At 57.3% G+C, this 57,671-nt stretch carries 47 protein-coding genes (1 of these 47 running past the window's edge); 21 read left to right on the top strand and 26 right to left on the bottom strand.

Annotation, left to right across the window (positions count from 1 at the left end; genetic code table 11):
* Both K1Y02_01825 and K1Y02_01820 read right to left on the bottom strand, forming a co-directional pair.
* A protein-coding gene (locus K1Y02_01825; GenBank protein ID MBX7255071.1) for an ADP-ribosylglycohydrolase family protein crosses the window boundary here: on the bottom strand, positions 1-529 show its 5' portion. Its footprint begins 1,073 nt before the window's first position; only the first 529 of its 1,602 coding nucleotides appear in the window; it begins with the start codon at positions 527-529; the stop codon falls past the left edge of the window.
* A gap of 87 nt (positions 530-616) precedes the next feature.
* Entirely contained in the window at positions 617-1,882 is a 1,266-nt protein-coding gene (locus tag K1Y02_01820; GenBank protein ID MBX7255070.1) for a hypothetical protein, read from the bottom strand.
* A gap of 286 nt (positions 1,883-2,168) precedes the next feature.
* Between K1Y02_01820 and ppk1 the strand changes: the two genes are divergently transcribed.
* The 4 genes from ppk1 (at position 2,169) to rimO (ending at position 9,157) form a co-directional block, all read left to right on the top strand.
* Entirely contained in the window at positions 2,169-4,184 is a 2,016-nt protein-coding gene (gene ppk1 / locus K1Y02_01815) for a polyphosphate kinase 1 (GenBank protein MBX7255069.1), read from the top strand.
* 366 nt (positions 4,185-4,550) lie between these two features.
* A complete protein-coding gene (locus K1Y02_01810) occupies positions 4,551-6,755 on the top strand; it encodes a penicillin acylase family protein (GenBank protein MBX7255068.1) in 2,205 nt (734 codons plus the stop codon).
* Entirely contained in the window at positions 6,752-7,759 is a 1,008-nt protein-coding gene (locus K1Y02_01805; protein ID MBX7255067.1) for a phosphotransferase, read from the top strand. Before K1Y02_01810 ends, K1Y02_01805 begins: the two co-directional genes overlap by 4 nt.
* 33 nt (positions 7,760-7,792) lie before the next feature.
* Positions 7,793-9,157: a 30S ribosomal protein S12 methylthiotransferase RimO gene (rimO, locus tag K1Y02_01800; GenBank protein MBX7255066.1), complete on the top strand. Its 1,365-nt coding sequence runs from the start codon at positions 7,793-7,795 to the stop codon at positions 9,155-9,157.
* Here rimO and folD read toward each other — a convergent pair.
* Positions 9,144-10,034 (bottom strand): bifunctional methylenetetrahydrofolate dehydrogenase/methenyltetrahydrofolate cyclohydrolase FolD, encoded by an 891-nt coding sequence (gene folD, locus K1Y02_01795; protein ID MBX7255065.1) that lies wholly within the window; start codon positions 10,032-10,034, stop codon positions 9,144-9,146. The genes rimO and folD overlap by 14 nt on opposite strands.
* A gap of 141 nt (positions 10,035-10,175) precedes the next feature.
* Positions 10,176-11,312, bottom strand: coding sequence for a hypothetical protein (locus K1Y02_01790; protein ID MBX7255064.1), 1,137 nt, complete (start codon positions 11,310-11,312; stop codon positions 10,176-10,178).
* A gap of 125 nt (positions 11,313-11,437) precedes the next feature.
* On the opposite strand from K1Y02_01790, the gene K1Y02_01785 reads away from it, so the two are divergent.
* The 3 genes from K1Y02_01785 to K1Y02_01775 are packed head-to-tail and all read left to right on the top strand — an operon-like array spanning position 11,438 to position 13,150.
* Positions 11,438-12,070: a hypothetical protein gene (locus K1Y02_01785; GenBank protein ID MBX7255063.1), complete on the top strand. Its 633-nt coding sequence runs from the start codon at positions 11,438-11,440 to the stop codon at positions 12,068-12,070.
* 13 nt (positions 12,071-12,083) lie between these two features.
* A complete protein-coding gene (locus K1Y02_01780; protein ID MBX7255062.1) occupies positions 12,084-12,593 on the top strand; it encodes a pentapeptide repeat-containing protein in 510 nt (169 codons plus the stop codon).
* On the top strand, positions 12,590-13,150 hold the full coding sequence (locus K1Y02_01775; GenBank protein MBX7255061.1) for an MBL fold metallo-hydrolase: 561 nt from the start codon (positions 12,590-12,592) through the stop codon (positions 13,148-13,150). Before K1Y02_01780 ends, K1Y02_01775 begins: the two co-directional genes overlap by 4 nt.
* A gap of 11 nt (positions 13,151-13,161) precedes the next feature.
* Here K1Y02_01775 and K1Y02_01770 read toward each other — a convergent pair whose 3' ends face one another.
* A complete protein-coding gene (locus tag K1Y02_01770; GenBank protein MBX7255060.1) occupies positions 13,162-14,160 on the bottom strand; it encodes an NAD-dependent epimerase/dehydratase family protein in 999 nt (332 codons plus the stop codon).
* Between the two features lie 123 nt (positions 14,161-14,283).
* On the opposite strand from K1Y02_01770, the gene K1Y02_01765 reads away from it, so the two are divergent.
* Entirely contained in the window at positions 14,284-15,417 is a 1,134-nt protein-coding gene (locus K1Y02_01765; protein ID MBX7255059.1) for a VCBS repeat-containing protein, read from the top strand.
* A gap of 86 nt (positions 15,418-15,503) precedes the next feature.
* Here the strand turns inward: K1Y02_01765 and K1Y02_01760 are convergent, their stop codons facing one another.
* Positions 15,504-16,883 (bottom strand): hypothetical protein, encoded by a 1,380-nt coding sequence (locus K1Y02_01760; protein ID MBX7255058.1) that lies wholly within the window; start codon positions 16,881-16,883, stop codon positions 15,504-15,506.
* A gap of 169 nt (positions 16,884-17,052) precedes the next feature.
* On the opposite strand from K1Y02_01760, the gene K1Y02_01755 reads away from it, so the two are divergent.
* Positions 17,053-19,428 (top strand): BNR repeat-containing protein, encoded by a 2,376-nt coding sequence (locus K1Y02_01755; protein MBX7255057.1) that lies wholly within the window; start codon positions 17,053-17,055, stop codon positions 19,426-19,428.
* 27 nt (positions 19,429-19,455) lie between these two features.
* Here the strand turns inward: K1Y02_01755 and K1Y02_01750 are convergent, their stop codons facing one another.
* From K1Y02_01750 to rlmD, 6 genes are all read right to left on the bottom strand, one after another.
* Positions 19,456-20,424 carry a glycoside hydrolase family 5 protein gene (locus tag K1Y02_01750; protein MBX7255056.1) on the bottom strand — a complete coding sequence of 323 codons (969 nt, stop codon included), beginning with the start codon at positions 20,422-20,424 and terminating at the stop codon, positions 19,456-19,458.
* Positions 20,425-20,886: 462 nt separating this feature from the next.
* The gene (locus K1Y02_01745) at positions 20,887-21,147 is read right to left on the bottom strand and encodes a type II toxin-antitoxin system prevent-host-death family antitoxin (protein ID MBX7255055.1); all 261 of its coding nucleotides are present in this window, start codon (positions 21,145-21,147) and stop codon (positions 20,887-20,889) included.
* Positions 21,148-22,095: 948 nt separating this feature from the next.
* Positions 22,096-22,959 carry a hypothetical protein gene (locus K1Y02_01740; GenBank protein ID MBX7255054.1) on the bottom strand — a complete coding sequence of 288 codons (864 nt, stop codon included), beginning with the start codon at positions 22,957-22,959 and terminating at the stop codon, positions 22,096-22,098.
* A gap of 143 nt (positions 22,960-23,102) precedes the next feature.
* Positions 23,103-24,482, bottom strand: a complete 1,380-nt coding sequence (locus tag K1Y02_01735; protein MBX7255053.1) for a hypothetical protein — start codon at positions 24,480-24,482, stop codon at positions 23,103-23,105.
* A gap of 1 nt (position 24,483) precedes the next feature.
* A complete protein-coding gene (locus tag K1Y02_01730; protein ID MBX7255052.1) occupies positions 24,484-26,712 on the bottom strand; it encodes a carboxypeptidase-like regulatory domain-containing protein in 2,229 nt (742 codons plus the stop codon).
* Between the two features lie 266 nt (positions 26,713-26,978).
* Entirely contained in the window at positions 26,979-28,226 is a 1,248-nt protein-coding gene (gene rlmD, locus K1Y02_01725) for a 23S rRNA (uracil(1939)-C(5))-methyltransferase RlmD (GenBank protein ID MBX7255051.1), read from the bottom strand.
* Positions 28,227-29,334: 1,108 nt separating this feature from the next.
* On the opposite strand from rlmD, the gene K1Y02_01720 reads away from it, so the two are divergent.
* The 10 genes from K1Y02_01720 to sixA all read left to right on the top strand — a co-directional run bounded on the left by K1Y02_01720 (position 29,335) and on the right by sixA (position 40,188).
* Entirely contained in the window at positions 29,335-32,202 is a 2,868-nt protein-coding gene (locus tag K1Y02_01720; GenBank protein MBX7255050.1) for a hypothetical protein, read from the top strand.
* A gap of 219 nt (positions 32,203-32,421) precedes the next feature.
* Positions 32,422-33,795 carry a Na(+)-translocating NADH-quinone reductase subunit A gene (locus K1Y02_01715; GenBank protein ID MBX7255049.1) on the top strand — a complete coding sequence of 458 codons (1,374 nt, stop codon included), beginning with the start codon at positions 32,422-32,424 and terminating at the stop codon, positions 33,793-33,795.
* Complete coding sequence (locus K1Y02_01710; GenBank protein ID MBX7255048.1) at positions 33,795-35,027, top strand: NADH:ubiquinone reductase (Na(+)-transporting) subunit B; 1,233 nt, start codon at positions 33,795-33,797, stop codon at positions 35,025-35,027. Before K1Y02_01715 ends, K1Y02_01710 begins: the two co-directional genes overlap by 1 nt.
* Positions 35,028-35,061: 34 nt before the next feature.
* On the top strand, positions 35,062-35,817 hold the full coding sequence (locus K1Y02_01705) for a Na(+)-translocating NADH-quinone reductase subunit C (protein ID MBX7255047.1): 756 nt from the start codon (positions 35,062-35,064) through the stop codon (positions 35,815-35,817).
* Positions 35,818-35,819: 2 nt separating this feature from the next.
* Positions 35,820-36,455: an NADH:ubiquinone reductase (Na(+)-transporting) subunit D gene (locus tag K1Y02_01700; GenBank protein MBX7255046.1), complete on the top strand. Its 636-nt coding sequence runs from the start codon at positions 35,820-35,822 to the stop codon at positions 36,453-36,455.
* Positions 36,455-37,069, top strand: a complete 615-nt coding sequence (gene nqrE / locus K1Y02_01695; GenBank protein MBX7255045.1) for an NADH:ubiquinone reductase (Na(+)-transporting) subunit E — start codon at positions 36,455-36,457, stop codon at positions 37,067-37,069. The genes K1Y02_01700 and nqrE overlap by 1 nt, the downstream gene beginning before the upstream one ends.
* A 30-nt stretch (positions 37,070-37,099) precedes the next feature.
* Complete coding sequence (nqrF, locus tag K1Y02_01690) at positions 37,100-38,329, top strand: NADH:ubiquinone reductase (Na(+)-transporting) subunit F (protein ID MBX7255044.1); 1,230 nt, start codon at positions 37,100-37,102, stop codon at positions 38,327-38,329.
* Between the two features lie 10 nt (positions 38,330-38,339).
* The gene (locus tag K1Y02_01685; protein MBX7255043.1) at positions 38,340-39,440 is read left to right on the top strand and encodes an FAD:protein FMN transferase; all 1,101 of its coding nucleotides are present in this window, start codon (positions 38,340-38,342) and stop codon (positions 39,438-39,440) included.
* A gap of 10 nt (positions 39,441-39,450) precedes the next feature.
* Positions 39,451-39,639 carry a hypothetical protein gene (locus K1Y02_01680; GenBank protein MBX7255042.1) on the top strand — a complete coding sequence of 63 codons (189 nt, stop codon included), beginning with the start codon at positions 39,451-39,453 and terminating at the stop codon, positions 39,637-39,639.
* Positions 39,640-39,702: 63 nt separating this feature from the next.
* Complete coding sequence (gene sixA, locus K1Y02_01675) at positions 39,703-40,188, top strand: phosphohistidine phosphatase SixA (protein ID MBX7255041.1); 486 nt, start codon at positions 39,703-39,705, stop codon at positions 40,186-40,188.
* A 17-nt stretch (positions 40,189-40,205) separates the two neighbouring features.
* On the opposite strand, the gene K1Y02_01670 is transcribed toward sixA, so the two are convergent.
* From K1Y02_01670 to K1Y02_01605, 14 genes are all read right to left on the bottom strand, one after another.
* A complete protein-coding gene (locus tag K1Y02_01670) occupies positions 40,206-41,294 on the bottom strand; it encodes a chemotaxis response regulator protein-glutamate methylesterase (protein MBX7255040.1) in 1,089 nt (362 codons plus the stop codon).
* A gap of 44 nt (positions 41,295-41,338) precedes the next feature.
* Positions 41,339-41,803: a chemotaxis protein CheX gene (locus K1Y02_01665; GenBank protein MBX7255039.1), complete on the bottom strand. Its 465-nt coding sequence runs from the start codon at positions 41,801-41,803 to the stop codon at positions 41,339-41,341.
* Positions 41,793-42,182, bottom strand: a complete 390-nt coding sequence (locus tag K1Y02_01660) for a response regulator (GenBank protein MBX7255038.1) — start codon at positions 42,180-42,182, stop codon at positions 41,793-41,795. The genes K1Y02_01665 and K1Y02_01660 overlap by 11 nt, the downstream gene beginning before the upstream one ends.
* Positions 42,183-42,184: 2 nt before the next feature.
* Positions 42,185-43,051 carry an HDOD domain-containing protein gene (locus K1Y02_01655; protein MBX7255037.1) on the bottom strand — a complete coding sequence of 289 codons (867 nt, stop codon included), beginning with the start codon at positions 43,049-43,051 and terminating at the stop codon, positions 42,185-42,187.
* On the bottom strand, positions 43,048-43,497 hold the full coding sequence (locus K1Y02_01650) for a chemotaxis protein CheD (GenBank protein MBX7255036.1): 450 nt from the start codon (positions 43,495-43,497) through the stop codon (positions 43,048-43,050). The genes K1Y02_01655 and K1Y02_01650 overlap by 4 nt, the downstream gene beginning before the upstream one ends.
* Positions 43,498-43,545: 48 nt before the next feature.
* Entirely contained in the window at positions 43,546-44,361 is an 816-nt protein-coding gene (locus K1Y02_01645) for a protein-glutamate O-methyltransferase (GenBank protein ID MBX7255035.1), read from the bottom strand.
* Positions 44,362-44,372: 11 nt separating this feature from the next.
* Complete coding sequence (locus K1Y02_01640; protein MBX7255034.1) at positions 44,373-44,858, bottom strand: chemotaxis protein CheD; 486 nt, start codon at positions 44,856-44,858, stop codon at positions 44,373-44,375.
* A 44-nt stretch (positions 44,859-44,902) separates the two neighbouring features.
* Positions 44,903-45,268, bottom strand: coding sequence for a response regulator (locus tag K1Y02_01635; protein ID MBX7255033.1), 366 nt, complete (start codon positions 45,266-45,268; stop codon positions 44,903-44,905).
* A 21-nt stretch (positions 45,269-45,289) separates the two neighbouring features.
* Entirely contained in the window at positions 45,290-45,763 is a 474-nt protein-coding gene (locus K1Y02_01630; GenBank protein ID MBX7255032.1) for a chemotaxis protein CheX, read from the bottom strand.
* A 108-nt stretch (positions 45,764-45,871) separates the two neighbouring features.
* Complete coding sequence (locus K1Y02_01625) at positions 45,872-47,242, bottom strand: FapA family protein (protein ID MBX7255031.1); 1,371 nt, start codon at positions 47,240-47,242, stop codon at positions 45,872-45,874.
* A gap of 230 nt (positions 47,243-47,472) precedes the next feature.
* Positions 47,473-47,994 (bottom strand): chemotaxis protein CheW, encoded by a 522-nt coding sequence (locus K1Y02_01620; protein ID MBX7255030.1) that lies wholly within the window; start codon positions 47,992-47,994, stop codon positions 47,473-47,475.
* Between the two features lie 76 nt (positions 47,995-48,070).
* Positions 48,071-50,470: a chemotaxis protein CheA gene (locus K1Y02_01615; GenBank protein ID MBX7255029.1), complete on the bottom strand. Its 2,400-nt coding sequence runs from the start codon at positions 50,468-50,470 to the stop codon at positions 48,071-48,073.
* 474 nt (positions 50,471-50,944) lie between these two features.
* The gene (locus K1Y02_01610) at positions 50,945-52,849 is read right to left on the bottom strand and encodes a carboxypeptidase regulatory-like domain-containing protein (protein MBX7255028.1); all 1,905 of its coding nucleotides are present in this window, start codon (positions 52,847-52,849) and stop codon (positions 50,945-50,947) included.
* Between the two features lie 3 nt (positions 52,850-52,852).
* A complete protein-coding gene (locus tag K1Y02_01605; GenBank protein MBX7255027.1) occupies positions 52,853-54,877 on the bottom strand; it encodes a carboxypeptidase regulatory-like domain-containing protein in 2,025 nt (674 codons plus the stop codon).
* Between the two features lie 198 nt (positions 54,878-55,075).
* On the opposite strand from K1Y02_01605, the gene K1Y02_01600 reads away from it, so the two are divergent.
* Both K1Y02_01600 and K1Y02_01595 read left to right on the top strand, forming a co-directional pair.
* Positions 55,076-56,488 (top strand): BNR repeat-containing protein, encoded by a 1,413-nt coding sequence (locus K1Y02_01600; protein ID MBX7255026.1) that lies wholly within the window; start codon positions 55,076-55,078, stop codon positions 56,486-56,488.
* A 141-nt stretch (positions 56,489-56,629) separates the two neighbouring features.
* A complete protein-coding gene (locus tag K1Y02_01595; GenBank protein ID MBX7255025.1) occupies positions 56,630-57,379 on the top strand; it encodes a YebC/PmpR family DNA-binding transcriptional regulator in 750 nt (249 codons plus the stop codon).
* Positions 57,380-57,671: the final 292 nt, after the last annotated feature.

The raw sequence follows: 57,671 nt of genomic DNA, 5'->3' as shown, positions 1-57,671 counted from the left end.
GGCCGAAGATGTCGCATAACTGGTTGGACTCGTGCGGCAACCCCGGGCAAAGAATGCCAAACAGGTCAGCCTCAATCTGAAAATCGATATCGTCCGCGTGCCGATTGTACAAAGGATGTCCCGACATTGGTGGCATGATGCCTCTGCGGATGTTCTCGCGTCCAAAGTAGTTCGCGTGCCACAAATCGTACTTGGATTCGCCAAACGCTTTCCCCGCCTGCTCGTAGGAAATCCCAAGACCATAGTCCTCGAGTGCTTTGAGAAACGTCATCTCGACATACAGATCATCTTGCCCGATCGAGCCTTCGATGCGGTCAGGCTTCCATTCCTTCATGGGGTCGGTAATGGGCTTGGCGTTGGACACGAATTCGTACGGCGCGCCATAGCATACGCCTATCATCTGGCCCGCCCATGCACCCTTGCACTTGTCCAGAAACTTCTCTTTGGAGATGGAAACCATGCCCCCTTGCGCAACGGCGGAAACGGACAACAGAAGCACGGCGGTGAAAAAGGAAATGACGGAACGCATGGCATGTTCTCCCCAATAGGCTTACAAACTCAGGAGTGATTCTACACTCTGATGGCAAGCAAACGCGATCTGTAGAGTGGACGTACCTTACGTCCAGTTTCGGGACGAGTCGGAGTCTCCCAACTCACTCTGTGAGCGGTGAAGTCTCTCCATGCCCCTACGAAATAGAAGCCATTGCCCTGCCAGACATACCGCAACAAATACCGGCGTATACACGAATGGCCACGACGTGCCAAGCCTGCTCGCGAGTTCACCGAATGCCACGGAACCCACGAATCCGCCCACACCAACCATGCCCTCATGAATGGCGGTTCGCCCGTGCCTGAATGCGGGGTTGGCAACGCTGTAATACAGACTGGCAAAGAACGAAACGGCCCCGTTTGCTCCGATAATCAGGCAGCATATGGCCATCACGAACAGGCTGTGGGAGATGCCCAGTCCCAGAAACGCCAACGCGGCCGCAATCTGCCAGACGACGAGTATTCGAAACTTGTGATGCCACGTATGCCGGTGTCCCATGTCCAACGTCGTTATGACGCGCGAAGCGTACAGCATCAGGATCAACCACGACGTCTGAGTGGCCGGTCCCAGGTTAAGGCGTTCCCAAGACATGCTCCCGAAAAGTACAACAAGATCGTGGTTAGCGGCCAGCTCGTGAACACGCTTCGGAAAGACCGACCGCATCACGCCCACCATCGCCCAGCCTACAAAGCTGGCCAGCCACGTGCAATGAAGGTGGGCCTCGCTAATCGCGGTGTGCTCGGCGCGCGAGCTTAAGTCCTCCGGCGTGGCAGCGCCGAAGTAAGACAGCTCATGCGGCAAGGACATCACCAGAGCGAACGAAAGCAGTGCCGACACAAACACGAGCACAAACGGCAAGGAGTAGTGCATATCGTACAGAGGACCGGCCAGTAACGGGGAAGTGGCAAGACCCAGGCTCCACGAAATGTTGTAGTGCGCAATGCGGCGTGAGCGTAAGCGAAGATCCGGCACTGAACCGATCCAGGACTGAAGGGCCGGCCAGAACAAGGCCATGCACGTGACGCCTGCAATCGTCATGGCCGCGATGATGATCGGATTCCGGAAAAGTATCGCAGCCGGGAAAATGAGGGCATATCCCAAGCTTCCTATTTGTGCCCAGATCAATCCGTTTCGCGCACGGCCGACAAAAGTCGACGAGAGGATGCATACGGCCCCGTAACACGCGGATTGAATCGCCGATATCCATCCTGACATGCGGGCATCGCCCCCAAGGTGGTCAAAGATGAAGAACGGAAACGCCGTAAATCCGGACGATACGGCAAAGTCGAGCAGGAAGGCTGCCAGATAACAACGATGATGCGCTTTCAACATAACCGGAGGAGTTTACGGCGTGCGCCTTCGAACGTCAACCGGCCGGCAATTACTTGCCGAGAACAGCGCTTGCACCCACGCGCTCAGAATCGGATCAGCCCTGCGCGCAGCCCCGAATCAGGCACATTTCCGCCAAGATGACCCGTATCCTCCCTATTTGTTATAGTGACTTCTTGCTGCACGCAGAGCAAGTATGCATTCCATGAAAGCACGGCGAACCTTGATGACGACGGTCCTTTATTGGGGAGAAACCGAGCTGGCGTAAGCCAGATCCCGGAACACGTCCATGAAAGCGCAAGAGCAATTCATTAAGAACCTCTTTCAGATTCGCGAGATCTCCACGCTCTCCTTCAACGAACGCGTATTGCAGGAGGCCGAAGACGCTCGGAACCCGCTCATGGAGCGGCTTAAGTTCCTGGGTATCTTCTCCTCCAACATGGACGAGTTCTTCAAGGTGCGAGTCGCAAGTATTCAGCGCCGAATCGAACTCGGCGAGAAGACCATGATGGCCCTTCTTGAAAGCATCGCGGACAAGTCGCGCGAGCTTGACGAACGATCCCGCGCTGCCTACGCCGAAATCACGAAAGCCCTGGCGGCCGAAGGCGTGCGAATCCTCACCGAGAAAGACATAGCAAAGAGTACAGACGGTATCGCCAAGTGGCTTCAGGAATTTTTCCGGGAACACGTACTGCCCAGCCTTGTGCCAATCATTATTCGCGACGGTCAGCCATTCCCCCAGTTGAATGACGGGGCGCTGTACTTTGCCGTCAAAATGTGGGCAAAGAAGCCTATCTACGCCATCCTTGAGATTCCGTCCGACTTGCCGCGTTTCGTCGAACTCCCCAACGGCAACATCATGTATATCGATGACGTGATTCGTCATCAATTGAATGAAGTCTTCTATATCTTTGAATACGAACGAATCGAAGCGTTTGAATTCAAAATCTCGCGAGACGCGCAGCTAGACATTGACAACGACTTCAGCGAAGGCTATGCGCGCAAGATGGAGCGCGTTCTTCAACAACGAAAAGGCGGCCGCCCGACACGGCTCGTCTATGACGAGGAAATCCCACCGGGATTGCTGAAACTGCTGCGCCAGGAACTTCGCATTACAGTGGACGACGCCCTAATTGGCGGCGGACGTTACCACAATATGCGAGACCTCATGCAGTTCCCCAATCACCGTCCCGAGATGTCGTTTAAGAAGCTCACGCCCGTTCCGCATCCCGTGCTGGACCGCGTACGTCAGCCAATGCTTGAAACCATCAAGAGCCGTGACCTGCTGGTTACGTACCCGTATCAATCGTTCGACCATCTAATTCGTCTATTGCGCGAGGCGGCCATCGACCCCAAAGTCGACGAAATCAAAATGTGCATTTACCGCGCCGCTCGAAACTCCCACATCGTCAATGCGCTCATAAACGCGGCCCGAAACGGTAAGAAAGTATTCGTATCGATCGAGCTTCAAGCGCGGTTCGACGAAAAGAACAACCTTCGAATCGCCGAACAACTCACCGAAGTGGGCGCGCGAATCACGTTCGGCATGCCCCCCATGAAGGTCCATAGCAAGTTGTTGCTCATCAAGCGCAACAACGTCCTTTACGCCGGGCTTTCCACCGGCAACTTCAACGAGGTGACAGGGAAGCTCTACGTCGATAGCCTGCTGCTCACGGTTGACAAGCGGCTTGCCGCCGAAGTTGACGAAGTCTTCGAAGTCTTCGATGGCGCTTCCAAGATGCGCACCATGCCCATGCCCAAGCTCAAGCATCTCATGATCTCGCCGTTCAATTCGCGCAAGATGTTCCTGAAATTACTGGCCCGCGAGAAAGCCAAAGGCGAAGACGGTTATGTCTTTCTCAAGGTCAATCACCTCACCGACAGCAAGATCCTGAAGAAAATGGGCAAAGCGGCCGATGCCGGCGTCAAGATGGACCTCATTGTTCGCACGACCTATGCCGTCCTGCCCCATAAGAATATCCGGGCCATTTCCATTGTGGACCGATTCCTCGAACACCAGCGGTGCTACATCTTCGGCAAAGGCAAGGACCGCCTTGTATACCTCAGTTCTGCTGACTTGATGGAACGCAACCTTGACTGGCGAGTCGAAGCGGCATTCCCGGTATACGATCCGGAATTGCAGCAACAGGTTGTGGATGTCATGGGACTCCAAGTCGCGGACAAGTATAAGGCGCGTGTATTGGACGAGTTTCAGTCGAACCAATACGTGCGCGATGGGTCCAGCACACACGGGTCGCAGATCGAGACCTATCGGTACTTGAAAAAACTCTCCGCGCAGCAATAGTCCGCAATTTGCACTGGCGCGATTGAGCGCCGACGCAAAATGCTCACGTGCAAGACGTTGAGGTTATGCCTTGAGGATTTCTCGCGAACACACTCCGTTTTTGGAGAACCGATTTGTATTTCGCCGCAAGTCTCGCAAACACATTGGTTACGAGAGAGGTTCAAGTATGTTCGTGAAAAATCCGGGGTAGGTGGTCGTTCCACACGCGGTTGACGAGCCCTGACCATTGTGACACACTGGCCTGCGTGTGCCCGGCGAGTTTATGTGGCCAGCGATGACGCGATGGCCATGTGATGCGCGTCACCGTTGGCATTCGGGGTATGGCTTAGGACGCACGGTAAGATCATGCAATTTTGGAGATTCCTCATGAGACTCAAGGTATCGCTCGGATTATGCGCATTTCTTGTGGTGCTGGGATGGCAAGGCTGTGGAAAACCTTCTTCAGAGACACCACCCCCTTCCCAGCCCAGCGCGCCGGTAGCACCGCCAGCGGCTGAGCCCGTTCCTGCTCCAGCACCTGAAGCGCCGAAACCCTCCGCGAAAACCGTCACCATTTACCGCGACACCTGGGGCGTTCCCCATATCTATGCCGATTCCGACGAAGCCGCCGCCTACGGACTCGGTTATGCGCAAGCAGAGGATCGCCTCGCGGATATGTACGCAAACATCCGCATCGCATGCGGCAGTGCCGCGAAGTACTTCGGTAAAGACGCCAAAATGGGCGACCAAGCGATGCAGCTTGTCGATAATGCTGGAATATGCCAGAACTACTGGGATGACGCCCCGTCTGAGCTTACCGCACTGGGCGAAAGCTTCATGGCTGGAGTCAAGGCGTATATCGCGGAAAATCCCGCCCCTGCCCCCGATTGGGCAATTGAGCTGGAAGGATGGCAGTGTGCCGCCGTCGGGCGCGCCATGATCCTGCGGTGGCCAATTGGCAATGTGTTCGGCGACCTCGAGCACAAGAAGAAGAGAACAGGCGCGTCAAACGAATGGTCGGTTTCGCCATCGCGAAGCGCAGATGGAAGCGCGATACTCCTCACCGATCCTCACGTCTCGTGGGAAGGGCTTTCTGTTTTCTACGAGGCGCGCGTACACGGCGCAAAGCTACACATGAACGGGTTCTTCCTCGTCGGTTCCCCGATTATGGCATTTGGCCATACCGAGAGCGTCGGTTGGGCTCCCACAACGGGCGGCCCAGATACAGGCGACGTCTATGAGATCAAAGTCGACCTGTCGAATATGGCAAGCCCAAAATACGAGCTCAACGGGGAATGGCACCCCGCAAAGCTTCGTATGCTGAACATCGAGGTCAAGGGTGAAGCGGCAATACAACAGCCCACGACGGATACGGAATTGGGGCCCGTTATGGATCTCGACGCCGAGGCAGGGATTGCCTATGTGGCGGCATCGCCGTACTTCAAGGAAACAGGAGTCTTCGAGCAATCCTACAAGATGTGTCTCGCGAAGAATTGCGACGAGTTCTATGAAGCGGCTGGCATGCTACAGCTCATGGACCAGAACCTGATGTTTGCCGACAGAGAAGGGAACATTCAGTACGTGCGCAACGGCCGCACGCCGATTCGGCCTTCCGGCTTCGATTGGAACGCCCCGGTGCCTGCCTCCGAAGCCTCCATGTGGAAAGGGATTCATCCTATTGCAGACCTGGTGCAAATCAAGAATCCCACGCAAGGCTACATGCAGAACTGCAACATAAGCCCCGCAAATATGATGAAGGGCAGCACGATGACGCCGGAAAAGTATCCGGATTACATCTATAACGTCACGTGGGATACGCAAAATCGGCGCAGCGAACGAATCACTGCTCTGCTGGACTCCGACGACTCGGTGACAAAAGACGAGGCCATGGAATATGCCCTAAACGTGTACGACGTTCTCGCCAAACCGTGGCAGGCTGCCTTGAAAACCGCCTCCGAAAAAGCCGGCTGGACGCGCATGAGTGACCAGAGCTTTGCAGACGCTGTCAAGGCTATCTTGGATTGGGACGGCCAGTTTGAACCTGATCGAACTGCAACCGTGCTCTACAAGACCTGGCGCATGAAGTGCAACAACAAAATCGATACCGCCGCGATCGCTGACGGCAAACCCTTGTCGGGCACCGACCAGGAGACGATGCTCGCGATACTGGCCGAATCCATCAACGAGGTGCAGAACGCATACGGCTCGGTGCTCGTCCCCTGGGGCGATGTCTATCGCATTGGACGAGGCGGCAAGTTCTATCCCGCTCCCGGAGCCGACTTCGGCGGATCGACCAGCGGCTCCAATATGACCGAGACCCTGTTCGACGTGCGCAGTTCCGCGGATAAAGACAACCCCGGCAAATTCATCGCCGACGACGGTTCTTGCGCCACCATGCTCATGTTCATGCACAAAGACGGCATCGAGTCGTATACGGTGATCCCATGGGGCCAAAGCGCGAATCCAGATTCGCCACACTACATGGACCAGGGAGAACAACTGTATTCGAAGCGCAAGATGAAGCCGACTTGGTTCACGAAAGATGAAATGATGGCCAACAAGGTATCGGAGAAGGTCCTGACGATTCCGTGACTACCAAGCTCGACTCGCTGGACATCATCGCGCAGGTAATACGCGATCACTACGACTTGGGACGCGTTGACCGGCCCCAACCGCTGGAAGGCGCGCACCAACGCCGGCACCAAAAGCTGTTGGTGAATACCGCGGTCGGGCAGTTCCTGGCCAAGACGTATAAACGGGATCCCTATGTGCTCGACGCGTTGCGCTTCCAGCACCGGCTCTCGGAGCATCTGCTGAAAAACGGCATTCCCGTCGCCCGTGTGCAGCCCACGAACAAAGGGGTGCGTATCGTTGAGTTGAATACATGGGCGCTGGAACTGCAGCAATTCGTCGAAGGCGAACCGATGCAGGTGTCCAGCGACACGCTCGCGATTTCGGCCCAGGCCCTAGGGCGTTTCCATGAATGCTGCCGTGATTTCCCGCGTCCCGAGCGCGACGCGCAGATGTGGCGTTTCAGCGAAGTGCCTCGCGCGGCGTTCGCAAAGTTGTACGACATGGCAAAGATGGAAGGCGGCAATCAAGATCTCTTGAATGAGCAATGCAATCGAATTGCCCTCTTCCTTCGCGATGCGGGTGAAGCGCTCAGCCTTGAAAAGCGAAGCCGGTTTGAAACGGGCCTCATTCACGGCGATTGGCACAGCGGCAATCTCATCTACAAGAACGACCGGTTGGTGGCCGTGGTCGATCTGGAGTTCGCCGGCGACGGGTGCTACCTTGAGGACTTGTCTTATGCCATCTCCAACCTATGCATCCGCACAACCATGAAGCCCGACCGTCTGGCCAAGCGCACGGACATCTTGTTGGATCAATATCAACGATTCCGTACACTATCCTTTTACGAAGAGGCTGCCCTGTACTACGCCGTGGGCGTAAAACACATTGCGACCGTTTCCTACCAGATTCAGGCCCAAGGAAACATCGTCGCGGGGTTCTCAGCCGCCGCATGGATGGATCGCCTGGCGCTCCAATGCGGCTGGCTCGCGGAACGCGCCCACAAAGTCCGTTGGGGCAAATAGAGACCCTTACTGCAAGGAAATAGTGCCGACCTCATGAGCATGCGCGTTGGATTGATTACCCTCGGTTGCGACAAAAACACCGTCGACAACGAATATCTCGCGGGACAACTCGAGTCTGCGGGATGCGATGTGGTCGCCGTTGGTGACGACAACGCGTCCGGCTTGGATGCCGTGATCATCACGACGTGCGGGTTTATCGGCGATGCCAAGCAACAGTCCGTCGATACGATCGTCGAATGGACAGAACGCAAAGCCGAAACTGACGGACCCAAACGAGTGTACGTAGCCGGATGCCTGGCACAACGCTATGCCGACGAACTGATGAAGGAAATCCCGGAGATTGATGGCATCGTGGGTGTCGGCCAATTCCAGCGGTTGACACATATGATTCTCGAAACCGGGTCGCCGAAAGTTGGCGTCGAACACGTGCCCTCGGTGGCCATCTACCCCTTCATGCAGCGTCGTCGGCTCGATACAAAGCCATACACCTTCCTCAAGATTTCCGACGGCTGCAACCACGCATGCACCTTCTGTTCGATTCCGCTCATGAAGGGAAAGCACCGGTCCGTCCAGCCGCAGATTCTCCAGGAAGAGGTTCGCTCGCTCGTTTCCCAAGGCGTGCGCGAGTTCAATCTCGTCGCGCAAGATTTGGCAGACTATGGACGCGATCTCGGCAAGGACTATCGCCTCCCCGAATTGCTCCGAGACCTATGCGCCGTCGACGGCGACTTCTGGCTGCGGTGCCTCTACGTCTACCCGGGCGGCGTGACCGACGCGTTCCTGGACGTGATGACTTCCGAAAAGAAGATTGTCCCCTACCTGGACATGCCGCTGCAGCATCTTGATCCAAGCACACTTAAACGGATGAAGCGCCCATACCGCGAGGCCAACACAGCGGAACTTGTGCGCCGCCTGCGCGACGCTGTTCCCGGGCTTGCATTGCGCACTACGATGATTGTCGGTTTCCCGGGAGAGTCAGATATCGCCCACCGGCACATGCTCGACGACTTGGCTGCATTACGCTTCAACTGGCTGGGATCGTTTCAGTATTCGTTGGAAGACGATACGCCGGCCGGGCAGGCCGAAGACCAAATCGAAGACCGCATCAAAGAACAACGATGGCGCGCCGTGATGGAGCTTCAAGCCGAGATTACCGAATCGTATAACCGCGCTCGTGTCGGAACCCGCACGCGTATCCTCATCGAAGACTACGACGAAGGTGAAGGCTGTTACGTCGGGCGCTCCGCAACCGAAGCCCCCGAAGTTGACGGCTGTGTCTACGTGCAAAGTGAAGCGCCGCTCGCCGTCGGACAGTTTGTGGCCGTCGAAATAGTCGATTCGGATGTCTACGACGTGACGGGCCGCGTGACCCAAAGCGTCACGGCTATTTCTTCTTAAGCCGTATAGCCGCGTCCACCGTATTCCGAAGCAGCATGGCTACGGTCATCGGACCCACACCGCCCGGGACTGGCGTGATGGCCTTGGCAACCTTGCTCACCGATGCGAAATGCACGTCCCCCGCGAGCCGATAGCCAGATTTCTTGGTCGCGTCTTCCACGCGAGATATGCCGACATCCAACACGACTGCACCCGGCTTGACCATGCGCGCCTTGACAAACTCCGGGCTCCCCAATGCCGCCACGAGGATGTCCGCCTGTCTTGTGTACGAAGTGAGATTCCGAGTCCGCGAATGGCACACCGTTACCGTGGCGTTCGCCCATTTGGCCTTCTGCATCAAAATGGCCGCAAGCGGTTTCCCTACGATATTCGAGCGCCCGACGATAACGACATGCTTTCCGGCCGGGTCATAGCCATACCGTTCGAGCAGCACTTGGCAACCGTGCGGCGTGCATGGCAGATACCCAGGCTCACCAATGAGCATCTTCCCAACATTAACCGGATGAAAACCGTCCGCATCCTTGTCCGGCGAAATCGCGTTAACGACCTTGCCTTCGTCAATGTGCTTGGGTAGCGGGCTCTGCACGATGATGCCGGTTACTCGCGGATCGACGTTCAGTTTCTCGATCAAGCCCAGCAGTTTGCGTTCCGTGACGGCCGATGGCAGGAAATGCGGGAAGAAGGCGATACCGGTTTCCTCGGATCCGCGCTGCTTGTTGCGCACATACGACTGCATCGCCGGGTCGTCTCCAACAAGCACGACGGCCAGGCCCGGGCGAATTCCTTTCTTCGCGAGTTGCGCCACTTCCTCCTTGATTTCCGCCCGAATCTCGGCAGCTACTTTGTTCCCGTCAATGATGCGTGCTGTCTTGGCCATTGCGCCCGATTTCCCCTATGCCTTTTCCATTCTTACGACAACAAATGCGGATGCAGAGTGTAGCACATTTCAGGGGGCGGGAGGATGGGTATGCCTTCATTCGATACGGCGGACAAAAGCCGCGCGGAAACTGCCCGCGTCCTACGTGAAGCGGCGTCTAATAAGTACGACCACACCCAGGACGAGAACTGCCAGGATCGCCGGCAACGCTACACGGGCTCCCGGTGATGAAGCCACTGACTGCACCGCCTTCATCAATGCCCCGCCGAGCCTGCCGCTACCCTGCCCGGCGGATGCCTGCCCTGGCGACACTCCAACGGCCGACGCAGTATGAAAGGAATCTGCGGCTTCCTGCTGTCCACCTTGCCCGCTTCCGGTGGCTGACGCACCATGCGTGGCCCGATGCACGGCCGCTTGCTCTGTATCTGCGCCCGAATTCGTGGCCGACGCGGGCACGGCGGCGATACCGGCTCCTTCGGCCTGCTGCTGTATCTGAACCTCGATCGTCTCCCGGATGCGCTTGGCAAGATCGCCAAACCGCTCCGCGAATCCAGCATGCTCCCGGAGGAAATCTTCGAGCGCGCGCAGACGCTCATTGGGGTCATCAAAGCGTTGTATTGCGGTCCCCAACATGACGGCCGCCGCATTCAGCTTGAAAGCCTCGATGTCCTGCAACTCCGTTTCCGGATTCTCCCCGCCCGAAGGCGTGAAGTTCATGGTCTGCTCGTAGTACTTGTCTGCTTCCGCCCGGTTTCCTTGTCTGTCGGCTATTTGCCCCAGCGAAAACAGGGATTCCGCCGCGAGCACGTTGTCCTCCGGATAGTCTTCCATCAACCCCACGTACATATCCTGCGCCACCTTAGGGTCAATAGGGATTGCCCGATTGGCGGCCATCCGCCGCACCGTCTTCATGTACGGATGATCGGCTGGATACGTGTTAATGACATTCGTGAGCGTCTCGTAGGCTGCAACCGGATTTGGGGGTTGCCCGGCTTCGGACAGATCCCACTCGTGGATGAGCGCGATTTGCGCCTCCATCTGAATGTTGTTCGCATAACCGGGGTAGGCCTCGATGAGATTGCGGTACTCATCAATGAGCGCCTGCTTGCCGCGTGTTCGTGCATAGTCAGGCCCGATGCGGTTCAACTCGTCGGCGACGCTCATGTAGTCATACATCTCATCCGCCAAAGCCAGCACAAAAAGGCACAGCACCACTGACAGTATGGCTGGCCGCCAAGCCCGCGCTGGAAATCGGGTTATGTTCAGATTATGCCGCATACGTCACCACATCGATTCTACCACGATACCGGGCGAACCACGTTCCGTTTCATTTGCTATACTCTAGGTGGCCGGGCGCCCGGCCTGTTGTCTGCAAGTGAACGCTGTATGGAAGGGCAATTCCTATGTTTGAAGACATCGATGCTGCGGCGGAGCGAATTCGTGACAAGCGGGCGAGCTGGGTGGATCGTCGTGATGCTGCCGAAATTCTCGGGCGCGCAGCCATGAGAGCCTTGGCGCCCCTTCATGAACTGCGCGAAGAAATGGATGTCGATGTCCGGCGATCCATCGAAAGCGCACTCGGACATGCCGCATCCGTGCTCAACGGCGTCATCCCTAGAGACGCCCTGGGTCCAATTCCTCTGGAAGAATTGGTCCGGTCCTGCGAAAAGAAGGGGGAGCGCGAAGTACTCGCCGATGGCGACGCATTCGTCGTCAAAGTCACCTTGAAAACGGGACGCTCCCAACATGTCCATGTCAAACCGCTTAACCGGAAAGATGGAGTCCGGCTGTATCAAGTCTACAGCGTGTGCGGCAAAGCCGACGAAAAGACTTACGCGTGGGCGCTTCGCGCCAATGCCAAGATGGCCCAGGCAGCTATAGCCCTGACGGGACACGACGACGAGGAGCGTTTTGTCCTCGTGAACTGTTTTCTTGTGGAAGAGGTCTCGTGCAATGAAATGAAGGCATCCGTGAAAGAAGTCGCTTACCTCGCGGACTGGATGGAGCAAAGGCTGGGCAACACGGACGAATTCTGAGGGACTCCGCACCATGGATAAAGTTCAGTTAGCCGTGGAAATCCGCGCCGGAAAACACGCCGGAGCAGTGCTCTCCAGTGTGGATCTGAGCGGTTGCGATCTCGGGGGCTCCAATCTTGCCGGAGCCCGGCTTTCCGGCGCCAATCTTGCCGGTGCGAATCTTCGTGGCGCGAACTTGAGGGAGACGTTCTTCGATGGCGCCGATCTGCGCGGAGCGGACCTGTCCGAGGCTGACCTCGAATTTGCGGTCTTAGGTGCGGCGGACATTTCCGAAGCCGACCTCACCAATGCCAACATACAGCGCGCGAACTTGGTCGGAACGAAGGGCCATAACGCGCGGTTTGACGGGGCGCTCCTCTATTATTCGCGGCCAGGTAACGCGGACTTTCAGGGCGCTTCGTTCAAGCGCGCCGATATCCGTCGCGCCATCTTTCGCCGCGCCAATCTCGCGGGGGCCTCGTTTGAAGGTGCTGAAGGTCAAGCCAATTTCGAAAACGCCAATCTGGAGGGGGTCCGGAGATGATTGTGCGCCGATTCCTCCTCGACGTGAACGAAGCGAATGCGTTCATCGTCGCGTGTGAAGAGACTCGCGATGCGTTGCTGGTCGACGCGGGAGATTTTTCCCCCGCTGTAGCGGAGTTCGTCTCGGCCCATTCCCTGAATCTATCGCAAGTCTTCATCACCCACGATCATTACGATCACGTTGACGGTCTCGCTCCCGTCGTGGCTCGTTACGGCGCCCGCGTCTTTGCCGGGAGATCGGCTGTTGGCGGGTGCGACGCTACCAAAGTGTCGCAAGGCGCAACCGTGCGCGTCGGGAACCTGGTGGGCAACGTCTGTGAGACCCCCGGTCATACGCCGGATGGCCTGAGCCTCGTGTTTCCAGGTCATGCGTTCACCGGCGACGCACTGTTTGCCGGATCCGTGGGAGGGACGTCTTCGTCCGAAAACGCCAAGCGCCAACTCGATGCTATCAGGAAGCACATCTTCACCTTGCCTCCCGATACCATGATTCATACCGGACACGGTCCGTCGAGTACCGTCGCGATTGAAAGCAGGTTCAATCCGTTCTTCGTCTGAACCGGCGGTGATCAGAACAACGACTGCTCGAAGTCCCTCGCCGCATCGGCCAGTTCGTCAATCCACGGCTGCTTGTCTGCGGGCGCATGAACGTTGGCCTTGTCCATCCACGCGACCGTACGGCGAACCCCCTCTTCCCACGGCAGCAGGTCCCGGAAATCGGGGATGTCGCGCTTGGTTCGGTCGTTTCGATAGGCGGCGTGATACTGGAAGATCTCACGCAACATGACCGTTTCGTCCGCGGGAGCGCCGGCGCAGATCTGCTGCGTGGTCATGGGAACGATGACGGCCTCGCATCCGATGGCGCGAGCCATTCGCTCGTGAAACACGCGCCAATCCATAATTTCATCGCCCACCAGATTGTAGGCGTTGCCAAACGTCTCGGCACGTCCCAACGCACCCACAAAGCCCTTGGCCATGTCGCCGATGTACCCCGGCTGCCACAAACCGTAACCGTCGCCGGGTACCAGGATGGCTCTTCCCTCGCGAATGCGTGTAACAAGACTTGGATTGTATCCCCAGATATCCAATAGCGGCGCCCCGGGTCCATAACAGTGAGAAGGCCGGAACATCGTTACCGGGAACTTCCCTGCCTGGTGAGCTTCCCGGAATACGGCCTCGGCGTCCCGCTTGCCCCTACCGTAGTCGCTCACCGGACGGTGCGGCTCGTCTTCATCGGCGGGAATTCGCGTCAGAGGACCTCCGTACACGCACACCGTGCTGCAAAACACGTAGTGGTCCGTTCTGTCTCCAAAGACCTCCACCGCATTACGGGCGCGATCCGCGTCGTACGTGATCATGTCGATAATCGCATCGAAGCGATCCTTGGCCATGGATTCCGCAAACGCCCCGTGATCGGAACGATCACCGACGATCGTCTCAACCGAACGGCTATAGCGCGCCGGCGTGACTCCCCGGTTGAACAGTACCGGGTCGTGCCCCTTCTCCAGAAGCCGATCCACAATTGCCGTGCTGATGAGCCCCGTGCCGCCGATGACCAATACACGCATGCCGAAACCTCTCCTTGCAACCATCCAATCTTAATACTAACAGGATTGGCGCGTTTCCTCCAGAGTGTCAGTCTGGTATCATCACGGCTCGAGTCCACGAAACGGCACAAGGGGAGAGAATCCATGTTGCATCTTGCATTGGTTCTGTCGGTCGGCGCGATCACCGCTGCATCCGACGATTCACCGCTCAAGTTTGAACGTCAACGTATTGGCGACGTCACCTACGAAGCCTGCTGCATCGCCGATATCAACAACGACGGTAAGAAGGACATCGTGTCCGGCGAATACTGGTTCGAGGGACCGGATTTCACCGCGTCTCACAAGATCTGCACCATTCGCCGGGAATTGGATTATTACGACGATTTCAGCGATTACCCCATGGATGTCAATGGGGACGGATACGTCGATATCGTGACGGGCGGCTGGTTCGGTGAAACGCTGTCCTGGCGCGAGAATCCCAAAGGCCAGCCAGTCGAATGGACGACCCATGAGATTGCCAAGTGCGGCAACATCGAGCGGCCCATGTTCTACGACATCGACGGAGATGGCGACGTCGAAGTCATTCCCAATCTGCCGGGCACGAAGTACATCTCCATCTTCAAACTGGTGCGCGACTCCCAAGGCAAAGGCACCGGCCAATTCAAAGAGACAAAGATCTACGAGAACAGCGCCGGACACGGCATGGGGTTCGGCGATATCAACGGCGACAAGCACGTCGATATCGTATTGCCCTGGGGCTGGCTCGAAGCCCCGGCTGACACCTACACGGGCACATGGATCGAGCACCGCGATACGTTCAATCTGGGCGGCGCCAGTTGCCCGATCCTGACTTATGACGTCAACAAAGACGGCAAGAATGACATCATCGTAGGTCAGGGGCACGATTACGGTCTGCATTGGTACGAGCAAAAGGCCGATGGTACGTGGGAGAAGCACGATATCGACACTGAGCGTTCGCAGTACCACGACATGATGCTCGTGGACGTGAACAACGACGGCGTTGACGATGTCGTAACCGGTAAGCGCTACCGCGCTCATCAGGAGCACGATCCCGGCTCTCTCGATCCGGTGGGTGTCTATTACTTCACCGTCGACGGCGGCAAGTTCACGCGCAACACCGTCGACTATGGCCCTGCCGATCAGCACAGCGGCGTCGGCATCTTCTGCTGGGTGGAAGATATCGACGGCAATGGCTGGAAAGATATCCTTGCCCCAGGAAAAGAAGGTATGTACTTGTTCAAGAATATGGGCAAGTAAGCGCCAAATAGTACGCAACTAAAGGACGCCCCGGTTTGTCGCCGGGGCGTCCTGTTTATCGAGTCTGCGCTCTCTGAATTGCTTTGCTACGGCGTGGCAGACGCAACGGCCACGGACGACGGCTTCACCTCAATGGGGTTGGTATACACCCAAGGCGTCCACTCTCCGGCAATCTCAAATTCCGCCTCAATCCGATATTTCCCCGGCTCCTTCACCGGATACTGGAAAGTCCGTCCTTCTTGCGTCTCGATTGGATTGCCGTCGTGAACCAGCGTGAACCGGACCGGATACGGGGAGGCAGCGTGCAGCACGATCCCGTCGGCCATAGGCACTTCTTCGCCCATGACAGCTTTCACCGGACCCGACTCCGCATAGTATGTGAAGCCCCGCGCATCGGCAATCATGTCGAACCCAACGAAGACGCGTCCCTTTCGCAGCGCGTCCAATATGGCCGCTTCGCTCAAGTCCGTGGCCAGCACGTGGTTATTTACAAAACGCAGACTGCGCTCATACGGGTCAAGCTGCAGGCGAAAGACCTCCTTGCCCTGCTCAAGCGGGCCGCAGAACAGGCGCAACAGCCCCCGCGTCGCGCCGTTGAGCTTGACGGTTTCCATTTCTTCGCCGCTGCCCTCAAAGATCTGCAGGTTCTCGTCGTTGGTGTAAACGCCGTACACGCCATTGTTCTGGTGCGCGTCTCCCGCGCAGATCCCGACCATCTTTCGATCGCGGTTCAACTCGTCCCAGTGCTTGAGAATGTCCGTCTGCCGGCGAAATATGGTTCGCATGACATGGTCCGGATACTTCCTCAGCGAAAACGCGACGTCCGGTAGCAAATCTGCAACGCTGGCATTGTTTTCCTTGAGATTGGTGTGGATGTTGTAGATTTCCATGCCCGCGATCTGCGGCAACTCCCAGTGCCGATCTTCCTCCGAATGCGCAATGAAGAGCAATCCGCCGCGTTCCTCGATGGTCTTCACCAGCGATTCCTCGCTGGCTCCGCAGTCCAGGACGGTATCGTCCGGCAATCCCCACGGCATGAAGCCGTAGGGCATCTCGAACCCGCGAACAAATAGAACCCCGTCGTGAATGCCCTTCAATCCCAGGCTGTAATCGGCCTTGCCTTCGACGCAATGATCCGACATGCAAATAAAGCTGATATCGGCGGTGTGCGCCGCTTTGATGATGTCCGGGAATGTCACTTGGGAATCGTGAGACAACTCGGAGTGGCTGTGGCAGACACCGCGGAATTCGGTCCACCCATCGTCCAACTTGACGGGTTCATACTGCGCGCGAATCGCTTCCCACGCGGCCGCAACCTTCGGGAAATAGTAGAATCGATTGTAGATCGGTTCCCGGAAAACGAATCCGAAAACCACTGCGCCCAAAACGATCAAAAACACGGCCAGGCGTACGGTCCACTTGATGAGACGACGGAAGCACCCTGGTCTTTCTTCTTGGTTGCTCATAATAGGTTTCACTCCGCGATGAGTCCGGTTGCTGCGCTTGTGCGGAGAGAGTATACCCCAGGTTCACGAAAATCGCGTCATGCATCCGCTGATTTGAGGCATTTGCTTCCCGTATCCGGAAAGGGCTTAATGCTCGCAGATACACTTGGAAAAGCGGGGAGAGAATGCCATGACACGCATCACACATCTCGGGGTTGTCTTCCTGTTCTTCGCGGCTGCCGCAATTGCGGCGGAGAACTCGGCCTGGACCACGGACCACCGCTGGGGTGGAATTGGCGGAATCTTTCTGTTGCCTGATACGGGTGAACTCTGGGTCGAAGTCGAGAAGGCCGACCTGAATCGTTCCGACAAACCAACTTTCATGACACTTATTCTCTTCGGTCCCGACAGGCAAGTGCTTGACGAAAAGACTATTCCTGACGACGGCCAAGCCAAGGGCAGCGGGACGGGTCCCGTCCAACACGCTCGTGTCGCGACTACCGTTCGCGGTGTGGGCATCTACGGCGTACTCGTCACGGTCTCGAATGACCGGTACGGCGAGAACGTGGAGTGGGGGTTCCGCACCAATTGCACGCATTACGTGATTGAGACTGCGCGCGGCCACCGCGACGCCGATCACGAAGAGCCAATCGTGCTTCGAAATCCGGATGTCGCTGGCGACGTGTGTTTCGTGCCGCGCGCGGGCGAGTTCACCATCGACGTCGCCGAAGCGTCATCGGAGTCCGGCCCCCTGGAACTGTTCAACGCGCTCGATGAGAAAGTGGGAGAGTTGCCCATCGGCTCCGACGGTACCGGTTCCGCGAAGTTTCGCGCCGATACGGTATCTGCGATGGAGCCGTGGCGGTTGCATCTGCCCAAGTATTCCGGGAGCGTCCAAATTGATGGCGTGACACGCTGGTCGCAGAAGGATTCGTTTCGCGACGAGACGCTGTGGTCGCCGCAGAAGGACTCATGGTTTGGGTTCGCCGCCGTGCGTTGGATGCTGACTCCGTACTCGAACACAATCTATGCGGGCACTCAGGAAGACGGCACGAGCACGTTCCAGGTTCATAACAACGATTCCAGAAGCACCGCCGTTACTTTGGATATCGAGTTCCCTGAGGACAAGAAGTGGTCCGCGGAACTGGACAAGTCCGAGGTAACGCTCGGACCCAATCAATCCACGGAGGTCACGCTTAGATATCAATTGCCGGCTGAAGGCGATCAGTGGGAGTGCAAAGTGCGCGCAATTCCGAATGACGCGCCAGAACTCGCAACCTTCTCGACCTTCCGACTGCGCCGAGGCATCGCGCCCGCTTTGGCGCCGCTTTCGATGCCGCTCGATTTGAAGCCTTTCCAACACGAAAACGAACAACTCGGCTACGCCCCGTCGTGCCCGTTGACCAATCAGGTCTACTTCGATATGAACAATCGGCCGGTTGTGAATAACGGCGATGGCCTGTCAGTCTTGAACGATGGCAAATGGCCGACTGCCTCTTACACCGCGCCGGGGAGCGCGCCAATACGTTCGGCGACCACCAAGGTCGCGTTCGATCGCGATAACGGCATCTACTCAATCGGCGACGCAAATGGGAAGGTGCTCCTTTATTCGGGCGATGGCGGGAACCATTTCGCCGCCACCGCGATCCCCGCGCCCGGGACGTGCGACATCGAGCAGTTCTCCGGACACAACCTTCCCGATGGGCCACCGCCTTTTGTGCAATTCAATCTGACGGAGAAAGACCCTAATCTCATTTGGCGTCGATTGAACGATATGCTTCTCTATCTTCCCAAGAAGGAAGCAGACGGAACGGTCTCCCTGCAAGAGCCTGTCTTGATCACGAAGAAATGCATCGGCTACTCGGGACACTCCGGCATGCCTTCAACCATCGTGTCGCGCGGTTCCAAGGTTCACGTCGTGTGGGCCGAAGCCACGGACCCGGCGGAACAGGTGCCCGGCGTCCCAACCTATGCGGCCACCTACGACCGTGAGACGGGAACGCTGGGCGCGCCCGCGCTGATCGGCTACGGGCCTCCCGCGAACGACGTTCACAACACGCCGTGCATCACGATGGACAGCGAAGGATATCTCCACGTGCTCATTGGCACGCACGGGGCCACGTTCAAGTACTCGCGCTCGCTGAAACCCAACAGCACCGCAGACGGTTGGACGCCCGCGGAAGACTTGGGAGCGGGCCTGCGCCAAACCTACGTGGGCATGGTCTGCGACAAGGACGACACGCTCCACGTGGTGTTTCGTCTTTGGCAGGACGATACGCAGCGATTCCCCTCGGGCATCTATGCATGCCTCGCGTACATGAGCAAGCGAAAGGGAGAAGCGTGGTCCGCGCCGCGGCTGCTTGTCGTGCCGCCGTTCTCCGAGTACAGCGTGTACTACCACCGTCTGACCATCGACCGGAAAGGACGCCTCTTCCTGTCCTACGATTACTGGTCCACGTTGTGGTTCTACCGCAACGACCACATGGGTTCGAGGCGCGCCCTGATGATGTCGCCGGACAGCGGCGCCACGTGGAAACTGGTGGATTCCTCGGACTTCGCGCAGTGAAGACTCCGCGGCCGACGCCGCGGGGACTCAGCGTTTCTTGAGCGAGTCAAGGAACGCGCGTTCTTCCGCGTCGAATTGGTCGAACAATCTGCCTTCCTCCGGTCGCAAGTCGAAAGACCGTCGCGGGCGTTCGTCGCCTTTCCCGCTGCGTACCGACCCGTTGTGAAAGCACCAGCCTGCGGCTCCCGATGCCTTCGACTGTTCGAGGTCCGTTCTGAAGTCGTCCGCCTTCGGTTCCCAATCCGCATACCCGCGCCGGAACGGCTCCTGATACAACACCGGCACGATGCGTCCGCCCTTCATCAAGTCCAGATAGTGCCGCGTCGTCTCGCCGGTTTCCGCGGCGCTGCCCGCGTAGCGCCCACGATGCGGCGCGACGAAATCCACCTTGCCCGTTTCAAGGTAGTTGCCGAATTCCTCGTCGCTGATGTCGCCGCCCTGCGACGCGGTACACAGCCGGTCCGGATCGATGCGCTTGATCGACTCGACGAGACGGCCCACTTCGCTCATCGGCACATGGCGCTCATCGCCCACGTTGCGCTCGTTCCCCACGTCGAAATAGACATTGCGATACGGTTTTAGTTCGCGGGCCAAGGTCTGCATCACGGCTTCATGTTCCGCCATGGTGCTCGGAAAATCCGGAGCCTTGCCCCGCGTCACCGTCACGTCGACCACCATGCCGCGCGTACCCGCAAGCTTGCAGAGTCGCAGCAAGCGGTCCATATACGGCCGCCGTACCGAGCCATCCGGCGCGACGGCGCTCACGTTGTTTTCGAATGCATTCCACGTCACCCATACCCGCACCCAATTAAAGCCGAGCGCCTTCATCTCGTCGAGATCGCCCGCCACAATCGCCTTGTCCTCGATGGCCAAGGCCCCGTAATAGCTAATACCCAGCAGAAACGCGGGCCGCTCATCGAGCGTAAAGCGGGATGAATCGACACCAAGAACGGGACCCGCCGCAAGCGCCATGAAGACCACGAATGAAGCCGACATTGGATTCGCTCCGATCTACGTTGGGAAGAAATTCCCTTAGCCTGGCGCGGCACAGCCGCAACCAGAAGAGATTCAACCACGGATGAACACCGATGAACTCCGATAAACGAACCAAATAAGCGCCACTGTTCTCGCGGCCGCCAGCAGCTACACTACTTGGAGTCTGCGGCATACCTTGCGCCGCGCTCGGCGAGCGAGGCGCTACTGGGACCGCGTTTCGGGAAGTCGGCTCATGCAGAGTTTTTTGCGTTTGGGCCGACGCCGGGAGTCCCTCGGCGCTTGCTGACGGCGGGTCTCCTTGTGGCGCAGCCGCCCTCGGCTGCGATTCAGTAGCGCAGCGCTCGCCGAGCGCGGCGCAGGTTAATCGTGGTCTCTGTCGTGGCTCAGCACATCCAAGCAAATCCGTAAACCATGGCCAACACGCAGCCGTTCAACAACTTACTCCCCCAATACGTAACTTTTCTACGATCTTGAGGAATAGGGACCTGTATCCCCTGTAGTCCTGGTCGAGGGATCTTTCATGTCTTCACGGTCTTTCCACATTCCAATAGCGGAACATGACGAGACCGAGATCGACGCCGACATCGGTGCCTTTGCCGAGTGCTTTGGAATGATGTATGCAATCTCCTTCCCGCGCTTGGACAGCGTGACCGTCTCGCCGCGCTTGATCGCCTCGACGATCTTCCCGGGATTACGACGCAGGTCTGAAAGGGTGACCTTCATGCTGGGTGGCCTCCGATTGGTGTGCACACGTTAAGCATGTACTCTTGCGGCCAAGATTGACAACAGGAGTCTTCCGCGAGACGGTAGTCCGCGGAAGAATCGACGCCTCCGGACTCTCGGAAGGGGGGTGCCCCGCGATGTGTTTTGACGGGGCAAGGGGGGCCCCCCGAGCGCGCACCGGCGCACGATGTCGGGTAAGCGCCTGTGAAAAAATGAGTTAGAGCGGATGGCGTTTCTTGAAAACCCGCGAACGGCTGTCCATATTCGTACGGGACACCCCCCTTTCCCGGAACCGGGAGTCCCTGGCCGTTTTATGGGAGTCATTCCGGTCATCCGGTGAACTTCCGACTCTCCGAAGCCTGGCCGCGAGCATACGCGGAGTGGCGAAAGTATCTGCAACGACATTGTAAGAACCCCACTCTGTTTGTGACGCACCTCACATATATGCGCAGAGTCGTTGCACTGACGTGGCGAATGAAAGGGACAGGCCGGACAAGGAGGCGATGAGCGAGTGGTAGCAAGCGGACTGACGCAGCATCCTGGCGTCTTCGCGCCTTTGCGTTGAAATCAAATTAAGAGGAAACGCAAAGACGCCAAGGCGCAAAGACGCAAAGTAAGGCACGTCGCCGCTATCCATATCCAACATGGATACTGAGGATTGATACTTGGTCTGCAAGGCGTGAGTGGACTTGTGTACCCTTGAGTCTTTTTGGGTTATCTTCTTTGTGTCATCGTGCCTTGGTGGTAACGACTCTTCGATTATCACCGCAACAGCACGAAGACAATGAATGAGTGGTCATACGCGGACAGCCGGTGTATCCTGGCGACTTATCTTGAGTTGAGATCAATTCAAGAAGAAACGCAAATCAAGAGGAAACGCAAAGACGCCAAGGCGCCAAACAACAACTTGACATCTCGTAAGGCATGTAACCTGGAATTGCCGAGACCCTACGGTACACGAAGAGCATCTTTCCGAAACGTTTCTATGGCTTCTGGAGGGATTCGAAAGGAGGTTTGAGCACCCTGCCACCAGCGTTGCCAGTCTTCCCTGTCCCGGCCAAAGTTCTGCCGCGTGACCAGTTCCAACGAGGGAATTACAAGGGCTTGAGAGTCATCCATATCCGGTTCAATACGTTTGATGGTAATCGGTATGGCATCTCGGTCGCCAAGCATAATCAGTGCCCGAAACGCCCCGTCCAACGCGAAAACAGTCTTGTCATGCAAGTAGTTGCGTAACGGTTCAATCGACGTCTGGTCGCCCAACGCGCCAAGTGCCTCCATAATCTTGGTGTGGGCCCAGAAGTCTCGCTTGCTGGACTGGAGCGAGCTTATAAGGAACGGGACAGCTTCTTTACGGTCGAGCAATGCTAGAGCGGTGGCTTTGACTTCGTCTATGTCTTGTACGATAAACGCCCCCTCGTGTACGGGTTCATTAAATTGTCCACATAGAACAAGTCCCAGCATTCCCGCTTCTTTCGCCCATAATTGGTCTCGCGAATACAACTCGCGTAGAACTGCAAGTGATTTGGGGGAATCGATTCCGCTCAGGATGAGCGCGACGTTTCTATGTGAACCGTGATAGAGCTGCGTGTAGTTTGACGACTCTGCTTCCAAATACGGCAACACGGCGTCGCCATACGCGATACACGGCCCGACGGCGACTTTCTTGTTGAATTCGGGCACATGGATCGCCGCGTTCGCCGCCGATGCCGGTGAACTGACATTCGGGAACATATCGTGTCTTACGATAGAGATGAGTCTGGAGGCGGAATATACGACCGCGACAGCCATGCAGATTATGACTGTAGCCACGCTTAGTCTCTTTGCCATTCGCAAGGCCCGATTCGTTTTGGTAGCGCTAATTGTCAGTTGACTATTCAATCGTGAATCACCGCATCTGTGCTTTGCGATGTCTTCACTCTTTGCATCTTGTCCGCTTAATCCAACACTTCGCCTCAGTCTCTTATCAATTCACTGTTAGACCCCACCATGACCGCCGGGTCGTCCGTCGGGTATCTATCAATCGAAAGTCGGCGTAGCTTCCTCTTTGATTCCAAGTCGTACATATGCACGCACAGCCTTGTCCAGCGGGGAAATACATGGAAGGCCGATACGTAAAACCGCTCCGTCTGGTCCCATCCAGAAAGCGATGGATCTCCAATTACTACCAATACGCGCGTGAGACTCAAGGTTTCGATGTCAAGTTTGCAGATCCAATGCGTGAGAGCATATTCCGAATCTTCTTCACAGGATACATGGGTACCGGAAGGGGAGAGATAGCGGATCCGATCCTGGCAATTGATACGCTCCACTTCACCTGTGTGTCTCAGGTACAACAGGCAGTCGGCAAATTCATAGAGATCATTATCCAGACTTGAGTCTATACGGATGACGTGGCTCAATCCGACGCGTGCAACTTGGAACACGAGTATATTCCGTGGCTTCGCGGGGAGGTGGACGATGATTCGCCTTCTCTGGACATCTGTATTTGTGTCCGCCATTGAGACCAGAACCAGGTCTAGTGCATCGCTCTCCGCTTCCTTTACAAGAAGACACAGTTCACGCTTGTCGCACCATGTTGGCCCAGCCACGAGTTGATCCGGTCTATAATCCGTTGGAATGACACGGCAACTTCGCTCATCCGACAGAAGACACAGTAAGTTCACTTTCTCGTTGTGTTTCTCAATCCAAGCCACGGAAGGCCGAGTGTCCAACAAAACACGCGGTGTCACGGTATAGTAGGGAGTAGGTCCGTCGACTCCCGCAAGAAGTCTCAATGGCGCTACGTCTTCCGATGTCTCATTCTCCACGGGGTTTCCCGGTAGGCCCGCGCCATAACCGGGCTGACGCTCTCTGCCAAAGGCCACGAACGGCACTTCGATCGGCACTGTTGGCGAATCGAAGCTGATGGGGCAAAACAACGGAGTTAGATCCTCGGACACACCAGATTTGATGTCTTCGAAGCAGCGCCGCACTGTGCCTCCGTCCACCCGCATCCCGCCTGTGCGTATCAGCGTCTCTGTACTTTTCGTGTTGACTCCAACAATCGAGTCATTCCAGGCCACCACAGTGAAGAATTGAGGGTAATCGGTGGGTTCGACGAATTCGGCGGTCCAACTCCGGAAATTGACGAAGAGACCGTGAATAAACGAGGGAAGAGTTTTCATGTCAACGTCGAAACCTGCAATTCTTACAACCAGAAGAAAGCACAGGAACACACCGGCCAGGCTAACGACCCCGCACGAGAATCCGACGCACAGGCAGCTTCGGAGTCGTAGCCGCTTCTTCACGTTGACCAGTCCAATATCCGTCTCCCTGTTTCGTAGATCAGACAAGTTAGCTTGTATCCCCGCCGCGCAGACTCAGCGAGACCTCCGAAGTCTCTCCGTCTCCTACTGTGACTGGCGTGGATTCAACGCGCTTTTCCCCTGTCCGGGGGTCTTGATATACAACATGGATTCCATAGGTATCCGCCGGCAAGTGTTCAAAGCGAAATGTACCGGTTTCGGAAGGCCGTTGTTCTCTCATCAGAAATGTTGCCGTAGGGTCTTCATAGAAACGAGCATTGACATTGGGTTCGTTGGGCGCGTAGGGCCACTGCTGCTGCCGCGCCAGATAGATCTGTTCCACTCGATAGTCGAGCGCGTTCTCAATCACCCCATATACTTCGCCCGTATCGCTACCGATGGTAAACTTGAAAACCTGAGTACTGCCCGTCTGGGAAGCGGCCGCCACTTCAATATTGTGGTAGCTCCTTTCCCAGGGACTGCCCTCGTACTCGACGAGAGGGGTAACCAGATAGGATCCCGGCGAAATCGACACGTCGTAAACGCGCGGATTCTCCTGACCTTCTCTTTCTTCAATACTGGGTTCGGCCCACCCGCCCGTAGCAGTGAAAACGTTAATACCGTAGAGCTTTCCAGAGAACCCTTTGGCGTAATACACTTCGAATTGAACAGGAATTCCCTTCGAAAGCAGAACCCGCCCCACATCGGCTGTTTGGCCGCTTTCGATCCGGATATCCGGCACCCGCACCGCGTAGTACCCCGGACTACTGACGCAAATTGTGACTGTTCCAGGTGTGAGGAACTGGACAGCGAAGCCGTCCGGATCGGTCTGGGCGATTTCTCTCATGGAGTTCGGCATGATGAACTGGCCAGTTTCGTCTCGTATGCATTCTCGCGCGACTTCTACCGTTGCCTGCGCAAGGACGCCGCCGGTATCCTTGTCCACGGCTACCCCAGCCAGGCTTCCAGAAAGCGGCAACACAATACGGAGGTTTCGCTTGCCGACAGGAACTCCGGTCACCTCGGCTTGAGTGGGCCCGGCGGTTTCCTCTTTGTAGTCGTGATAGGCGAAACGGGCGATGATATCGAACCGTGCCCCCTCAAGCAGATTGGGGAGTGCAAAATGCCCTTCACTATCCGTCCGCTGTCTAGTCTCCAGAGGATACTCCTTAAGCGCGACCGACGCATTCGCGACCGGCTTCCCTTCTGCTGTAACGACTCTTCCTTCGATACTGCCCGTCCCACCCGCTTCAAAAGGCAGTGCCAAGTCTGCCTCTACCGTTTCGCCGGGACGCCGTATGACCACAGCTTCGTCGCGGTAGAAGGTCTTACCATTCAAGGCTGAGCCCGGTACGAGATAGCACTGGGCTTTTAGGTAATACGTGCCCGTCGGAAGCAACGAGAACCGGAAGGTGCCGGGGGCGGGCGGACTGTCTTTGGGAGGTACTTGGGAGGAGGGCCCTGCCACTTCAGTTCCCGTCTCGTTTTCCAGCGAGATACGGATGCTCCCCAACCCGTACGCTGTATCAATGGGTTGGTTATTGGAAAGGAGAAGTCTTCCTTGAATTACCGAACCGCGTACCAGCGAAATCGAGTCACTCTGAAAACCCTGAGCGGGAAGGGAGATCTTTTTGGTGTACCGGAGATAATCTTCACTACTAACGACTACATCGTACTCAAGTTCCCCCTGCAGGGCCATGAGGCAGAAATGGCCCTCATTGTTCGTTTTGCCATATCCTCGAGAATGCTCCTCTGCCGTGGCGATAACGGTCACGTCTTGCACGACTGCTTGAGTTGCGGCGTCGATTACAAGACCAGCGTAGACTGCGCCGGCATCCAACAGGAGGTCCACTTTGGCCTTCTCTCCTGCTGTCACCACGACAGTACGTTTCGTCAGGTCAGGGTTTCGTTCAACCAAGCCTGATGGGGAGTAGAATTCCAGCACATACTCGCCGGGCGGCAGGTCACGAAACTCGTATGTCCCATCGTCACCTGTTTCGCTTCGTTCGGCTTCGCCAGCCTTCCCGCGCAGCAGCAATTCCACACCAGGTAAGGACTCTTGCGTCAGGCGATTTCGAACTGCCCCTGAAATGACCGCGGAAGCATCTGAGTCTTCCCCTAAGCTCGGCGAGGCTGATCGTGCGACATTATTCGATGAAGTTTTGGGCGTTGGTGAAATGTGTTCGCTGGTCTTATGCCCCGTAAGGAAGACGGCAATTGCACCGCATATCACGAGAGCGAGAAGAACAATTCCCCTTACACGATTGCTTGTCAACATGATTGCCCCACTTTACGCGGACCGCACTGTGCGGCCTTTCCAGTCTCCCCCGAGCCGGAACGGTGAATGTGCAAAATCTGCGTTTGACCAAACGTGCTAGGTAAGGTTAAACCTCATATAGTACATTCTACATGGCAGTGCAGCGAGAAGGCAATAGGAACGCGCGACTTTCTCAGGAAGGCATGGGGCCGTCGTGTCTTGTCTGCTCCTATTCGGCGCTCTTGCGGGTGTGGGCCGATAGAAAAGTCACGTTGCGCGCGCTCTAGCTATCCCTTCAGCATCAGCCTCGTCAGCAGTTCGACGTGTTCGGTGTGGGGGAAGAGGTCGAAGGCGCGCATGTCGCGGATGTCGTATTTGGTGAGGAACGCGGGGAGTTCTTCCGCGAAGACGGTGGGTTTGCAGGAGACGTAGATGATCTCTTTGGGTTCGAGCATCATCAGCCGCTTCAGGGCCTTGGGGTGGAGTCCCGCGCGGGGCGGGTCGAGCACGACAAGGTTGTTCGATTGCAGTTTGCCTTGCTTGGACAAGGTCTCGCGAAGGTAGTCTTCGACTTTCTGCGTCAGGAAGATTACGTCGTCGATGTTGTTGGTTTCGCGGTTGAAGACGCCGTCCACGGACGCAGACTCTTCGCTTTCCACCGATACCACGCGGTCAACGCAGTCGGCGCAGCTAAACGCGATGCCGCCGGAACCGCCGTAGAGATCGTAGAGCACGCTCGGGCGCGACTCGCGCACCCACGCGCGAATCTGCCCGTAGAGCAGTTCGGTGGCGAGGCTGTTGGTCTGGAAGAAGCTGAACGGCGACAACTTGAACTTCAGTTTGCGTTCGAACCGCGAATCGGGGATGTGCAACACCTCTTCGATGGACGGCTTCCCATACAGCAACTCCAGTTGGTCTGCCGCGGTGATTTCCGCGTCTCCGCGATAGACGGCCCACTGGATGCTCTGGCACGGAAACACGGCCTGCACCGTATCCACAAACGACTGCTTGTCGAGGTCGCCTTTGTGCGTGACGAGCACGACCATGCGTTCCCCGGTGCGTTTGCCTTCGCGCACCAGCAACGCCCGCAGAAACCCGTCCTTCGACTTCGAACTGAATGCGGTCAGCTTCCGTTCTTTTGCCCACGCGCGCACGGCTGCAACGAGCGTGTCCATTCCTTCCGGGGCGATGCGGCACTCCGCGAGGTCGAGCGTCCAGAACCATTTCCCGTGCCGCTTGAACCCCAGTACCAACTCGCGTTCGAATCCCTTTGGCGGCGGTTCCGGGTAATGCATGCGTCCGAAGTTGGGATCGACCTTGTTCCGGTAGTGCCAGATGGTTGGCGACTCCGCGACGGGAATGGTCGTTTCCCAGTGCGCGCGAAACAACGCGCTAAGCGCTTCGCTTTTCGCCTGGACTTGTTTTTCGTAGGGTACGTTCTGCGATTGGCACCCGCCGCAATCCCCAAAATGCGCACATACATCCGGCGCGGGTTCGGCGGAGAGATTTTCTGGCTCTGGCTCGATTGTACTCATGGACCCCGTTACAGCTTGACGGCTTGACCGTCGTTAAGTCGTCTTCGTGCTACTGATAGCATAGGAAGTGAGACAACGCAACTGCTGAGACTTCGAGACCCACCGATTGTGGGTACGGTTCGACATACTCCCCCAAACTTGGCTGCGGCTGCCATCCCACCTCCGCGATTATACCCGGAGGGGGCCTTTTCCTAAAGTGCGTCATCATGCGCACACGCGTCGGAAGAGTGGGCGTCTCTCGGCGCTTGCTGACGGCGGGTCTCCTTGTGGCGCAGCCGCCCTCGGCTGCGATTCAGTAGCGCAGCGCTCGCCGAGCGCGGCGCGGATAACCGAGGTCTCTGTCGTGGCTCCTAAGAAGTGGACGGCATAAGTTGCTTTCGTCCTTACAGGACTCACGTTGGGTGAGGGCGGGTACCTGGGGTTTCGATTCGCGTCCAAGACGCGCATCTCACCCCAGGCTGGAGTATTTCGCGCTTGCAGCGCTCTGGAGGATCGAGTCAAATCGTCGGTGTATATCGGTGGTTGAGTCTCTTTTGGTTGCGGCGATGCCGCGCCAGGCTGTTATGTTTTACGCCGTGCGGCGCGCAGGAGAAACACACGGTGTGAGTAGTGAACGAGAGCACGTGCTGTCCGATGCCGAGTCAGGGCCGACTCCCTGGCCGCCAGCATCTACACTACTTGCAGGCTGCGGAATACCCTGCGCCGCGCTCGGCGAGCGAGGCGCTACCGGGACCGCGTTTCGGGAAGTTGGCTTATGCAGGGTCTGTTGCGTTTGGGCCCATGCCGGGCATCCCTCGGCGCTTGCTGACGGCGGGTCTCCTTGTGGCGCAGCCGCCCTCGGCTGCGATTCAGTAGCGCCGCGCTCGGCGAGCGAGGCGCTGTCCGACTCAGTTCAGGTACTCTGTGGTCACACACAAGGCCCTGCCATTTAATCAACGAACATTCGTTGTCTCCGCTTTCAAGACGAAGACCATCAACACGTGCGCACAAATTGGCGCGGCCACGAGGGATTCGCCATAATCGCGACGTATCCGTGCCGCGCCAGGATAACGCGCAATCTCGGACCCGGTGCAGGCGCGCGGATTCCGCACGGGAAGGGGGAAACACCATGCTTGCAGCAATGATTCTGGGACTTGTCTTTTCGGCGAGTCCCGTGGATGTGGCCGTATTTGCCTACGATGGCGAGGCGCATCCGTGGACACAAGCGGACGCATCGTGGCGGCGCGTTCATCCGGAGGAGCTCGAAGGCCTGAACGCAAACACGTTGCTGGTCCTTCCGGACGCGCGCGTCTTTCCCGCGGCGTCCATTGCGCCACTTGAGGGCTTTGTGCAGCGCGGCGGACACCTGTTGGCCGTGGGCGGGCCCGCCTTCGAAGAACTGGTCTATCGCGATCCGGAGGGGCGTATGGTCGCGCCTACGGACTATCTGGCGGCCTTGCCTGTTGAACATGCGCTGGTCGATTGGGCGGCGGTGAATGCCGCCGAACCGCGCCGAGGCACGAGCCAGCCCCAAGTCGTGGCGGAATTTTCACCATTGCCTGACGGATATTCCGCCAAGCTCAGGGCCGTGGCGCCGTTCGGTTGGGAGACCCGGGGCCTTCCCGTTACCGCCGCGCCCGCGGACCACGACGTGATCATCCTGTGTGTGGCGGGTGGAGAACGCGCAACGTCGCTCGTGATCGAGTTGCGTGAACGCGATGGCGCCCGCTGGATGGCGGTTGCCCCGCTCACGCCGGAAGAGCGCAACGTCGGACTGCACGTCTCGCAGTTCTCCTTCTGGAAAGACAACTCTCCCGAAGGGCGGGGCGGTCCTGGCGACCAGCCGCATTTGGAGAATCTCGTCGACATCAGCGTTGGCTTCGCGTCGTCGCACCAAATTGTCCACGAAGGCGCGTATACCTACATCCTTCGCGGGTTGGGTACCGCGAAAGCCGGACCCGGTTTCGTTCTGGCATCCGCGCCGCTCCTGGAAGGGTTGTCGCCGTCCTACAAGACGTTTCGCGGGGCGGTGTCCACGTTGGCCGCTACACCGGGGTGGGAGGACATTCGCCTGACGCCACCGGCCGAGGCCGTTTCTCCGATTGCCCGGCCACGCCACGTCTCACCCGAACGCGACTACGTTTGGCAACCGCACGTGAAAGGCCTCGATGCCGGTGGTACTTGGTCCACGACGCCCCTTGCAACCACGTGGCACAAAAATGGCGCAACCTGGACGTTGCTCGGATGGCGTCCCAGCGACCCGGAGTTGGATTCCATTGTGCGCGCAGTTGCAGCCATGCTGGTGCAAGGACGGCAGACCGCTTCCGCGCCGGCACTGCTGGCGGACCTGTCTGTGGATGGGCCGTGCGTGACCGTGAAAGACGGACGGTTCGTGCTCGACGGAAAACCCTGGTTTGCGCACGGTATCAACTACTGGCCCCTGTACACTTCGGGGATGGAGGTTAAGGAGTATTTCAGCGGCTGGTCCATGCTCGCGACATACGAACCGGAGTACATCGAGCGCGACCTGCTTACATTGCAGCAGATGGGCGTGAACTGCGTGAGCGTTCAATATATCCGCCCTGCCGAAGCGGCTCAGCTCCGCGACTTCATCGCGCGGTGCGCGAAATACGGCATCAAAGTGAATATCTATCTCAATGGAGCCCACCCAACAAGTCCAAGCGCCACGGACGACTTGTCGAAACGGCCCTTCCTGGAACTGCTGCGCGCGGCGGACCTGCGCGGGAACGCCGGTGTCTTTGCGTACGACCTGGCATGGGAACCGCGATTGGGGTTGTATAAGGAGCGTGCACAGTACGACGCGCTCTTTGAGGCGTGGCTGAAGGAACAATACGGCAGTGTCGAACGCGCGGAATCCGTGTGGAAGTTTCCGGCCAATCGCGTGGACGGGAAAGTGAGCGGACCCACGGACGCACAGTTGAAAGCGGACGGTCCGCACACGGCCATGGCTGCGGCCTATTGCCGGTTCGCGGACGACCTCATAAGCCGGCGCTACGGCGAAGTGATTCGACTTCTCCGCACGATCGACGACACGCACTTGTGCGGCGCGCGGACAGGCTACGGCGGAACCGGCACGCGCGGCGTGGTGGAAGTCATGCCCTTCACGCTGACCGCAGGAGCGGCCCACCTCGACTTTGTCTCTCCTGAAGGTTACGGCTACGGCCCCGACAACATCGCCGATGCCGCGTTGGTTGGACACTTCGCTCGATGGGCCGGCAATGGCAAACCCGTGTTTTGGGCCGAGTTTGGGCGCTCGGTGTGGAATGGGGGAGAGGAGGCCCTGAATAAGCAAGCCGAACTCTATGATTCCTTCGCGCAGATGATTAAACGTTCGAATGCCGATGGCTGGGCTGGCTGGTGGTTTCCGGGCGGGTACCGCGTCGATGAGCGAAGCGATTTCGGAATCATAGCTCCCGATGGGACTCTGCGGCCCGCGGCGCTGGTCTTGCAGCGCGTCGCGGACGACGTAAAGAACCTTCAACCCTTGGCATTGTCCAGCGCAGATACATTGGATGTTTGCGTATCGGCCCACGCCTCCGGTCTCGCTGCCGTCGTTGCCGAGCATTCGAAGTTCGCTGCCGAAGCGTACGAGAACAACAAACCAATCTGTATCTCGACGCCGGGAACGCGCGCCTCTTCGACGGACTGCCCCTTCGTGGGGTTGGGTGGTATTCCCTATGAATTGCCCATGCCTGCCGAGTGTCTCAACGCAGAAATTACGACGAACTATGCGAATGGGCGCTTGATTGTCGAGGTCATCAATACGGGAGAAGCGGCCTGGGACGCCAAGGACTGTGCGCTCGCGGTCGTTAGCGGAGCGAAGGCGGAGCGTCTTTCGTTGGCAGAGCGCGTAGGTCGATTTGAATCGGTGGAATTCGCATTGCCCGAGACCCCCAAGGGCACGTCACGTTTGCGTATGGAGTCTCGACGTTTCGGGGCGTTTGGGCAGAGCGCAGAGATTACGGCGGGTGAGTGAGAAGGGCGTGGTTGCGGCGTTAAACGAGAAAATGGGCCGATATCGTGAAAAATGGGACAATTTCCGCCACGCGCGAAGGGCGCGCGGCTACCTTGACATGCGAGTTGTTTTGTGCGAGAGAATCTGGCACACTACTTCCGTTTTAGCCGCAAGAATTCACACCTGGGTTGGGACCTTACAGCGTTTTGCACGCGTTTGGGGACAGGTTTTTTGATGGCTGTGCATACAATCAAAAAGGGACTGGACCTGCCTATCGCAGGACAGCCGGAGCAGACGATAAGCCAGGCGGCTCTGCCGCGAAAAGTGGCTTTGTTGGCCGATGATTACGTCGGTCTGCGTCCAACCATGAGCGTGGCGGTTGGCGACGCCGTTAAGCGTGGCCAGACGCTATTTGAAGACAAAAAGACCCCCGGAGTTCGGTACGCCGCCCCCGGCGCGGGCACGGTTGTGGCCGTGAACCGCGGCGCCAAGCGGGCTTTCCAATCCATCGTCATTGAGTTGACGGAATCCGAGCGAAGCGGGTCCCCCACGGATGCCGATTTTGCCTCCTTTGCGGCATACACCGGCAAGAATCCGGCAGGCCTAAGTCGTGATGAGATTCGCGATTTGCTGGTCGAGTCGGGAATGTGGACGGCATTTCGCACGCGCCCGTTCAGCCGCGTGCCCGCTGTCGACTCCAAGCCCCGGTCGATTTTTGTGACCGCTATCGACACTAACCCGTTGTCGCCTTCGGTTGAGGCTGTTTTGAAGGGCCGGGACCACGAGTTCGAGTTGGGTCTAATCTGTGTTGCCAAGTTGACCGATGGCCGGACGTACCTCTGCAAGTCTGCCGGAGCCGCGGTGCCAGTCAACCCCAATCTTGGCGTACAGGTCGAAGAATTTGCTGGGCCCCATCCTGCGGGCACGGTCGGAATGCACATTCATCGTCTCGATCCCGTAAGCCGCAACAAGATGGTGTGGCACATCGGATATCAGGATGTTCTTTCGATTGGCCGCCTGGTGAGCACAGGCAAGCTGGACGTGGAACGCGTCGTGTCGTTGGCGGGTCCCACCGTCAAGCGTCCTCGCTTGGTAAAGACTCGCGCGGGCGCTTCCTTGGACGAGCTTACCGCCAACGAACTTGAAGCCGTCGAGAACCGCGTGATTTCCGGCTCGGTGTTGTCCGGCAGAACCGCCATGGGCGACATCCTCGGGTATCTTGGCCGGTACCACCTTCAAATCACCGCGTTGGAAGAAGGACACAAGCGCGAATTCCTCGGTTGGATCGCACCCGGCAAGAGCAAGTTCTCGGTAATCCCCGTATTCTTGTCGCGCTTGTTGGGAGCCAAGTCGTTCCGATTCACGACCACTACGAACGGTTCGGCGCGCGCCATGGTCCCCATTGGTATGTACGAAAGCGTCATGCCCATGGACATTCAGCCGACGTTCTTGTTGCGGGCGCTGATTATGGGAGACATCGAGCGCGCCGAATTGCTCGGTTGCCTCGAATTGGACGAAGAGGACTTGGCCCTTTGCACGTTTGTGTGTCCCGGCAAGTACGACTACGGTCAGATCCTTCGCGAAAACCTTGAGACCATTTACAAGGAAGGCTGATGAAGTTCCTACTCGAGCTCCAAGACAAACAGCGAAAGCTCTTTGAAAAGGGCGGAAAGCTTGAACGGCTTCATCCGTTGTTTGAAGCCAACGATACCTTCTTGTTCACCCCCGATTCGGTGACCAAGGGGCCGTCGCACGTTCGCGACGGACTGGACCTCAAGCGCATGATGAGCGTCGTGGTCATCGCGCTGATCCCGTGCGTCGTCATGGCCCTCTACAATACCGGTCTGCAGGCCAACCTCGCACTCAATGCCGCCAAAGTGGGCGAACTCACCGGTTGGCGAAACGCCCTGCTCCAAACGCTCGGCGTGGGATTCTCTCCGGACAGTCTGCTTGCGTGCCTCATTCACGGCGCGCTGTATTTCTTCCCCGTGTACATCATGACCATCATCGCGGGCGGATTTTGGGAAGTTCTCTTTGCGATTGTGCGCAAGCACGAAGTAAATGAGGGATTCCTGGTGACCAGCCTGCTCATCCCTCTTACCCTGCCTCCCGGCATTCCCCTCTGGCAGGTCGCGATTGGCGTGAGCTTCGGCGTCGTCTTCGGCAAGGAAGTATTCGGCGGCACCGGCATGAACTTCTTGAACCCCGCCTTGGTGACCCGCGCATTCCTGTTCTTCGCATACCCCGGCCAAATCAGCGGCGACAAGGTGTGGGTGGCCACGCAATCGACCAACTGGATCGATGGATACAGCGGCGCCACCGCGCTGGGCATGATCCAGATGGGTGGATACCAGGGGCTTGCCGACCACGGCTATACATGGTGGAAGGCGTTCAGCGGACTTGAGTTGGGCTCGATGGGTGAAACCTCGGCCCTCGCGTGTCTTATCGGGGCCGTCATTCTCATCGCAACCCGCGTGGGATCGTGGCGCACAATGGCCGGCATCTGTCTCGGCACCGTCGTCATGGCTTCCTTCTTCAACGTACTGGGGCGCGGTCCGGCTACCGGGTTCGCAGTTCCCTTCTGGTGGCACATGGTCCTTGGTGGCTATGCGTTTGGCGCAGTTTTCATGGCGACCGACCCGGTGTCTTCTGCCTTTACCGACATGGGTAAGTGGATCTACGGCTTCATGATCGGGGCCTTCGTCGTGCTCATTCGCGTGACGAATCCGGCGTATCCCGAGGCCATGATGCTGTCGATTCTTTTCTGGAACATTTTTGCGCCGCTCATCGACTACTACGTCGTGAAAGCGAACATCAAGAGAAGGTTGGCTCGCAGTGCAGCGTAACTCGACCCTCTATACCATTCTGTTTTCGATCGTCATGTGCATGGCGTGCTCGATTCTAGTCGCCGTGTCGGCCGTGGGCTTGTCGTCCCGCCAAGCGGCCAATAAGGCGGCCTATCGTCAGAAGAACGTCTTGCTGGCTGCGGGGCTCATCAGTGATGGTCAGCCCATTTCGAACAGCGATGTCGCAAAGATGTTCGATGAAAAGGTTCAGGTCAAGCTGGTGAACCTGGAAACAGGCGACTACGACGAATCGACCGACGCCAAGGAGTATGACCAGATCAAGGCCAGCGGCGACCCTGCGTTGAGCGTGCCTGCACCCGAGAACTCCTCGCGCATCGCCCGCTTGCCGAAGCTGGCCCAGGTCTTTCTCGTAATGGAAGGCGACCAAGTCTCGAAGGTGGTCATCCCCATTGAAGGGTATGGATTGTGGGGAACGCTCTACGGATTCCTCGCCCTCGAGAAAGACACCAAGACCGTCCAAGGTATCACCTACTATGACCAAATCGAAACACCCGGTCTGGGCGGTGAAGTATCCAATCCCAAATGGAAGGCCCTTTGGAAAGGACGATTGGCCTACGACGAAAGCTGGAAACCTGCAATCAAGGTTATCAAAGGCGTCGCAGGTTCTCCCGATCAGGATCCGCATCATATTGACGGGCTTTCCGGAGCCACCATCACCAGTAACGGCGTGAGCCACATGATGGATTTCTGGCTCGGAGAGCATGGTTTTGGCCCCTATCTGAAAAAGTTCCGAGAAGGCGCAGCATCCGGGCAAGCACGGAGTTCATAGACATGGCACAACTGCTGGGTAAAGAGGAACGGGCGGCGCTGCTCGATCCCTTGTTCAACAACAATCCAATCGGATTGCAGGTGCTGGGTATCTGTTCCGCATTGGCCGTTACGACGAAAATGGATACTGCCCTCGTGATGTCCATTGGACTCACGGTCGTGACAGCATTCTCCAATCTCGCGATTAGTCTGGTTCGAAACGCCACACCGAACAACATCCGGATCATTGTGCAACTGGCGATCATCGCTTCGCTGGTGATCATGGTGGACCAGATCCTAAAGGCGTTCCTCTTCGAGATCAGCCTTCAGCTCTCCGTGTTCACGGGCCTGATTATCACGAATTGCATCGTAATGGGCCGCGCCGAAGGCTTCGCAATGCAGAATCCGCCTTGGGTGAGTTTCATCGACGGAATTGGCAATGGGCTGGGATACAGCCTTGTGCTGATGAGCGCAGCAGTCATCCGCGAGCTTACGGGCTCCGGTAAGTTGTGGGGATTTCCCGTATTTAAGCTGGTGACCGAAGGCGGATGGTACACGCCTAACGGCTTGATGCTCCTGGCTCCTTCTGCGTTCTTCCTCATTGCTTCTTTCATCTGGCTTATTCGCACCGTCAAACCTGAGCAGCAGGAGACCGAGTAATGGAGCACTACCTCAATTTGGCGGTCAAATCCATCTTCATTGAGAACATGGCTTTGGCGTTCTTCCTGGGCATGTGTTCCTTCCTGGCCTGCTCAAAGAAAGTGGAGACGGCGTTGGGCCTGGGGATGGCCGTGATTTTCGTGCAAGTCATTACGCTCCCAATGAACAACTTCATTCTCAATTACCTGACGAAAGAAGGCGCGCTGACGTGGATTAGTCCAAGTTTCGCGCACACCGATCTGAGCTTTCTGAATTTCATTTGCTTCATTTCGACCATCGCCGCCATGGTGCAGATAGTCGAAATGGCCATCGATAAGTTCGCTCCGGCGCTCTACAACACGTTGGGCGTGTTCCTCCCGCTCATTGCCGTCAACTGCGCCATTCTCGGCGGATCGCTTTTCATGGAACAGCGCGACTACAACTTTTCCGAGAGCGTAGTCTACGGCATCGGTTCCGGCGCGGGTTGGGCTCTGGCCATCGTCGCGCTTGCCGCTGTTCGCGAAAAGATGCGGTATAGCAATGTCCCGCCTGGCCTTCGCGGGTTGGGTATTTCCTTTATCACCGCCGGACTGATGGCCATGGGGTTCATGGCGTTCTCAGGCATTCAGTTGTAGGCATTGGGCTCGGAAGAAGGGTAACCGCGCATGGGTCTCATCATACTAGGCGTCGCGATGTTCACGGGAGTCGTCCTGACGCTTGTGCTTCTTCTCCTGGCAGCCAAAGCGAAGCTGGTCAGCAGCGGCGACGTCAAGCTCGTCATCAACGACGATCCTACGAAGGCCATCACGGTTTCCGCCGGTGGCACACTCCTGTCCACCCTGGCAAACAACAAGATCTTCATCCCTTCCGCGTGCGGCGGCAAGGGGAGCTGCGGTGTCTGTAAAGTCGTTGTCAAAGACGGCGGCGGCAGCATGCTTCCCACGGAACTCAACCACATCTCTCGCGGCGAAGCCCGCGAAGGTTGCAGGCTCTCGTGCCAGGTCAAGGTCAAGGGCGACATGAAGCTTGAGATCCCCGCCGAAGTCTTCAGCGTACGCCGCTGGACCTGTACGGTGCGGTCCAACAGGAACGTCGCGACCTTTATCAAGGAATTCGTGCTTGAGCTTCCTCCGGGTGAGGAAGTCCCGTTCCGGGCCGGTGGTTACATCCAGATCGAGTGCCCTCCCTACAAGGCATCGTTCAAAGATTTCGAGATCGAACCGGAGTATCGCGGAGATTGGGATAAGTTCAATCTCTGGAAGATTGAGTCGGTCTGCACCGAAACCGTTCAGCGCGCGTATTCGATGGCTAACTATCCCGAAGAGAAGGGCATCATCATGCTCAACGTGCGCATCGCCACTCCGCCTCCGCGTGCGCCCGAAGGCACCCCGCCCGGCATCATGTCCTCCTATATCTTCAGCCGGAAACCCGGCGACCAGGTGATCATCTCAGGGCCCTTTGGCGAATTCTTCGCACGAGACACCGAAAACGAAATGATCTTTATCGGCGGCGGCGCGGGCATGGCTCCGATGCGTTCGCATATCTTCGATCAGTTCAAGCGTCTGCACACCAAGAGAAAAGTCAGCTTCTGGTACGGCGCGCGTTCGCTTCGCGAGTCGTTCTACAACGAAGACTTCGATATGATCGCCCGCGAGAACCCCAACTTTTCGTGGCACTTGGCGTTGTCGGAACCCTTGCCGGAAGACAATTGGACCGGCTATGTCGGCTTCATCCACAAAGTGCTGTACGACAACTATCTGAAGAACCACCCCGCGCCCGAGGATGTGGAATACTACATTTGCGGACCTCCCATGATGAATTCCGCCGTTATCGATATGCTGCGCGACCTCGGCGTGGAGAACGAGAACATCCTGTTCGACGATTTTGGCGGATAACAGAGGTAGTATGAGCGAGTCTCCGAAGAAACCCCACGTATTGCGGCCCGCCATTGCCTTGGCGGGCCTTCTGATTGCGGGCGCTGTATTTGCCCTCATCACAGGCCGGATTGAGCCTACGTCCGCTCCCGCCGGCACGACGGTCGAAGTGACCGGCTCGACGATGGGCACCACGTACATCGTGAAGCTGGTGACCTTCAATGAGGCCGCCGACCGCGAAAAATTCGCGAAGGCAACCGACCAGATTCGAGCCGTATTGGCGGAAGTAGACAATCAGATGTCTACGTACAAGCCCGATTCGGAACTTTCGCGCTTCAATCAACACGCCGATTTGACCCCGTTTCCAGTCTCCAAGGACCTGTTGACGGTCTTTCAGGAGTCTCAGCGGATCAGCGAGCTCTCCGGTGGAGCCTTCGATATCACTGTCGGGCCACTCGTCAATGCATGGGGATTCGGTCCTGAAAAGACTTCGGAGCTTCCCACGGACGAGCAGATCGCCGCACTCAAGCAGCGTGTCGGCTACAAGAAGATCGAGATTGATGCCGCCAACTCAACGTTGCGCAAAACCCAACCGGACGTCTACTGCGACTTGTCGGCCATCGCCCAAGGTTTCGCCTGCGACAAGGTCGTGGAGGCGCTTGACGCTATGGGTATTCAGCACTTCATGGTCGATGTCAGCGGAGAAATCCGCACGCGCGGTGGAAACGCAAACGGAAAAGTCTGGCAAATCGCCATTGAGCGCCCGGAGTCGGGTATACAACGGACGGTTCAATTGGCTATCCCATTGTCGAATAAAGCCATTGCCACGTCTGGCGACTATCGGAACTATTTCGAAAGAGAAGGAAAACGTTACTCCCACGAAATCGACCCCAACACCGGGAAGCCTATCACGCATAATCTGGCGTCAGTCAGTGTTATTACTGATAAGAGCATGACGGCCGACGGCCTGGCAACAGCGCTGATTGTGCTGGGTCCCGAAAAGGGCTACGAACTGGCCGCCAGCCAGAACCTGGCCGCGTTCTTCATCATTCATGACGCGTCGGGCGCTTTTGTGGTGCGCAGTACTCCAGCATTCGACGCAATCGAGAAGTCCGCGACGCCGGAGCAGTAGTGGAGGATTTATGATTAAAATGATACTCCTCACGATGGCCGTATTTGGCCTCGGAATAGCGGCGATGATCCTCGGCACATGGTTGAGCGGGCACTGCCTGCGCGGGTCGTGTGGCGGCGAAGGCGCCGTTGGTCCCGACGGCGAACCTCTTTCGTGCGGTTCCTGCCGGCGGCACAAGAAAGACGCTACCCACGCGTAAAACGTTCCCGCGCCCCAGTCTTTCGTCCCGCATTTTGTGAGTCAGGCATGGGAGGGAGCGCTCATGACAATCTACCTCGTTCAGCACGGTGACGCGCTCGAAAAAGAAGTAGACCCCGATCGCCCGCTTTCGCCCAAAGGCATCGAAGACGTCACCCGAATTGCGTCATTTCTCTCGCGGGCAGGCGTGCGCATTCCCCATCTATGGCACAGCGGCAAGACCCGCGCAATGCAGACCGCCCAAATCCTGTTTCAATATGTAGGCGCCGGCGGCATGTGTGAAAGCCACGCGGGCATGGCGCCTAAGGACAGTCCAAAGACACTTGCTCGCGACCTTGATAAGCAATCGCAAGACACAGCGCTCGTCGGTCACCTTCCGCAGCTCTCGCTGCTTGCCGCACAACTGCTCGCGGGAGACTCGGAACGTCCGCCCATTCTGTTCGAGCGTGGGGGGGTGGTGTGTTTGAAAAGGTCCGAAGGCGCTGAATGGCAAGTCGCGTGGATGGTGACGCCTTCGCTGTTGACAGGGCTCGCCTCCCACGGATCGTGAGGAGCCCTATGGCTCTCCTACGCCTCGGCCTGCGCGAGTTGAAGCATTCGCGATGGAATCGAAGCTAGCGGTAGCACAAACTCTGCCGCACCGAGCGCAATGGCTTCCTTCGGCATTCCGAATACGACGCAACTTGCCTCATCCTGAGCAATTGTGGACGCACCCTGCTGGCGCATCTCCAGAAGACCCGCCGAACCGTCCGCACCCATGCCGGTCATGATCACGCCCACGGCATTCTGCCCGGCGTACTTGGCTGCCGACTTGAACAGCACGTCGACGGAAGGCCGGTGACGGCTTACTAGCGGTCCAGTCTTGACCTCCACATAATACCGCGCGCCAGACCGGCGCAGGACCATGTGATAATTCCCTGGCGCGATGAGCGCCTTGCCTGGCGTCACGGTGTCCCCGTCCTCGGCCTCCTTCACTTGAATGGCACACAGCGAATTGAGACGGTCCGCAAAGGAACGCGTGAAGTGCTCCGGCATGTGCTGCACGATGACGATGCCGGGCGCATTCGCGGGCAACGCTGTCAGCACATCGGTCAACGCCTCGGTCCCTCCCGTGCTGGCGCCAATGGCAATTACCTTATTCGTCGTTCTCGTCATGGACAGGCGCACTTGCGTTCCCACTGCCTTGGGCTTCGCGGCTGCTCGTTTCGCCACCGCGACGCGCGACGCCGCCTTAATCTTGTCAATTAGAGCCACAGACATGTCTCCAACAGTGTAAGCTGCGCCAGGCTTGCACATGACCTCCACAGCTCCGGCATCGAGCGCTTCCAGCGCAAGATCGCCACCCTTCTTTGTAAGCGAAGACACCACAATCACCGGCAATGGGAAATGCTGCATGAGCTTCCTGAGAAAGGTGATCCCGTCCATGCGAGGCATTTCGATGTCGAGCGTCAGTACGTCGGGCTTCAGTTCCACAATCTTGTCGCGGGCAACATAAGGGTCTGGCGCCGTACCAATAACTTCAATCTCCGGATCACGCGCCAACTCACGGGAGAGTATTTCGCGCACCATCGCCGAATCGTCCACGATCAGCACGCGAATGCGCTTTCCCCTAAGCAACGACGGTATGCCCGTTCCCTTACCCTCTATGCCGCTCATCGTGCCCGGTTCCTCTCTTGCTCAACGCTCCAGCGCAGGCGACGTTACGAATCACTTCTCTCAAGGTGCAACAATACGGGATTCTCTTCCACCACGACCAACGCGGTGTTCTCTGACGCAACCAACGAATCCCAAGTGTCGGTGTCAATCGAATCGACCACCGGAGGGGACAGCGCAAACACAGGCTTCGTACCCGCGATCGCGGTCAGTACATGCCCGCAAGCCACATTGAGCAATTCCTTCACGGCGTCTTCCGCTTTTGACTTGTCCGCGGCGTCTTCGGGTTCGATCCCAAGCAGATTCGCCGCCACGACGGGACACATGGGTTCCGGCAAGGCCATTATCATCGACCCGTTGAACGGGCCCGTAAACGACATGGAAACGCGAACCGGCGGTTCCGTCAACGGCGGCAACTCGTCGGCGGTTACGGGATCGGCAAATAGAAACGCCATTTGTTCGAGTATTTCGGCAAACTCACGCGTCAATACTTCCTTTACGTCAGGTTCCATGGTCGATCCCCAATACGTTTTCCACTACATCGCGGATTTTTTCGGGTGTAAACGGCTTGCGCACGTACGCTCGCACCCCTTTTGCCAACAACTCTTCGACTCGGGTTTCGCTTCCTTCCGTGGAAATGACCACGACAGGAATGTTCTTCATCTCATCGTCCTGCATCATTCGTTCCACCAACTCGACCCCCGTCATTCCAGGCATGTTGATGTCCGTCAGCACAAGATCGATCCAATGCTCTTTCAACAGTTGGAGGGCTTGTTCTCCGCCAGATGCTTCATGCAGCTCGCCCAGAGGCATTCCTGCAAGACGTATGGTCTTCGCGATTATCGCGCGAACCGTGTCGGAGTCGTCTACCAAAAGTATGTTTACGGCCATGTCTATACGCTCTCCGTCTGAAGAAAGAATTCCCCCAATTCCGCCAGAGTGCCCAGCACCTTTCCTACAACCGACTCCGTGATTTCCGGAGTAAGCGCCAAGCGTTCAACGCTACGGGGACTGACACTGTAATTCACACCATCCGCCCCCAATGCGGTCCCGCACAAGCGGCCGATATGGTCCCCCACATGAACCAAATCCGTTACGATGCCATCGCCGTCGCCATCCGCAATCGCGTACGGATCGTGATGATACCGGACTACCCGCACAACATCGTCCGGCAGCCGCCACCATGTCAGAAGCTCCGCTCCAACTTCCGCGTGATCGATTCCCAGCACTTGGCGTTCTGCTTCCTCGAAGGAAACGCCTTCACCGAAAGCCAAATCGAGAATCGGCTTCGCTTCCACATTGAGATACGTGCCCAGAACGATCTTCCCGATATCGTGCAACAGCCCCGCCGTGTACGTGTAATCGGGCGCTGCCAGGCGCAACTCCTGCGCCAACTGCTCCGCTCCGACCGCCGCAGCAACACTGTGCGCCAGTAGCGCCCCCGATGGCATGTCGTACCCAGCAAGCGGCGGTTTGATGCGCGGCGCCACGGCGGTCGTCAAGACCAATTGCACGATACGCTTCGTGCCCAACCGAACCGTTGCGTCTTTCACCGTCGATATGCTTCCCCTGCCGCCAAAATACGCCGAATTGGCCAACCTTAAAATGTTCGTCGCAAGTCCCGCGTCACATTCGATGATCGCTTCCAATTCGGTGAGAGACGCATTCGGATCCCGTACGATGCTAACCGCTTCCGTCGCCGATGCGGGCAGCGACGGAACCAGTTTGATTTCTTCCAGAATCTGATCGCGTCTGTTCACAGTTCGCGCTCCACGCCACCCGAACGAATGACTGTGCGGCCTGTATCCAAGAACAAATAAAGCGTCCGCGCCGCCGTTCCGCCCACCTCTTCCGACGCGATGAGGATGTCATTCTTCCAAAGAACCTTGCGCACCACCGTGTAGTTGCGCTCGCCGATCTTGAACATGCCGTTGTCATTCAGCGGCGAAGCTCCGCCCGCGACCTTGGCAACAAGGCGCCTGCGGCTGCCGCCGAGGTTCAACACCGCTTGTATCAGCGCCGGCACCCCCGTATCTGTAAACATGATCGGATTCTCTTTCGCCTTCTGGGGATCGAGACGTGATATGGGAAGCATGCAGTGAGCCATGCCGCCGACTCGAATCTCCGGGTCGTATATGGTTATGCCTACGCATGACCCCAGCGAATACGTCACGATAATGTCTTCCGGCTTCGATGAAACCTTCATTTCCGATATGCCGACGGTGTGCGTCACTGGAGACTCCTCGCAAAAAAACTATTTGGTATACACGGATGGCCGAACCGGTTTGAATCGACTCACTAACCCGGTGAGGCTTTCCGAGTGTCCTACCATCAAATAACCACCAGGCTTAAGAACGCGGAACATATCTTCCAACAACCGTGCGCGAACCTGATTGTCGAAGTAAATCATCACGTTTCTGCAGAAAATCACATCGAGCGGACCCTGCATCGGAAACGGCGGTGTCGATAGATTCAATCTGCGAAACGAAATCATTCCTTTGAGGCGGTCTTTGACCCGGTAGACTGTCCCGTGATCCTGCCGTACCGGGTCAAAATACTTGTCGCGGAGCATGAACGGAACTCCCTCCACCCGGTTCCGGTCGTACTCCCCTCGACGGCAATGCTCCAACACACGCGTCGAAATATCCGTCGCTAGAATCTTGACGTCCGTCGCTTGGGGTCCCAGGGCTTCCATCACCACAATGGCAATCGTATACGGCTCTTCCCCCGTGGAACTCGCAGCGGACCAAATCCGGAATCGGCGCTGGCCTTCACCCCACCACTTGCGCAACAACGATTCCAGCAATTCGAAGTGCTGCGGCTCGCGATAAAAACTGGTGACGTTCGTCGAAATCACGTCGAGCATCTTCACCAGTTCCTGGCCGCTGTCGTCATTCAACACCCAATCGAGGTACTCTCTGGGATCTCCGATCCCCAATTCCCTCATGCGCTTCCCGATGCGCGAAGAAACGAGCGCTTCCTTCTGATCGCCAAGCCGGATACCGCTCTTGTCGTAGATCAATTGCCGAAACTTGTCGTACGTCGCACGATCGAGTCTGCTATCTCCCATCTGAGCATCCATCACGTGTACCAATCTGATGAGCGCAGTTTTTGTACCTTGAGAACTGCGATTTCCCCGGTCCCGGTATCAAACACTATTTTCCGGCCTACCGACCCTCCGACATCCTCAGATACGATCCGAATCCCCTTGCGCGCGAGAATCTCCCGCGCAATCGACACATTCTGATCGCCGATCCAGTTTGCCTGCGCGTCCTCGGGCGCGCCCCCACCAAGTACTTGAGCGACGACGTCTCTGCGCCGCGATCCCGCTTCGTCCATCATGCGAACCAGCGCGGAAATCGCTACGTTGCCGTACTGGGGAGTCGCTTTAGTTTGATCGCTGATATGAGGCCTGAGGTAATGGTTCATACCGCCCATCTGGAGGATTCGATCGTACAGACACACCGCCACACAGCTTCCCACCACCGCGCGCAGCGTGGTGGGTTGCTTGCTGAAATACACGTACCCGGGTTCCAGGTAGTATGATCCTGCTCGGATCAGCTTCATACGTCCACCCGCATCCACACAATTCCTTACGTATACGGACGCTCCTACTCCACTTTTGCCAGGACTTCTTGAATCTTCGCCACAATCGTGGCCGGCTCGAATGGCTTGATGATGTAATTATTCGCCCCAGCCTTCAGAGCGTCGATGACACGGCTCTTTTCCGCTTCCGTCGTCACCATGATGATGGGCATCGTCTTGCCCGCCGCCCGGATGGCCTTCACCGCGTCGATACCAAGCATGTTTGGCATGTTCCAGTCCATGAGCACAAGACCGTAGTCATTAGAGCCGGTTGCCTCCACAGCTTCCTGTCCATCCGACGCTTGATCGACTTCAGTGATGTTTGCGCGGCCAAGTGCTCCGATCAACACCCTTCTCATTACTGCCGAGTCATCAACAACCAATGCACGCATTCTGTATCTCCTCCTGATTCTCTATTGCGGCACCGACTCAAACGTCACCCGTAGACTGAATTCACCCAAATCGCTCTTAAATGGCACCTCCAGCCACACCGCCTGCGACGGATATTCCACCGTGTAACTGTTCCCCCGGACTACCGTCGGCAAACTCAAGTCCAACGGCTTGCCTTCTCCCTTCGTCATTCGCGCCTTGGCGCTGCCCGCTACGATGTTCACAATCTCCGCCACGCCATCCGATACCGTTTCATCGACTACCGTGACCGGCGTTCCCAAAATCTTGCTGACCATCGCCAGCGCCGTTGCCGTCGGAAACGACAACGCGACCGTCCCGCGGACCGGCCCGCTGAGCCCAATCAACGCGATGATGTGCCGTGGATTCCCTCCTCCGCTGGCCACGCCTATTTGTCCGCGTTCCGCCTTGCCCTCGAACATCGTCTGAAACAACTCGTAAACGGACTCTATGAACGGATTGATGTGTTCAACTTTCATTCCAAGTACACTCCACCGTAGCAAGACGGCAGTTTCCGCGCCTTTGCCGTTCTAATCGCCTGCCGGCGCTATGCCGTGCACGCGTTCCCCTATTTGGCTTAATCGATGTCACAGTACCGAAAGCCTCACATTGCCTTTGATTGCCGTCGCTCGAATCGGCTGCGATATCACCTCGTGAATCAGCAACTTCGAGTTGCCCACCCAAATCGTCGTTTCCGGATAGACCACTTCCCGGATTATAACCTCCGGGCGTGGGCCAGCGTGCATCGATTCGACTTCAGACTCCAACGCTTGCCTTTCCTCTTTGCAGGCCTCCATGTTGGCGATCAACTGGCGCACAATCGCCTGTTTCTCCTCAGGGAGCGCGTCGAGCTTGTCGAGTATGGGGGCCACCACGCGATCAATCTTGTCGACGTTCGCAGTCAATTCCGCAATGCGCTCCATCTTCTCGTGGACCATGCGGCTCATCTCTTCCGTCATGCCTGCTCGCAGCACGGTCGGCACCAATGCTTCGCTACCCGCCTGACGCACCTCCAACGTTCGCCGTGCCCCAACCCTGCCGCCAACAATCCGGCCTTTAGGCAAAAGCACCGAACCGTTCGAAGCGATACGGCTCTGCACGATTTCCCGCTCCACGACTACATCGCCTTGCGCTTCCACTACTGCTTCAATTAAGTAACGGCTCTTCAAGTTTCCCGCAACTCGAATGGGCGACGATCCCTTTCCGGTTATCCCTACGCCAACCTCGACATTTCCACCCGATTCGATGTCTGCATTCTCGACAAACCCTCGGATGTGAATATCGCCAGTCGCGCGAACTTTCGCTCCTACCTCAACGTCTTTCTCGATAACCAGCATACCGGGATGATCCACATGTCCCGTCTCAATTCCTACGCTGCCGGTGATCGTGTAGATCTCGTCTACAGTTAAGATGTTGTTCTTGAATCGAACGCGTCCGTCTCTCGCTGCACGAAACTCGCCTTCCGGCTCGCTGTGAAGGACTCCCGCCCCGCCTCGAATCTTGGCCGGATGGGCCTTTCCACACGACACCTTCTTACCGAAGACGTCCGTTCCCTCTTCTCCTTCAACCGGCGGCACTATCGTTGCCAGCAATTGACCGCTCTGAACCCCCGGGTGCGCCTTGTGGGTCCAATAATCAACCGCTCCGGTGCCCTGATCGATGACAAAACCCTCGTCAAAGAACGAGCCCGACCAGACAATCTTCCCGTCCTGCGGTGGAATTGGCTTCTTGCCAGCCACAATCTCGACGCCTTGTGCCAGGGAATCGGACACGATTGCCGCGTCAATTTTGGCTTTCAGGCATTGCATGGAAGGCAAATCGCACAACCCCATTTTTTCCAACCGCTGAAGCACACTGGCTGTCAAGGCCTCACTTTCTTTTATAGGCGTCCCACAGACCAACAAGACGGCCATTCGGTCATCGGATACTCTGATGTCGAATGCCACGTCGGCGGTCATGTAGACAACCTCGTCAAGTAAAGTACTGTCCAGTGGTTGACAACCTATCGCAATTCCTTTTCGAAGTGAATGTACAGCCGAACGTGCAATTCAAATCCAACGGCCGCACACGCATTCTTTATACCACAGTGTGCAACCCTGACTATCGTGGACTGCCTCTCCCTGCCTCTGCTGCCTACCCTCGCGATGCCTCCATTTCATTGCCGCGAGAAGTCCAGGGCCGGTTCGCTCTACGTGATTTGATTCAATGAGGCAATTTCGCCCCACGACAGCACTTTGTCGACATCCAACAGCATGACCACTTTGGAACCGACTTTTCCCATGCCCAGGATGAACTCGGTCTTGACATCGGCGCCAAACGAGGGGGCCGGCTCAATCTGCTCGCCCGCCACGCCCAACACTTCCGATACTTCGTCGACGATAATGCCCATCGTCACTTGGTGGTTGGCGCTCTTGACCTGAACTACAATAATGCACGTCCGCGAAGTGTCTTCGCGTATTTCCATGTTGAATTTGCTGCGCAAATCAATGACGGGGATGACTTTCCCGCGCAGATTGATGACGCCCCGCACGTACTCGGGCGTTCGGGGCACTCGAGTCACGGTCATCATTCCAATGATCTCCTGGACCTTCAGGATCTCTAGTCCGTAGATCTCTTCGCCCAGGACAAACGTGAGATACTGACCCGCTTTGTCGGCCAACGACGAAGCCCCGCTGGATTTTCCCGAACCTTCTTCGACTGAATTCGTCATGTCTCGCCTCCTTAGCAATGCTGAGAGTTTCTCAGCCTCACGTGCTTTTCCTGAGCTATACCCGTGTATGCTTCAATCAGTTCGGTTTCGCGAATTCCGCGTCATGCTCCAGATTCTCCGAAGACACCGCGGACGTCCCCATTCGAATCAGACTTGCAACGTCCAGAATCAGTCCAACATTGCCGTCGGACATGATGGCCGCTCCTGCAATGCCCGGCAATCCGCGCATGGTCTCGCCCAATGACTTGATCACCGTCTGTTGCTTGCCCAACAAGTCATCAACGACCAAGCCAATTCGCTTGCCCTCGTCTTCAATAATGACAATGAGATTCGAATCTTCTGCTTTGCTGCCCGCGGACACATTGAATAGCTCGCTCAGGGCGAACACCGGAATTAGTTCGCCTTGGATCTTCAGCATGACGCCTCGTTGCACTACGGTCAGCAAATCGCCAGACTGCGGCCGAATCGAACGTACCACGGATAACGTCGGAATGATGTATCGTTCGGCTCCAACGCGCACCACCATGCCGTCGATAATCGCCAGGGTGAGAGGAAGCCGTATCGTGAACGTGGCTCCCTTTCCTCTTTCGCTTTGTATGTCAACCTGCCCGCGAAGGGATTCGATGTTTCTGCGAACCACGTCCATCCCCACCCCTCGACCCGAAACGTCGGTCACGGTGGTAGCCGTCGAGAAACCCGGCTCAAAAATGAGCGCCCAGGTTTCTTCATCAGAAAGGACGTCGCTGTCGGAGACGATTCCCCGCTCCCGCGCCTTCGCCAGTATCCGTTCCTTGTCGAGCCCTTTCCCGTCGTCCTGGACCTCGATATGGATACTACCGCCCTTGTGATATGCGCGGAGTTCGATTCGTGCAACGGCATGTTTCCCTGCGGCGACTCGCTCTTCTTTGCTGGACTCGATACCATGATCGACCGCGTTGCGAACAATGTGCACAAGCGGATCGCCGATCTTGTCCACTACCGTCTTGTCGAGTTCCGTGTCATCGCCCGACATTCTGAACTCAATTTGCTTGTCCGCTTTTCGCGCCAAGTCTCGCACCAATCGCGCCATCTTCTGGAAGGTCGACTTCACGGGGACCATGCGCAATGAGGTGCCTATCTCTTGGAGTTCGCGCGTAATCTTATCCAGCCGGTTAATTTGCCGGATCATGGCGGGAGCGGCGCTCTCCAGTATTTCGGGCGCTTGGCACACCATCGACTCGGCAATTACCAACTCACCTATCAAATCGATAAGCCGGTCTAGACGATCCGCATCGACTTTCACCGCCTCTTTGAGTTCCACCACGCCTTGGCGAATCTGTCGCTGCGTACGCAACGCGGCCGCTACGTCTTCCGCCGCCGCCGCGCCTTTTCGAATCATGATCTCGCCAAGCGGTGTCCGTTCGGCGTTCTGAGTCTCCTTCAAGGCACTGTCGATGGCTTCCCGCGTAGCCATGCCCAAATCGATCAGAACCACATCAATCGAGCGTCCGTCCCTGCTTTGCGATTGCACCGAAATCGCCTGCGTGAGTTGAGGCCACGTCAACACTCCCGCACGCACCAGCACTTTGCACGTTTCCACGTCATCCGGGTGGACTCGCTGGTTCGCCAAAGCCTGTTCCACCGCCTGCCGGTCTGCTATGCCGCTTTCAACGAGAATGTCTCCCAACAGGACGCTGGAAGTGACTTCAATAGTCTCACCCGGGTCTTTCCACGGGCCCTCTGTGGCTTCTCTCAAACGCTCCACCAACTCCGAAGCGTGTTCTTCTTCCACATGCTCGCCGTCGGCTACGCCCATATCGGCAGTATGCTGAAGCGTGTGCTTCATGCACGACACCGCTTTCAGCATCAAGTCAACGTGACCGCTGGTAAGCGTCAACCCTTCTCCAATGGCACGTTCCAGCAAAGAAACGCAGGCCTTCGCCAACGCCTCAATCGAGCGCATCTCCAGAAAACCCGCGGTGCCCGTCGCCGTATGGAGTAACCGATACGTGGCGCGCAAACAAGCCGCATCACTCAGACTGTTGTCAAGGGCAACCAGCCGCACGTCCGCGTCTGTCAGCAGACTCTCGATCTCCGGCACCGCGTCTTCGAGAGCGACAAGCCTTTGATCTGCCCTGTCGTCCGTAGCCTCGGACTGGTCCGCCCCTTTCTGCGCCGAGGCCTGCCCCGTCAACTCGGGGAAGTCTATCTCTTCCTCAGCCCTTCCATCGCGGATGAACTCCTGTACTGCGGATACGCTCTTGGATACGAAGTCCATGGCAGCGGACGGGTCCGCCACATCTCCAAGAATGATCCCTTCCACAAGATTTGCGGAAGTCGTTAACGCACCCGGAGCACGTTTGAGTCCTTCCTGCTGAGACCACGTGAGCAATTCCTGCAATTCAGAATGGAGGTTGGCTAAAGCAGGGAGATCGGATGTCTCCATTAGGACCAGAGCCTCAGCCAAACTTTCGAGCCTCTCCAGCACCTTCTCCATGTATTCGCCGCTCTTTCTCTTCCCGCCGCTACCTGTTGGTCGTCAAGGACGCCGAATTACCCTACAAGACGAAAAAAGCACACCCGCCCCCTGAGTATGAGAACCCAAGACACTCCTTCTCTTACACGGGGCGCCCCCAAAGCTGTTCTACGACTATGTAAAATCCCATGTCTTAGAAAGCTTAGCACGTAGATCGTTTTGTGTCAATATATATACTGGACAAAACTCGATATTCAATGTGTTTCAACCGGAATTGCGGATTAATTGGTCTAACCCGGATTTGTCGCAAACTCACACGTACAAATCTCGTAACCCGAGCGCTTGCTAGACTTGCTGCGAATAACGGAGCCGTGCTCCGTGAGCTGAATGTGTTCGCGACAGACTCCTAAGGCATGACTTCAACGTCATGGAGGTGAGTAATCTGCGCACGAGGCCGGAGGCCGTGCCAGCCGGGACCTCGGCCAGACACTTTGCTCATTCCGTTCCCTCACGGCGTAGGCTCTTGATGAGCTCCAGGAGACGGCCGTCAACATCGTAGTAGCGTAGAATGCCCTTCTTGTCTATTAAGAGGATCTGAGGTATGGCAAAAATGTTGTAGGCACTAAACGTGTGCGATTCTCGGTCATGTCCGACGATGAATCTAACATCCCGGTCCTTCAGGATTTTCTTGATTTCATCGATTTCGCTGCCGCTATCGTGAATCCCAATTACGGCCACATCGTCTTCCGGCGAATACAGCTTTGCGATGGTATTCGCGAGGTCCAAGGTCGCAACTCCTCGCTGCGTGTTATCAAACTCGGCCCAGAACACCAGCACCACAACCTTCCCCTTCAGCGACTCCAGCGTCACCGAATCAGGCTTATCCTGAAGCTCTTGCGAAACGTTGAACCAGTGGTCGCAGTCCCAACCTTTTGCAGGTCTATCCCGGTACGACGCCAGCTTGTTGGTAACGCGCCCCGGTTGGCATTCGGAGGTATCCGGTTCAAAAGCGTCAAGTTGAATAGTCGTAGGTTCGAGGTTGTCCATGCTCACTTCGACGTCAGATCGCTCAAAGCGAAACGCGTGCTCAGCCCTCAGCCGCGCCTTCCCGTCAATTGGGGCCCGTTCCAAACGCAGCCGAAACTTCCCGCTCTCATCCGTGACGCACCATGCGGGCGGGTCCATTTCAATCGTCGAAATCACGACTCGGTCGCACAACGCCCCTTTCGCGTCCTTGACGACTCCTTCAACCACCGGCAGTTCCTTCAACCGAACGGGCTTCTCGACGCGTATGTCCTCATTCGCCAACGTGACCGGAATATCGGTGACATACTCGGATACGTAACCATCCGGCGGCACGACATGGACCTGCCCCGTCCCCGACCCTCCTTCGAGCGAGAATTCCCCTTTGTTCGAGGTCAAGGTTTCGTCCAGAACCAGCGAGTCCACCACGTACTGCACGGTTACCCCTGCCACGGGCTTATCATTGGTGCCGACGACCTGTCCTTGAATGCGATGTGCGTCATCCAGCGTCAAGTCGCAGATGTACTCCTCTTTCTCTGCCGTTAACGATAGCGGCACGGGCTTCAGGCAAACGTAATTCTTGTACTTCGCCCACACATAGAAGTCGCCCATGGGAAGAATTGCCGTGTAGAAACCGTCGGCGCTGGTCTTGACCTCTTTGGCTTCCTGAAGCTTTGGACCCGAGTGGTACACCGTCACGCGAACCCCATCGAGTGGCGTTCCCTGCCGGTCGGTGACTCGCCCTGTGACGGTCACTCCACGGGCAACCTGGATCGCAAGCTCTTTCTGCCCCACGGGGTAGTAAGGGATGTAGACTTCCGCATATTCACGATGCGTGATCAGAAACGAAAGGAATCCTCCGCGCGGCAAGTTGGCGATCGTGAGTAATCCCGAATCGTCACTGCGAGACCCGGGGAAACCCAAGGGAGACAGGTCCTCCACGGACACGTGAAAGGAATCGTTGACGAACATACTCTTGATGCGCGCCCCGGCAACCGCGCGGGGCGGTCCCGCAGTCCCCGAATCGGTATTCATTGCCCGCTCGATCAATCGCACCTGGACGCTGTCGGGAGACGAGAGGACAATTGAAACGTCGGCAGACCCGACTACTTTGGCATCGAGTCCCCCGACCGCGTACCCCTCCTTCCAGGCGGTTAGTTCGACAGAGCCTATTTCCACTCCACCGAACCGAAACCGGCCCGATTCATCGCATAGCGATTTGCGCGGCACCCGATTCTGATTCAGCCATACCATTGCTCCACTGACGGGCTGACTCGCTTCATCCTTGACAACGCCCGTTACATCGAACGTTTCGGCGAAGGACAAGTTGCTCAACAGATAGACCAGGGCAAGCATGCCCAACAACGCGCGCGTCATGTGCTACTCCTTCGACGCGACATCATGGAATGCGATGGCGGGAGGGAGTCCGACCGTCTCCATAGTCACGACCCCTTCATGATCCAATACATACGTTGAAGCGGCTCCTGGCGCTGTTCCTCTCAGAATCTGGACCGTATCCGACTCAATGGAACAGACGCCATCGACGAAGGCCACGGCTGCTATCGTGTCCGGACCAAGGGCGCGCACAACAGACTCCATTCCGTCAACCACCAACGCGGCATCTCCCGGTGAGCAATACGACACGAGAGCAAGTTTGCCCTGCAGCGAGGGAACGCCTGAATCACCGGCCCGGTCCCGTTTCCAGGGCATCTTCTGCCCCAACAGACTCTTTCCCGTCTTTGAATCGCCGGCTTTCTTGTCGTCTGCCAAAACGATAGGGCCAATCGGTGTCACCTGGCTCGGAGACGCTGTAAATGGTCCCGACCGCACCAGGACGCCGCCTTCGAAGCGTGCAACACACACGGAAGTGATCATCGCCGGGACAGCATCCCAATGATACGATCCGTCCGGCTTGGTTGCCGTTCGCCATAGAGGCAACAACTCGCTGTCCGCATCCCCCTGGAAGATAGCGCCAACCACCACGCCCCCGATCCCTTTGCCCTTGGCATCGACGACCTTCCCCGTCACCCTTGCCCACGGCGTCAATTGGACCGTTGCTTCACTTTCAGAACGCATATCCATGGCAAAAAGAGCACCCACCGGTTCCCTCAGGTGCTCGGCTGTCCCCACGAGCTTGTCGCCAGGCGGCGACGTCGCGACTTGCAGTTCGGCGCGGCCGTTGGCGTCCGTGACGTACCATTGGTATTGCATGGGCCGTATGAGTCGCACAACCGCCCCGGGAACCGGTTCCCCCGATTCATTCACGACACGCACGGCAAATGCAGGAAGGCGTGTCATCCAAAACGTAGGCAGGTCAAGCGAATCACCCTGTTTGGCCTGCACATTGAGAATGGGGCGGTCGGGCCTTCGATAGCCCGGGGCCGCATCCACGGAAACGACATTCTCTCCCTGAGCCCCAACGAACTCGTACGCTCCCGACTTTCCGGTGACGGCCACAGCCGACGGATTCCCGTAGGTCGTCAATGTCAGCCTCGCCCCTTCGATCGGCGCACTCGTCACCGCATCCTGAACAGTCCCCCGCAAATGTGCCGAACCCGCCACCCGCATCGAGATGCTCTGGACCGATTCCGCGCCGGTGATGGTTACTCGCTGCCAACCGGGGCTGCGCAGGTCCGTTCCGGCCGCTTGGTAGGCATACACGCCGGGCATGAGACGCAGGTGAAACTCACCAGTTGCGTCCGACGAAACGATCGATGTGTCATGAGGCGGACTGGCATTGCGAAAAAGGATGGCCGTGTTGGCAACCGCCGATGAGCCATCCCACGTCAGGATCGTGCCCTGAACCAGAATGCCCTGCATCAGCGTAATCTTAACGCCCGTGGCCCCCACGGCGATGCCTTCCGCTGCTGTCTGGGCATACGACGCATGCGCAACTTTCAGCGCAACCTTGCCCCCCTTTGGCAGTCCGGAAACCGAGAACGCGCCCGACTCAGTGGTAATCGGTTCGGTGAATCCAATGGCCGCCAGCTTCGTGAGAGGGATTCCTACTTTCTCGCTTCCCTGAAGCAGCACGCGGGTCACATGCGCGCCCGATACCGGCTTGCCCTTCTGATCGACAACGCTTCCGGACACAGTCGCAGCGGGCGACAGCGTCAGCCGCAGTCCCGTAACGTCGTCGGAGGCGGCGATAGTCTTGCTCACCCCGGTCCATCCGAATCCCTCTGCGATGGCGAACACGCCCACAATTCCTGAAGGGACTCCTTCAAAGCGGAACGTTCCGTCCGCCGCTACGTCCGTCTCCAGCAACGCCCCTCCCAAGCCCGGTTCCGCGAACACGCGCGCTTGAGCCGGAGCCGCGCCGTTGTCTGTGACGATTTGACCCGACACCGATGCCGCTCCAACGAGGATGGAGTTCGCCACCAGTAGTATTGAGATTGAGGTCACCAAATTCCTCCCTGCACACCCATTCGACGGTGCTGCGCCAGCGATTGTATCCCCCCGCCGAATGGCGTGTAAAACCGGCACGAGTATCAACGTTCAGCGTCGAATCAATCCAAGGTTGACATCGCCTGTTCAGGGTATAAGAATGACCCAATCGGGGGGCATTCGCGCCGCCGTCTCTTATCGGTCGACTTGGGGGGAATGGAAATGCGTGCGATAGCAGTACTCGCTGCGTTGACCGGCCTTTGTGTCTCGCTAGCGACAGCACAAGACGTGAAACCGTGGCCGGTTCAGCGGGACACCGGCTATCGCGGTATCTGGTACTTCAACCAGGAAACCAAGAACGAGTACGTTTACAAATACAGCGGCGGACTCGGAACCTACTGCGTCGACCATATTCCGATGGCCGTTTATGCGCCAAAAGCCGACAAGACGTTCTTTGTCTATGGCGGTAGCCCAGCCGACAAAAACACGCTGCTGGAAATGGTCTCGTTTTACGATCATGCCACGGGCGAATTCCCCCGCCCCGTCATCCTTATGGACAAAAAGACGACCGACGCCCACGACAACCCCGTTCTGTCGATCGACCAAGACGGACGAATCTGGGTGTTCGCCAGCGCGCACGGCACGTCCCGTCCCGCGTACATCTTCCGAAGCGTTAAACCCTACGACATAAGCGAGTGGGAGTTGACGCTGGAAACCAATTTCTCCTACCCACAACCGTGGTACATCGAGGGAAAGGGCTTTCTGTTCCTGCACACGCGATATGCCCCGGGGCGCGGGCTGAACTGGCAAACAAGCACCGACGGCTTAACGTGGTCGGAGCCGAAGCAACTCGCCTACATCGAAGAAGGCGATTACCAGATTAGTTGGCCCTGGAAAGACAAGGTCGGCACGGCGTTCAATCACCATCCCCACGCATTTCAGGGCAACCCCAAGCAGAAGGGCCTGAATTGGCGCACCAACCTGTATTACGTCGAGTCGCGCGACTTCGGAACCACTTGGCAAACCGCGTCGGGAGAGATCGTTGCCACACCAATAACGTCGCCGCAGACGCCCGCCTTGGTGCATGACTACGCCGCCGAAGGCAAGCTCGTGTACTGCTGCGACCTCAACTACGATGCGTCCGGCAACCCGATCATCCTCTACGAACTCAGCACGACCTTCATGCCGGGTCCCGAAGGGGGACCCAAGGAGTGGCTCACGGCGCGCTGGACCGGAACCGAGTGGAAGATCCTTCCCGTAACCACCTCCGACCACAATTACGACGTCGGCAGCATGTATGTCGAACGCGACGGCCTCTGGCGGATTATCGCTCCCACGGAACCCGGTCCACAGCCCTACGGTGTCGGCGGCGAAGTGGCGCTGTGGCTGAGCAGCGACCAGGGACAGACATGGAAGAAAGAACGGCTAATTACCGAAAACAGCACGCTGAACAACAGCTACTGCCGCCGCCCCCTGAACGCAAAACCGGATTTCTATGCATTCTGGGCAGACGGCGATGCCCGTAAACAGTCGCCGTCCCATCTCTACTTCACAACGAAAGAGGGGCAGGCCTTCCGAATGCCCGCGGAGATGACCGGCGAAACAGCCAAAGCAACTCCGATTCAATGAGGCAATACACAAACGGCGCTGGATAAGGCCGCGTTGCGGGGTTTTGTGCGCACTTGATATAATGCGTCTCGACATGAGGTGGAGTTTTTCCGCCCGGTAATGGCGGTCAGCAATACAGCAAATGAAAGAAGGGGCTCGGCAATGTCCGGTCATAGTAAGTGGAGCACTATCAAACGCAAGAAGGGCGCTGCGGACGCCAAGCGCGGGAAGATCTTCTCGAAGCTGGCGAAGGAAATCACCGTGGCCGCCAAAATCGGCGGCGGCGACCCCAACGGCAATCCGCGATTGAGAACGGTGTTGCTCGCGGCGCGCGCGCAGAATATGCCCAAGGACAACGTCGACCGGGCCATCAAAAAAGGTACCGGCGAAATCCCCGGTGTCGTGTACGAAGAAATTCGCTACGAGTGCTATGCCCCCGCAGGCGTTGCGATGATTGTCGATGTCCTGACCGACAACAAGAATCGCACCGTCAGCGAGATTCGCCACCTTGTCACCAAGAACGGTGGCAACCTCGCCGAAACGAACGCCGTGGCCTGGAACTTCGAGCGCAAAGGTATTATCACCGTTGGAAAGACCGGCCTGACCGACGACGATATCTTTGAGAAGGCTGTCGAAGCCGGCGCGGACGATGTGGACACCGACGGTGACATGTACGAGATCTCAACGGAAGCTTCAAGTCTGCACACCGTTGCGGAAGCTCTCGAGAAGATGGGCCTGAAAGCCGAAGAAGCCACGCTCACGATGGTTCCCAAGACAACCGTGAAGGTGGAAGGCAAAGACGTCGGAGCCGTTCTGCGTCTCATGGAAGCCCTCGAAGATCACGACGACGTGCAGAACGTCTACGCGAACTTCGATATCTCCGAGCAGGAAATGGCTGCTGCCGTTGAATGACGCGCTAGAAGGAGACGATTTGTATACCACCCTCAAGCCGCTGCTTGGGGGTGTTTTATTTTGGATTTTGGATTTTGGATTTTGGATTGAAGGGAACACGCGTAACGGCCTTCATCTTCGCCGAATTGTCGCGAACGTTCTCTTCTTTCTTTCTCTCTTGAATCCAAAATCTAAAATCCAAAATCCAAAATCCCCGGTGCCATCATGCGCGTGCTAGGCATCGACTCGAGGACTGCCGCGTCCGGTACTGCTACAACGATTTCCTTCTCCACTCTTCTCTTGAATCCAAAAT

The organism is Candidatus Hydrogenedentota bacterium (assembly GCA_019695095.1).
Taxonomy (GTDB): Bacteria; Hydrogenedentota; Hydrogenedentia; order Hydrogenedentales; family SLHB01; genus JAIBAQ01.
This window is presented reverse-complemented; position numbering and strand designations above follow the sequence as displayed.

What these genes read in the sequence shown, in the direction of transcription:
- K1Y02_01820 (MBX7255070.1), bottom strand. Translation starts at nt 1,882, where the DNA reads ATGTTGAAAGCGCATCATCGTTGTTATCTGGCAGCCTTCCTGCTCGAC.
- ppk1 (MBX7255069.1), top strand. Translation starts at nt 2,169, where the DNA reads ATGAAAGCGCAAGAGCAATTCATTAAGAACCTCTTTCAGATTCGCGAG.
- K1Y02_01810 (MBX7255068.1), top strand. Translation starts at nt 4,551, where the DNA reads ATGAGACTCAAGGTATCGCTCGGATTATGCGCATTTCTTGTGGTGCTG.
- rimO (MBX7255066.1), top strand. Translation starts at nt 7,793, where the DNA reads ATGAGCATGCGCGTTGGATTGATTACCCTCGGTTGCGACAAAAACACC.
- folD (MBX7255065.1), bottom strand. Translation starts at nt 10,034, where the DNA reads ATGGCCAAGACAGCACGCATCATTGACGGGAACAAAGTAGCTGCCGAG.
- K1Y02_01790 (MBX7255064.1), bottom strand. Translation starts at nt 11,312, where the DNA reads ATGCGGCATAATCTGAACATAACCCGATTTCCAGCGCGGGCTTGGCGG.
- K1Y02_01785 (MBX7255063.1), top strand. Translation starts at nt 11,438, where the DNA reads ATGTTTGAAGACATCGATGCTGCGGCGGAGCGAATTCGTGACAAGCGG.
- K1Y02_01780 (MBX7255062.1), top strand. Translation starts at nt 12,084, where the DNA reads ATGGATAAAGTTCAGTTAGCCGTGGAAATCCGCGCCGGAAAACACGCC.
- K1Y02_01775 (MBX7255061.1), top strand. Translation starts at nt 12,590, where the DNA reads ATGATTGTGCGCCGATTCCTCCTCGACGTGAACGAAGCGAATGCGTTC.
- K1Y02_01770 (MBX7255060.1), bottom strand. Translation starts at nt 14,160, where the DNA reads ATGCGTGTATTGGTCATCGGCGGCACGGGGCTCATCAGCACGGCAATT.
- K1Y02_01765 (MBX7255059.1), top strand. Translation starts at nt 14,284, where the DNA reads ATGTTGCATCTTGCATTGGTTCTGTCGGTCGGCGCGATCACCGCTGCA.
- K1Y02_01760 (MBX7255058.1), bottom strand. Translation starts at nt 16,883, where the DNA reads ATGAGCAACCAAGAAGAAAGACCAGGGTGCTTCCGTCGTCTCATCAAG.
- K1Y02_01755 (MBX7255057.1), top strand. Translation starts at nt 17,053, where the DNA reads ATGACACGCATCACACATCTCGGGGTTGTCTTCCTGTTCTTCGCGGCT.
- K1Y02_01750 (MBX7255056.1), bottom strand. Translation starts at nt 20,424, where the DNA reads ATGTCGGCTTCATTCGTGGTCTTCATGGCGCTTGCGGCGGGTCCCGTT.
- K1Y02_01745 (MBX7255055.1), bottom strand. Translation starts at nt 21,147, where the DNA reads ATGAAGGTCACCCTTTCAGACCTGCGTCGTAATCCCGGGAAGATCGTC.
- K1Y02_01730 (MBX7255052.1), bottom strand. Translation starts at nt 26,712, where the DNA reads ATGTTGACAAGCAATCGTGTAAGGGGAATTGTTCTTCTCGCTCTCGTG.
- rlmD (MBX7255051.1), bottom strand. Translation starts at nt 28,226, where the DNA reads ATGAGTACAATCGAGCCAGAGCCAGAAAATCTCTCCGCCGAACCCGCG.
- K1Y02_01720 (MBX7255050.1), top strand. Translation starts at nt 29,335, where the DNA reads ATGCTTGCAGCAATGATTCTGGGACTTGTCTTTTCGGCGAGTCCCGTG.
- K1Y02_01710 (MBX7255048.1), top strand. Translation starts at nt 33,795, where the DNA reads ATGAAGTTCCTACTCGAGCTCCAAGACAAACAGCGAAAGCTCTTTGAA.
- K1Y02_01705 (MBX7255047.1), top strand. Translation starts at nt 35,062, where the DNA reads ATGTGCATGGCGTGCTCGATTCTAGTCGCCGTGTCGGCCGTGGGCTTG.
- K1Y02_01700 (MBX7255046.1), top strand. Translation starts at nt 35,820, where the DNA reads ATGGCACAACTGCTGGGTAAAGAGGAACGGGCGGCGCTGCTCGATCCC.
- nqrE (MBX7255045.1), top strand. Translation starts at nt 36,455, where the DNA reads ATGGAGCACTACCTCAATTTGGCGGTCAAATCCATCTTCATTGAGAAC.
- nqrF (MBX7255044.1), top strand. Translation starts at nt 37,100, where the DNA reads ATGGGTCTCATCATACTAGGCGTCGCGATGTTCACGGGAGTCGTCCTG.
- K1Y02_01685 (MBX7255043.1), top strand. Translation starts at nt 38,340, where the DNA reads ATGAGCGAGTCTCCGAAGAAACCCCACGTATTGCGGCCCGCCATTGCC.
- K1Y02_01680 (MBX7255042.1), top strand. Translation starts at nt 39,451, where the DNA reads ATGATTAAAATGATACTCCTCACGATGGCCGTATTTGGCCTCGGAATA.
- sixA (MBX7255041.1), top strand. Translation starts at nt 39,703, where the DNA reads ATGACAATCTACCTCGTTCAGCACGGTGACGCGCTCGAAAAAGAAGTA.
- K1Y02_01670 (MBX7255040.1), bottom strand. Translation starts at nt 41,294, where the DNA reads ATGAGCGGCATAGAGGGTAAGGGAACGGGCATACCGTCGTTGCTTAGG.
- K1Y02_01665 (MBX7255039.1), bottom strand. Translation starts at nt 41,803, where the DNA reads ATGGAACCTGACGTAAAGGAAGTATTGACGCGTGAGTTTGCCGAAATA.
- K1Y02_01660 (MBX7255038.1), bottom strand. Translation starts at nt 42,182, where the DNA reads ATGGCCGTAAACATACTTTTGGTAGACGACTCCGACACGGTTCGCGCG.
- K1Y02_01650 (MBX7255036.1), bottom strand. Translation starts at nt 43,497, where the DNA reads ATGAAGGTTTCATCGAAGCCGGAAGACATTATCGTGACGTATTCGCTG.
- K1Y02_01645 (MBX7255035.1), bottom strand. Translation starts at nt 44,361, where the DNA reads ATGGGAGATAGCAGACTCGATCGTGCGACGTACGACAAGTTTCGGCAA.
- K1Y02_01640 (MBX7255034.1), bottom strand. Translation starts at nt 44,858, where the DNA reads ATGAAGCTGATCCGAGCAGGATCATACTACCTGGAACCCGGGTACGTG.
- K1Y02_01635 (MBX7255033.1), bottom strand. Translation starts at nt 45,268, where the DNA reads ATGCGTGCATTGGTTGTTGATGACTCGGCAGTAATGAGAAGGGTGTTG.
- K1Y02_01630 (MBX7255032.1), bottom strand. Translation starts at nt 45,763, where the DNA reads ATGAAAGTTGAACACATCAATCCGTTCATAGAGTCCGTTTACGAGTTG.
- K1Y02_01625 (MBX7255031.1), bottom strand. Translation starts at nt 47,242, where the DNA reads ATGACCGCCGACGTGGCATTCGACATCAGAGTATCCGATGACCGAATG.
- K1Y02_01620 (MBX7255030.1), bottom strand. Translation starts at nt 47,994, where the DNA reads ATGACGAATTCAGTCGAAGAAGGTTCGGGAAAATCCAGCGGGGCTTCG.
- K1Y02_01615 (MBX7255029.1), bottom strand. Translation starts at nt 50,470, where the DNA reads ATGGAGAAGGTGCTGGAGAGGCTCGAAAGTTTGGCTGAGGCTCTGGTC.
- K1Y02_01610 (MBX7255028.1), bottom strand. Translation starts at nt 52,849, where the DNA reads ATGACGCGCGCGTTGTTGGGCATGCTTGCCCTGGTCTATCTGTTGAGC.
- K1Y02_01600 (MBX7255026.1), top strand. Translation starts at nt 55,076, where the DNA reads ATGGAAATGCGTGCGATAGCAGTACTCGCTGCGTTGACCGGCCTTTGT.
- K1Y02_01595 (MBX7255025.1), top strand. Translation starts at nt 56,630, where the DNA reads ATGTCCGGTCATAGTAAGTGGAGCACTATCAAACGCAAGAAGGGCGCT.